Annotated in this window: 49 protein-coding genes and 1 pseudogene (1 of these 50 only partly in view); 35 read left to right on the top strand and 15 right to left on the bottom strand. The window is 44.7% G+C overall.

Annotated features, from left to right (window positions below; genetic code table 11):
• The 15 genes from DW922_RS09530 to DW922_RS09460 form a co-directional block, all read right to left on the bottom strand.
• A protein-coding gene (locus tag DW922_RS09530; RefSeq protein ID WP_333491448.1) for a DUF4320 family protein crosses the window boundary here: on the bottom strand, positions 1-64 show its 5' end (the start). The gene continues 428 nt to the left of window position 1, outside the view; 64 of the gene's 492 nt are visible here — the first part of the coding sequence; its start codon is at positions 62-64; its stop codon lies off the left edge, out of view.
• 123 nt (positions 65-187) lie between these two features.
• On the bottom strand, positions 188-835 hold the full coding sequence (locus DW922_RS09525; protein ID WP_118560360.1) for an RloB family protein: 648 nt from the start codon (positions 833-835) through the stop codon (positions 188-190).
• A gap of 1 nt (position 836) precedes the next feature.
• A complete protein-coding gene (locus DW922_RS09520; protein WP_118523200.1) occupies positions 837-2033 on the bottom strand; it encodes an ATP-binding protein in 1197 nt (398 codons plus the stop codon).
• A 269-nt stretch (positions 2034-2302) separates the two neighbouring features.
• Positions 2303-3796: a S1 RNA-binding domain-containing protein gene (locus tag DW922_RS09515; protein WP_118523199.1), complete on the bottom strand. Its 1494-nt coding sequence runs from the start codon at positions 3794-3796 to the stop codon at positions 2303-2305.
• Between the two features lie 34 nt (positions 3797-3830).
• Positions 3831-5765 carry a VirD4-like conjugal transfer protein, CD1115 family gene (locus DW922_RS09510; protein WP_118523198.1) on the bottom strand — a complete coding sequence of 645 codons (1935 nt, stop codon included), beginning with the start codon at positions 5763-5765 and terminating at the stop codon, positions 3831-3833.
• Between the two features lie 17 nt (positions 5766-5782).
• Positions 5783-6868, bottom strand: coding sequence for a hypothetical protein (locus DW922_RS09505; RefSeq protein WP_118523197.1), 1086 nt, complete (start codon positions 6866-6868; stop codon positions 5783-5785).
• A 172-nt stretch (positions 6869-7040) separates the two neighbouring features.
• Positions 7041-7703: a DUF6100 family protein gene (locus DW922_RS09500; RefSeq protein WP_118523196.1), complete on the bottom strand. Its 663-nt coding sequence runs from the start codon at positions 7701-7703 to the stop codon at positions 7041-7043.
• On the bottom strand, positions 7704-8231 hold the full coding sequence (locus DW922_RS09495; protein WP_182434831.1) for a DUF5697 family protein: 528 nt from the start codon (positions 8229-8231) through the stop codon (positions 7704-7706).
• Positions 8232-8424: 193 nt separating this feature from the next.
• Positions 8425-11481 carry an ATP-binding protein gene (locus DW922_RS09490; RefSeq protein ID WP_118523195.1) on the bottom strand — a complete coding sequence of 1019 codons (3057 nt, stop codon included), beginning with the start codon at positions 11479-11481 and terminating at the stop codon, positions 8425-8427.
• Between the two features lie 33 nt (positions 11482-11514).
• Complete coding sequence (locus DW922_RS09485; RefSeq protein ID WP_118726449.1) at positions 11515-12891, bottom strand: C39 family peptidase; 1377 nt, start codon at positions 12889-12891, stop codon at positions 11515-11517.
• Positions 12892-13887, bottom strand: coding sequence for a hypothetical protein (locus tag DW922_RS09480; RefSeq protein ID WP_006873391.1), 996 nt, complete (start codon positions 13885-13887; stop codon positions 12892-12894).
• Between the two features lie 13 nt (positions 13888-13900).
• Positions 13901-14611, bottom strand: a complete 711-nt coding sequence (locus DW922_RS09475) for a hypothetical protein (protein ID WP_003499607.1) — start codon at positions 14609-14611, stop codon at positions 13901-13903.
• 40 nt (positions 14612-14651) lie between these two features.
• Positions 14652-15053, bottom strand: coding sequence for a hypothetical protein (locus tag DW922_RS09470; protein WP_003499603.1), 402 nt, complete (start codon positions 15051-15053; stop codon positions 14652-14654).
• A gap of 250 nt (positions 15054-15303) precedes the next feature.
• Positions 15304-15855, bottom strand: a complete 552-nt coding sequence (locus tag DW922_RS09465; protein WP_118480337.1) for a hypothetical protein — start codon at positions 15853-15855, stop codon at positions 15304-15306.
• On the bottom strand, positions 15852-17012 hold the full coding sequence (locus DW922_RS09460) for a hypothetical protein (protein WP_025529819.1): 1161 nt from the start codon (positions 17010-17012) through the stop codon (positions 15852-15854). Before DW922_RS09460 ends, DW922_RS09465 begins: the two co-directional genes overlap by 4 nt.
• A 656-nt stretch (positions 17013-17668) precedes the next feature.
• Between DW922_RS09460 and DW922_RS09455 the strand changes: the two genes are divergently transcribed.
• From DW922_RS09455 to DW922_RS09275, 35 genes and pseudogenes are all read left to right on the top strand, one after another.
• Positions 17669-17896: a DUF6462 family protein gene (locus DW922_RS09455; RefSeq protein ID WP_117813372.1), complete on the top strand. Its 228-nt coding sequence runs from the start codon at positions 17669-17671 to the stop codon at positions 17894-17896.
• 9 nt (positions 17897-17905) lie between these two features.
• A complete protein-coding gene (locus DW922_RS09450) occupies positions 17906-18379 on the top strand; it encodes a DUF6462 family protein (protein ID WP_117813370.1) in 474 nt (157 codons plus the stop codon).
• On the top strand, positions 18372-18641 hold the full coding sequence (locus tag DW922_RS09445; RefSeq protein WP_173863481.1) for a DUF6462 family protein: 270 nt from the start codon (positions 18372-18374) through the stop codon (positions 18639-18641). Before DW922_RS09450 ends, DW922_RS09445 begins: the two co-directional genes overlap by 8 nt.
• 562 nt (positions 18642-19203) lie before the next feature.
• Positions 19204-19353, top strand: coding sequence for a hypothetical protein (locus tag DW922_RS09440; RefSeq protein WP_015567903.1), 150 nt, complete (start codon positions 19204-19206; stop codon positions 19351-19353).
• Positions 19354-19645: 292 nt separating this feature from the next.
• Positions 19646-20566 (top strand): ParM/StbA family protein, encoded by a 921-nt coding sequence (locus DW922_RS09430; protein WP_050755693.1) that lies wholly within the window; start codon positions 19646-19648, stop codon positions 20564-20566.
• A gap of 8 nt (positions 20567-20574) precedes the next feature.
• Positions 20575-21024, top strand: coding sequence for a hypothetical protein (locus DW922_RS09425; protein ID WP_004611520.1), 450 nt, complete (start codon positions 20575-20577; stop codon positions 21022-21024).
• Positions 21025-21029: 5 nt separating this feature from the next.
• On the top strand, positions 21030-21203 hold the full coding sequence (locus DW922_RS09420) for a hypothetical protein (protein WP_182433597.1): 174 nt from the start codon (positions 21030-21032) through the stop codon (positions 21201-21203).
• Between the two features lie 237 nt (positions 21204-21440).
• The gene (locus tag DW922_RS09415; protein ID WP_226801079.1) at positions 21441-22229 is read left to right on the top strand and encodes a hypothetical protein; all 789 of its coding nucleotides are present in this window, start codon (positions 21441-21443) and stop codon (positions 22227-22229) included.
• Between the two features lie 91 nt (positions 22230-22320).
• The gene (locus tag DW922_RS09410) at positions 22321-27699 is read left to right on the top strand and encodes a SpaA isopeptide-forming pilin-related protein (protein WP_195715040.1); all 5379 of its coding nucleotides are present in this window, start codon (positions 22321-22323) and stop codon (positions 27697-27699) included.
• Positions 27700-27772: 73 nt separating this feature from the next.
• Positions 27773-28768: a DUF5688 family protein gene (locus DW922_RS09405; RefSeq protein WP_118300744.1), complete on the top strand. Its 996-nt coding sequence runs from the start codon at positions 27773-27775 to the stop codon at positions 28766-28768.
• A gap of 109 nt (positions 28769-28877) precedes the next feature.
• A complete protein-coding gene (locus DW922_RS09400; RefSeq protein WP_004611525.1) occupies positions 28878-29417 on the top strand; it encodes a JAB domain-containing protein in 540 nt (179 codons plus the stop codon).
• A 4-nt stretch (positions 29418-29421) separates the two neighbouring features.
• Positions 29422-30399: a DUF3991 and TOPRIM domain-containing protein gene (locus DW922_RS09395; protein WP_118300743.1), complete on the top strand. Its 978-nt coding sequence runs from the start codon at positions 29422-29424 to the stop codon at positions 30397-30399.
• 393 nt (positions 30400-30792) lie between these two features.
• Positions 30793-31314 carry a multidrug transporter gene (locus DW922_RS09385; RefSeq protein WP_118300739.1) on the top strand — a complete coding sequence of 174 codons (522 nt, stop codon included), beginning with the start codon at positions 30793-30795 and terminating at the stop codon, positions 31312-31314.
• 4 nt (positions 31315-31318) lie between these two features.
• On the top strand, positions 31319-31651 hold the full coding sequence (mobC, locus tag DW922_RS09380) for a plasmid mobilization relaxosome protein MobC (protein ID WP_118726446.1): 333 nt from the start codon (positions 31319-31321) through the stop codon (positions 31649-31651).
• Positions 31638-33080: a relaxase/mobilization nuclease domain-containing protein gene (locus DW922_RS09375; protein WP_347560295.1), complete on the top strand. Its 1443-nt coding sequence runs from the start codon at positions 31638-31640 to the stop codon at positions 33078-33080. Before mobC ends, DW922_RS09375 begins: the two co-directional genes overlap by 14 nt.
• Positions 33081-33109: 29 nt before the next feature.
• Positions 33110-34294 (top strand): hypothetical protein, encoded by a 1185-nt coding sequence (locus tag DW922_RS09370; protein WP_118726444.1) that lies wholly within the window; start codon positions 33110-33112, stop codon positions 34292-34294.
• A 9-nt stretch (positions 34295-34303) separates the two neighbouring features.
• Positions 34304-34708 carry a hypothetical protein gene (locus tag DW922_RS09365; RefSeq protein WP_006858865.1) on the top strand — a complete coding sequence of 135 codons (405 nt, stop codon included), beginning with the start codon at positions 34304-34306 and terminating at the stop codon, positions 34706-34708.
• Positions 34708-35826, top strand: a complete 1119-nt coding sequence (locus tag DW922_RS09360) for a PcfB family protein (RefSeq protein WP_118726443.1) — start codon at positions 34708-34710, stop codon at positions 35824-35826. Before DW922_RS09365 ends, DW922_RS09360 begins: the two co-directional genes overlap by 1 nt.
• 6 nt (positions 35827-35832) lie before the next feature.
• Positions 35833-38028: a VirD4-like conjugal transfer protein, CD1115 family gene (locus DW922_RS09355; protein WP_118726442.1), complete on the top strand. Its 2196-nt coding sequence runs from the start codon at positions 35833-35835 to the stop codon at positions 38026-38028.
• Between the two features lie 252 nt (positions 38029-38280).
• On the top strand, positions 38281-38697 hold the full coding sequence (locus DW922_RS09350; protein WP_004611536.1) for a YjdF family protein: 417 nt from the start codon (positions 38281-38283) through the stop codon (positions 38695-38697).
• A gap of 97 nt (positions 38698-38794) precedes the next feature.
• Positions 38795-39268, top strand: coding sequence for a GNAT family N-acetyltransferase (locus DW922_RS09345; RefSeq protein WP_118726441.1), 474 nt, complete (start codon positions 38795-38797; stop codon positions 39266-39268).
• 303 nt (positions 39269-39571) lie between these two features.
• Positions 39572-39973, top strand: a complete 402-nt coding sequence (locus tag DW922_RS09340) for an electron transporter RnfA (protein WP_118726440.1) — start codon at positions 39572-39574, stop codon at positions 39971-39973.
• A gap of 54 nt (positions 39974-40027) precedes the next feature.
• A complete protein-coding gene (locus DW922_RS09335) occupies positions 40028-40870 on the top strand; it encodes a hypothetical protein (RefSeq protein ID WP_008120647.1) in 843 nt (280 codons plus the stop codon).
• A 12-nt stretch (positions 40871-40882) separates the two neighbouring features.
• Complete coding sequence (locus DW922_RS09330) at positions 40883-41293, top strand: DUF4313 domain-containing protein (RefSeq protein WP_004611541.1); 411 nt, start codon at positions 40883-40885, stop codon at positions 41291-41293.
• A gap of 12 nt (positions 41294-41305) precedes the next feature.
• The gene (locus DW922_RS09325; protein WP_006858872.1) at positions 41306-41818 is read left to right on the top strand and encodes a PrgI family protein; all 513 of its coding nucleotides are present in this window, start codon (positions 41306-41308) and stop codon (positions 41816-41818) included.
• Between the two features lie 92 nt (positions 41819-41910).
• Positions 41911-44292 carry a VirB4-like conjugal transfer ATPase, CD1110 family gene (locus tag DW922_RS09320; RefSeq protein ID WP_118726439.1) on the top strand — a complete coding sequence of 794 codons (2382 nt, stop codon included), beginning with the start codon at positions 41911-41913 and terminating at the stop codon, positions 44290-44292.
• 84 nt (positions 44293-44376) lie between these two features.
• Positions 44377-46353, top strand: coding sequence for an NlpC/P60 family protein (locus tag DW922_RS09315; protein WP_347560294.1), 1977 nt, complete (start codon positions 44377-44379; stop codon positions 46351-46353).
• Positions 46354-46403: 50 nt separating this feature from the next.
• A complete protein-coding gene (locus DW922_RS09310) occupies positions 46404-47300 on the top strand; it encodes a hypothetical protein (protein WP_117568848.1) in 897 nt (298 codons plus the stop codon).
• Between the two features lie 27 nt (positions 47301-47327).
• Positions 47328-47546 carry a DpnD/PcfM family protein gene (locus DW922_RS09305; RefSeq protein WP_118726438.1) on the top strand — a complete coding sequence of 73 codons (219 nt, stop codon included), beginning with the start codon at positions 47328-47330 and terminating at the stop codon, positions 47544-47546.
• Positions 47543-47911, top strand: a complete 369-nt coding sequence (locus tag DW922_RS09300; protein ID WP_118726437.1) for a hypothetical protein — start codon at positions 47543-47545, stop codon at positions 47909-47911. The genes DW922_RS09305 and DW922_RS09300 overlap by 4 nt, the downstream gene beginning before the upstream one ends.
• Positions 47912-47925: 14 nt before the next feature.
• Positions 47926-55578, top strand: coding sequence for a helicase-related protein (locus DW922_RS18410; RefSeq protein ID WP_118726436.1), 7653 nt, complete (start codon positions 47926-47928; stop codon positions 55576-55578).
• A gap of 13 nt (positions 55579-55591) precedes the next feature.
• Positions 55592-56209: a class D sortase gene (locus DW922_RS09290; RefSeq protein WP_117477952.1), complete on the top strand. Its 618-nt coding sequence runs from the start codon at positions 55592-55594 to the stop codon at positions 56207-56209.
• Positions 56202-56600 carry a hypothetical protein gene (locus tag DW922_RS09285; RefSeq protein WP_117477953.1) on the top strand — a complete coding sequence of 133 codons (399 nt, stop codon included), beginning with the start codon at positions 56202-56204 and terminating at the stop codon, positions 56598-56600. Before DW922_RS09290 ends, DW922_RS09285 begins: the two co-directional genes overlap by 8 nt.
• A gap of 3 nt (positions 56601-56603) precedes the next feature.
• Positions 56604-57293: a SpoVG family protein gene (locus DW922_RS09280; protein WP_117477954.1), complete on the top strand. Its 690-nt coding sequence runs from the start codon at positions 56604-56606 to the stop codon at positions 57291-57293.
• Between the two features lie 60 nt (positions 57294-57353).
• Positions 57354-57590 (top strand): annotated as a pseudogene (locus tag DW922_RS09275) (DUF6674 family protein); the annotation flags it as partial.
• Positions 57591-57671: the final 81 nt, after the last annotated feature.

Below are 57671 nucleotides of genomic sequence, written 5' to 3'. Positions count from 1 at the left end.
TCCGGGCTTTTTGAAAGAGAATAGAAACCACCACCTTTACTGAAATTGAAAACAGCCGCTCCAAACCGGAGCGGCTGCTATGCAAAGTTTTGACTGTATCAAGTATAACAGATATGGATTTACGGCGAAAGGGCAGGACTGTGCCAATGTAGAGACAATTTTGTGCCAACCATGTTTCTTTGAAACATTACAGCAGTGATTCCACCAGCTGATAGATGTCGGTAAATGGATTGACAGCAATTCCAAACGGTTTGCTGCTGTCATTTTGAAGATGGTATTGCTCTACACGTTTGGCGTTCTGAATCGCAATGGCTGTATGCTCTGCTAACTGGTTATATACATCGCCAGCTTTCTCATAATCAGGGAGATAAGTGGTCAATGCGTTTTTCACTGCGGGATAGTCTTTGAAAAATTTGGTGGTGTACTGGAAATGCAACAGATACCAAAATTCAAAGCAGGGATTGGAGAGTGCAATCTGAATCCCCTTCGCATCTGCCATTTTCCTTGCCTTGGAGAGCAGACTGTCCTTTGCAGTGATGGGGTCAGGGTTGTTGTAGTTCACATCTCCATCTGCAACTACCCATACAGAGTCTCCCTCTGATACGGAAATCTGATTTTTGTTCTGATATTCCACGGCTTTCCTGATCAGGCTGAGGTAATCAGTTTCACCTCCGCTGGTGCGGCTGCCGACCACACGAATATCAATGTTTGTCTGACGGTTGCGGTAGTGTTCAAAATACTTAGGCTCAGTTTGAGAACCCTCCGTTACAATCAGAATGACAGGCTTTATTTTTCTGCGTCGCTGTCCACGCTTTTCAATTTTTCCACGTGCCATTTTACAGCCCTCCCTTGATAAAGGGGATCGCACCATAACGGCCAATCAGATAGCCCTTCTCCACCTTGGCATCCTTGCGGATGGAAAAATCGTAAAGGGAGAACAGATCGGTAGCCGCTGTTTGCTCGTCTTTTTCGGTAAACCAAATCTGATCTCTCCTCAGTACATCCAGGTCAAGAAGATTGGTGTTGTGTGATGTGAAAATCAACTGGGCTCCATTTGGATTGAACTCCACGCTGTTAAAAAGCGAGACCAGATGCTTTGTCAGAAGAGGATGCAGATGAGCGTCCATCTCGTCAGCGACAAGAAGGGTTCCTTCATCTAGCACCTTTTTTACAACACCGATCAGTTTGAAATAACTGTTGGTGCCATCAGATTCCTCTGCCATGTTCAGCGCGTAGGAAGAAGTATTTCCCTCTGTATCCTGTACCGTGTGAATGGCCTCAATATTGGTAAAGATATCATTGTGCTGAGAAGGAGCGGGTTCTGCATCACGCATCTGAAGGGACTGTATGCCAAAATCTGCAACACGCAGCATAGAGGCGATCACATGCCGGTAATCATCATCTTTGAGTTGTTCTGCTTCAAGGCCGTAGGCATCTGCAACAGAATTTTTCGTGATGATCTGGCAGGAAGCAAACCATTCCAGAACCGGAATCACTTTGGAATAGCTCCAGTTTGATGCGACAGACAGATAGAGCTTGTTGGCCGAAGTGCGATCCTTGAGAGTGTTTTGTTCATCGACATCAACGGTAAAGCGAAAATCTTTTGTGTCTTTTCGCTCAAAAATGAGTGCCTGCCTGCCATTGGGATAGTAATACAGATATTCTTCGATAACAGCTTTGTCTGTTACAGAAAAGCCATACGCATATCGGATGCCATTTGTGGTGAAGATGACCTCAAAGCTGCTGGGGCGAGAGGGTGTTTCCCGGTCAAACTTGAACGGCGAACGCTCAATGGTTTTGTGGAGCTGCTGGTTATGCGAAGTCAGCACATAATTTACCATGAACCAAAACGCATTCAAGACATTGGACTTTCCGGAAGCATTGGCGCCGTAAATCACGGCAGACTTCAAATGCTTTTTGTTTCCGTCCACAATCAGGTGCTCCGGATGTTCGTTATCCTTACTGGCAAGCAGGGATAACACGACATTATCTTTGATAGAGAGAAAGTTCTCTACACTAAATTGAATCAGCATAAAACCAACCTCCTAAATCCTTGCTATAATATATTATATCCGCGTTTTTGTGAAAAATCAACGCAAATGAAAAATAAAAATCTATATAGAGGGGTTAAGAGGATAGTCGTGTGGAGAGGATATGTGGTTGTCAATCAAAAATGACAACCACACATTAAATTACACATAAGTAATGTGCGGCTGTCAAAAATCTAATATAAAGAAAGTGGCGAGCCAATGATAGAAGGCAGCCTGGGAAGCAGTTTATTTTGCTCCCCAGGCTCTTTTGCTTACAGGTTTTGGCGGATGATCCGAGTGATAATACCTACGGCCACACCCCGCTCCATATCCAGACGGGTGACGGCAAAAGATACATCGTCCTTTTTGCCGGGCATCCGGTAGTCATAGCAGGAGTGGGCTACCGCATTGACGCCATTGGAGAGGCGCACATAGACAACGCCCTTGTGGACATCTGTGACACGGCCGGCATACTTGCCCTGGATACGGCACTTCTGCAGGTTGTCCCTGTCGGTGTTCTCGGAAATACTCTTGATGTCAGCCTTGATGCCCAAGTCCTCCAGACTGTTGCGCCGCACACTGAGAATACGGACCAGAACCTCATCGCCTACGGAAAAACGCTCATGGGCGTCACCGATCCAGTCCCAGGCAAGGTCACGGGCAAGGATGGAGGTTTCAACGCCGAAGACTTCCACGCGCACAACCTTTTCGGCCACTGCAATCACACGCGCCTGGACGATGCGCCCCTCATAGACACGGTACATACCGGCAGCATCCGTATCCAAATAGAAAATCTGGCGTTTGCGCAGCATGGCCTCCTTGCGGCTGGCAACTACGCTGCGGGTCTTGGAGTCGATACCACGCACGATGAAGTCAATGTCAGCACCGAGCATGTTGCCAAGGATCTTATTTTGGCGCAGCATAAGGTCAGCGTATTCCTGACCGGAAGGGCTGCGACCCAGATTGATCATCATTTCCTTGATAGGGATAATGACACGGAACCCCTTGTAATCCACAACTGCCACCGTCTTGCGGTTGTCCAGCTGTTCAATGCCGCCCAGCTTGCCGGTGATGATCTTGCGGGTGCGGTAGGCATTATGGATTTCATGCCAGATTACATCATCACGGTCTTCGGCAGTCTCAACATCATCCCGGCTGCGGATGGTAAGGACGGGGGCCTCGCCGCGCTGGGGGCGGGGCTGACGCCGGGGAGGAGGAGTGGGTGCAGGAGCGGCAGCTTCCTCCACGGCAGGAACGTCAGGCTCCACAGCAGGTTCCTCCGCAACAGAAATGGTTTCGGCTGTATCCGGCGACTCTGTTGTTTCGGCAGGAACTTCCTCTGTAAAAGTTTCTTCAGGAGCAGCAGCTTCTTTCTTCTTTCGGCTGGTACGCTTGGGCTTGGGAGGTGCAGGGGGTTCCTGCACAGCGTCGGCGTTATCTTCGTAAACATCAGGCGGCTGCACATCAGAGTCTTCCGGCATATCAGTGGGAGCAGCGCTTTGATCGTCTGTTTCAGCAGGTGTATCCCCGAACATTTCCTCCTCGGTAAGTTCAGGAAGGGGATCCTCAGCCATATCTTCGGCAGATGTGTCCTCCTGGGGCTGATCCATCTGCCCCAGCAGTTCGTTCAAATCCAGACCATCGCCAGCGTCTGCAGGAAGGGATTCAGGTTGAGCGGTATCGGCCGGCAGAGTTTCGTCTTCCGACATAACGGTTTCGGTAACAGGAGCGTCCTGTTCCAGAAGTTCTTTTTTCTTGGTTGCCATAGATTAAAACCTCCTATGAATTTGATAGTTTTGTTCAAGACAGGATGGAATCCTTGTCTGTGGTAATAATGCCTTCCGGCGTACCAGCAGATTTGGGAGCCGGAGCCTCTTTGGGTGATTTATCTGTGGGGGATGCCGGCTTTGTGGCTTTGCGCTTTGCCTGTTTCTTTGCTGCCGGAGCCGGTTTCGGAGCGGGCTGCGGTGTTTTGGCGGCTTCTTCTTCCAAGCGGCGCCATTCCGGTACATGGGCAGATGCTTTGCAGGAACGCAGGTACTTGGCTTCCGGGTGTTTGGAGTAATCCATTTTGTCTACCTGCAGAACCTTCTTGCCGCGGATGATGATGAGCGCCTGATCCAGAGGGAGCCGCAGGACTTCATCAGGAGTAAGTACAGGGCGTTTTCCAACACCGGAGGTCTCACGAAACTCCGGTGTATAGTTGGAGATACGCCAGGTGCCTAGCTGTTTGGATTTACTGGATACTGCTACAGAGGCAAGCCCTGTCCTGGCAGAAATAAATTCGGCAGTAAGCTGGTCTGTACAGCCTAAAAACAACTGCGCGTCACAGTTTCCAATGATTTCCTGCCACAAATTCTGCGGGTATCTGTTCTGCAATCCTGCGAGATTTTGGAACACACAGGACATGGAGATATTCCGGGAGCGTATTACGCTGAGCCGGCGGGAGAGGTCTGGGATCGTGCCGCACGCTGTCAGTTCTTCCCCAAGGATATGGACAGGCACAGGCAGTTTGCCGCCCTCGCAGTTGTGGTCTGCATATCGCACCAGTTTGATGAAGCAGAAAGATAGAAACAGCGAGGCCAGAAAATCAAAGGTGCTGTCCTGGTCGCTGGTAACGAGGAAGTAGGCACAGGGCTGCTGCCCCGGAAGCTCCAGATCGATCTCATTCTTAGCGGTAATTTTTTTGATCAGTTCAGACTGGAATACCTGCAGGCGGCTGCCCAGACCGATAATCACGCCGCTTCGCACTGTGTCGCTGGCCTGCTTGAACAGGCTGTAGGGTGCTTTGGCAGGGTGCGTGGAAGGAAGCGCCTCGAACAATGTGTCAAGTTGGGATTCTCCATTGAGGGTCAGCAGCTGGTAGACTTCGCCAATGTTGCGGTTTTCTTCCGCATAGCCTTGATCCACATACAGTACCAAGGCCTTGAGCAGATTCATCTCGCAGGCATCCCAGAAATGGTCGCTCTTGCCGTTGTTTGTGGTGTTCTTGATGATGACATCTACAAAAAGCTGGGCCATTAGTTCCTGTCCCTCAACTTCGGCAAGGCAACACCAGGAATCTGAGTTTTCAGGCGAAACGAGGTTGAATACCTTGACACAATAGCCCCGGCTGCGGAGAAATTCGCTTGACTTCTCGTACAATTCCGATTTGGGATCGCAGATGATCAATGATTCTCTGGCGCCATTTTCGCCTCGGACAGTGGCCTGAAGGATACGGTTCATACAAAACGAACGGGTTTTCATGGAACCACTGGCGCCGTAGACTGCCAGATTGCCGTTGATTCTGGTATCTTCCGGTATGCAGACTGCTTTGCCATCCAGCATACCCAGTACAACACCCTTGTGTTTTCGCAGATCGGGCACCAGATCCAGTACGCCGGACATCTCTTTGCGGGACATCCAGCCGGAGGTGCCATAAGTGCCTTTGGCGGAGTAGGAGAAATTACGGTCTTCATCATACTCGCCGGCATCACCATATCCCATGCGCATGACCATGATGAGCAGCACTGCTAACAAGCCAATGCAGATCAAGATGCCATACACGCCATAAGGCGGTCGGAGCACAGAGGAAAGGCAGAGAAGGAAGTCGGGCGAAGCGGCCAGCGGTGAAGTACCATCGCCGGGAATACCGCCGCCCTGTTTCCAGGTTGCATAGTTACCCAAAAGCTGCGCCAGAAAGCCGCCTGCGTATAGGATTGTAAGAGTGGCAAAGGGCGCTGCAATCAGGCTCACAATCAGTTTTTTCTTGTTTATGGGAACAACCTCCCCTCGAATTTTGTGAAGTCGATGGTCTGGAAGCGCACTTGGGAACCACAGTAGCTGCGAAGTACCTCTGCCTGGAAGTCAAAGCAGATCAGTGTGCCCGGGCGCTCGGATAGTTCGAGAGAGGTGTTAAAGCGTGCGATACGGGGCAGATCGCAGAAATAGCCAAACAGGACTGGTGAGCCATCCGGTGAAATGCCGTCATGCTCAATAGCCAGTCCGGGCTGCCTCGCAGTAAGACCTTGGAGCAGAATGCGATCCAGCTCCGCAGTTTTCCCAGGGTCGCACAACAGTGCAAGTATCACCTCCCCCTGATGGTCGTTGGTAAGATAAAGAAAATGCTCATAGCTGCCATCCAGCATGAAGAAATCATGTTTGCGTCCTCCGGTGCTGGTCAAAATCTGGTAAGCCAGATCCATGCTGTTGCCCAGAATCAGTCCATGAACATCCTCATGGCGAAACTGTGGGGACAGGCGCTGTTGGCAGATTACGCTCCAAATCAATGCCTTGACCCGCATTTCCGATTTGTAGCGCCACTTCATCAGGGCGCTGCTGCTGTTGTAGGTCACGAAGATGCCGGAGGGCGCAAGGAGTATTCCAGTGGAGCGGGAACTGCGGATCTTCGTGGTGTCGATCCCCATTTCTTTCACTTCTCTGGAACTGAAAAAAGCAGGATAGACAATCCTGCCGCCAGCGTAACCCTCCGGCGCAAAAATTGCCGGTTTTTCATCCCGATACACACATACACCCGCATTATCCATGGTCACATAGGTTTCTGCCAGGCGGTGTAGCCGGAGTCTTCGGTCAATTTCGCATTTCAAACGGTTGGTGTCGGTATCTCCCGTCAGGTAGCTGGCAAACCTGTCCGGTCGGCTTTCCAGCAGAGTGGCTTTGGCTCGCGGCCCCAGACGGTAGCCGCGCAGTTTATCCCGGTAATAGGTACGCAGCAGCCCGTCTTTTTTCAGTGCAGTGACAACAGACTCCAGATAATATGGACTGCCGGGAAGTCTGTTAAGCTGGTCTGTGGGGAACTCGCCGGAGATGGCAGTCAGAGAGAGAAGCTTGTACGCCATCGTGTCTGGCTGTGGGAATTTCCCAAGTGATCACCTCCTTGTGGTGTGTGGCTTTTACCGAGACTGCAAGGAACTTCGGTAAAAATCCGTGGTGTAACGACAGAAAAAAGCCCCGAAATCCGGGGCGAAATACGATGTTGCGGCAGGTCGGACAAGCAATGGCTGAAAATGCTCAAAAATCCGAGATGGATTTTAGGGTGTTTTCATGCTCAGCAAGCCAGGCGGGAAACCGCTTTTTTTCCATGACACTGATTCTGGTACAGTCCTTTTCGCCCAGCGCAGCGGTGTTGTAGGCATCGCAGAGCAGGCCGGTATCGTCAGCCATGACGAAGGTGGAGAGGACATCCAGAAGCTGCTTTTCTTCCAGATTGTCGTAGTCACGGATACGCCGGGTGGGAAGGCACTGGTCATAAACCTGCGTAAAGCACACCACACAATCGCTGAAGTGGGGCATGGGATGCTCTTTGGCGTATTGCTCCAATGAGAAGTAGAACGGGTCGAGCAGAAACTCAGTGTTTTGCCTCTGCTTGCGTTTTGGGAGCAGGCCAGGCAGGGTGACATCCAGTACACCGTCCTCATAGACAACCTCAATTCCGTGTACAATACCGGCGGATGTCAGGTAATCGCCTTTGCGGATGGTGGTGCTGGAATATATCAAATGCCGCAGCCTGCAGGCAATTTTCTCTGCTCGCAGGGCGGCATCAGTGGATAAGACTTCATAGTTGTCCGGATAGCGCTGAATATCCGTGGTATCCATCGCGTAAAGAGCATTGCTCAAACGGGATATATCATCAAGAATGCTTCCAATCCGGTGTGAGATGATTTTTCGTTCCAATCAAGTTCCTCCTGTTTTTTTAAAGTAATGCACCTGGCCCGCTGCATCCACGGTGCAGAAACCGGAAATGCCAGGGCAGTCAATGCGGCGAATGTCTTCCGGATTATCGATCAAAATGATGCGGCGTCCACCGCTGCGGTCATCCCGAAGCGCATGGTTGATTAGGGCCTCCTGGCCGGAAGCTGCGTAGACGATTTCGTATAGTTCACCGTTTGCAAAGAAGATAAGCTTGACCGGAAAATCACCGGGAGCATGGTATTCCACCTGCCCGATAAAATCCAAGAGTACCCAGGCAGCCCGTATCAGGGAGCTGTCCGATTTTGCTGCCCAACCAGACGGAAAGTAACCGCCTGTATCAGTTTGAAAAATACGGCCCTGCTTTTGCAGATGGGAGAGCAGGGTCTTGATGATTTCTTCTTTGCCAGGGTGAAAGCAAAGAAGCTGCTGCATATTGAGACCGGGATACATCGTGACGATCCGCAGCAGAGCCGCAGCTTCATTTCCATAGATTTCAGCCCTGGTCTTCATGGGTATCACCTCCAATGGCGTAATATAGGCGTATTCAAGACGCATTAAATAGGAAGGAAAGCCAGTCAGTGTAAGCCCAAAGGATGATCTGGCTGGCAAAACTGGCTTTTAGGCGTAATACAGACGCAAAGCAGACGCATAGCGGCGTCTGGCAGGAAAGTTGCACATGGGAATCACCTCGCCTTTCAAATTGTTATATCTGCTGTTCGGCAGATGTGGATTGTTCACGGCGTTTTCGCTCTACGATTTCACGCAGCTCGCGGCGGTCGGTAGTGATCAGATCCTTTTCCAGGGGGCTGGCTTTGAACTCCACCATAATATTGTTGTTATTGGTAGAAATCAGACCGTGACCTCTTTCAAAGTGAGTGATCTCCATTGTTTCAGCATCGGACAGGTGCAGGGCTTCCTGTACCCGCTGGGCTTCGTCGTCCTCCAGATTCAGAATAATCTTGGTCTTGGAGTTGTTGATGATGCCCTTACCAAATCTGCCGCCGTCAAGGTCAAAGAAATCGGCAAGATCCTGGCTTGCAAAAATCGAGGCGCCGCCGTAACCGCGTATGGTTTTGGCAATTTCCAAAAGAAAATCGCCGGCCAATCTTACACCAGCAGCACCGGCACCGGATAGAAGCTGCCAACACTCATCAATGAAGATGGCTTTTTCTTCTGTACGGTCGGCTTTGGCTCTGTCCCAAACAAAGTCCAGCGCCACAAACATACCTACGGTGAGCAGGTCTCCGGTGAGGGAGGAAATATCCAAAACAGTGTACTTGTTGTCGAGCCGAACATTGGTCTGCTTATTGAAGGTGCTGGCGCTTCCGTTTACCAGACGGTTTAGGATGTGGGCCATGCGCATCGTTTCCTTGGAGGTTTTCAAAATTTCGTACAGGTCACCAAGCACCGGCATCTCACGGTACTGGCCGGGCTGTGCAGGGTCTTCCAAAGAGGCGTTATCATGAGTGATGCCTTTTGTGTTATAGGTACGAACAAGGGCTTCGTCCAAAAGCTGTCGTTCCTCGTGAGACATATCGGGGATCAGCAGACTGAAAAATATGTGGAGCTGCTGGATCTTTGCTGCAAGTTCAGATAACTGGATGCCTGGACCGTCCAGAAGTTCATTCACCGAGCGGTCTACCCGCCGAATCTCCATGACATTGATGCAGTGGGGACTGGCCGGTGAAATCTGGATAAAGGAGCCGCCCACATTGGAGCAGGCGCGATGGAATTCATGGCCTTTTAGGGGCGCAACAATGAAAATGGGGATATTTTTCCGCCTCATTCGCAGCGCCATCAACTGCATGGTAAAGGTTTTGCCGGCTCCGCTCGTGCCAAGGATCGACATATTGGCGTTCTTATAGACCGCAGAATTGAAGATGTCCACGATGATAAGGGAACTGTTGTACTTGTTGACACCCAGCAGGATACCGTTATCATCACACATCTCATAGGATGTAAAGGGATAACAGCTTGCGGCACCGCCTGTCAGCAGGTTGCGCTTACCCCGCTCATACAGTTTCTTTTCCATTGCCACCAATGGCAGGGCAGATAAAAACGCCTGTTCCTCCCGAAAATGGCAGGTGCAGGCGTTCATGTCTTGTGAGAGCAGGAGCTTCTTCATTTCGCTGACCTTCCATTCCAAGTCTTCCTCGTTGGAGGCAGTAATGGTAATCAGCAGATTCAAGTAGTAGAAGTCCTCGTTGTTGGCAAGGCCCTCTTTGAGAAAGTACCCGCTTCGGATAGCGCCATCAATGTCATCAAAGTCGGTGTTGGTGTCGCTGGCGTCCTTGATTTTGGAACGGTTGATACGCAGCTGCTGTCCGACTTTCTGGATGATGGTTTCTTTGGGCTGACGGGAGAGGAACATATCCATATCGATCCCGTCACCGGCATTGACGATAAGACTGAGCCAGCCGGCTGGAACCTGCGTTTTGTAGCCATCAGAGGGCACCAGCAAATAAGCATAATACAGACCGTCAATGCAGATATGGTGACCATGCGTGAAGTCAATGCTTTTTGGCGCACAGAATTCGGTGGCAGGGATATGGTCGATCTCACTGTCGCGCCCTTTGGCAAGGTACTCAGCCACAACCTCCTGTGCCCGGACGGAGAGCGGCTTTACAGCACTTTCATTTCTGCAGAGCAGGTTATAGAGGACATCTACCGTAAACTCATCCCAGTTTTCCGGAACGATGACCTCGTTACCGCACTGACGGAGGTAGTTGGTAGCAGTATGGACTGCACTTTGCAGGGCATTGATTGCCTCGCCTTCTTCATCAGAGCGCTTGGTGTTGCTCCACGGCTCATATTCAAAAATCAGGAAGAAACGTCGGGTAATTGCCTCACGGGAACCGATCTGCTGAACGAACTGGAGGTAGTCTTCCTGCATGAGCAGACACTGTTCATTGGTCTCCTGTTCCATCTCCTTCCGAACGGTATCCAGATGGCGGTTGATCTCTGCCCGGCGTGTCAGTACCTTGATTTGCAGCTTGATGGGGCTGATTTTCAAGTAGGATACAAAGGAATAGATGATGTTCCGCTGTTCCTGGGCGCTGCGCAGCATAAAATTGATGGGTACTACCTCGACGACCTTGACATAGCGGTGGTCTTTCGTGTAGATGATGCCGTTTTCAATTTTGGAAATCGGCAGATAATCTGCTACCGGGTTAAGGCAGGCGGGCTTCGGCTCCTGAGTGCGGATAGGGCGTTTTACTTTGCGCTCCTTGGAGACCTTCTTTTTTTGCTTGGCGGTTTTCTTCTCTTTGGCAGGCTTCTGCTTTTTCACAGGACGGAGTTTTTGGCGGATCTCGTAGCCACGAACTTCATCAAACTCCGCTGGGAAATCCTCTCTGCCGGAGCGCCGTGACCGCCTGGGAGCCTTATCGGGCTTGTGTACCTTCTTTTTGATATGCTTGCCGCCATGCTCTGCCGCAGGAACCGCATCTTCTGCGCTGTTACCGCCTACAATGCGGCGATTTCGCAGGTACTTTATGAAAATCAGCAGAAAAGAGGAAAGGCTCTCACCGGAAACTCCGATAAGCGCCACCAATGCTGCTGGCAGTGCGGTCAGGCACAAAGCGATGATACGGGCAGTCAGGCCAAGAGGGAGCAATGAAAAAACCGGCACACCAATGGCAAATGCCAGGATGCCGGCTTCAATCACATTGCGGGCTTTGAACATACCACCGAAGAAGGTGCCTGACTCGATGAAATTCGGTGGTATTATGTAGGTATCTCGGTCGATTTTATGATTCATGATTAACCTCGTTTCCGAAGCCGGGCGGGCACATCAGCCGATAATCCAGAACGGACCGCCAGCTCCAGCGCGCCGGCTGGCCTCATTTAAGATAATGGACAGATCCCAGAGCTGTTCGCTCCGTGTGTAACTGGCAGGGTCAGCCACCATGATCTTGCCGTCTTTTACGCCACGCAGGACAATGAAGTGACCGGAAGAGGTAAAGTGGCCTTCAGACATGATTGCTACTACCAGTTTACCATTAGCCAGTGCGTCTGTGATGCGCTGTGGTTCCGCAGTGGTACAGCCGGAAACCGGAAGCCCCCATTCCCCAGCGGCGGCAGGTATCAGCGCATGGTAAGAACCACTGCTTTTACACCAGTAGCCGTTGTTGTAAGACCACTCGGCCATCTCCACAGGGTTAACCATATCGTCCGTCAGAGAGGACACCACGATTGCCATAGCGGTAGGGCCGCAGCCATAACCGCCAATATTGTCCGTACCATATGCTTTACCGGCATAGCGTTCATCCAGTTGATTGTAGTAAACAACAGGTGTGATCCCGTCGGTGAAAGTAACATCGCCCAGAGCGGTGATGCTGTTTCCGGTCCACGCTTCCAGATTTTGCAGCAGACCATCGCCCAAGAACAGGCTTAGGTTGGAAGCGTAATCAGATGCAAGCTCCTTTTGGTCATCGGTAAGCTGGAATACAACATCAGAAAAATAGGACTCACCGTTGTAACGGACAGTATAGACCATCCATGTTTCGGACACCGTTGTTTCTTCCCCAGTCTCCGGATCAGTCACGGTGCTCTCACGAATCTCTTGCTTGCTGGTGTAGGAATATAGATGCTGCTTGTTTTCCCGCAGGGTGGCGGCAAGGTCATTCAGAGAAATGCTTTCAAAATCCTTGTCTTTGGCCGCACAATACTGAGAGATAAACAGGTTGGCGTTATAAATGGGACCGCCGGAATAGGCATTTTTGACCTCCATATGGTCGGCTCCCGATGCCGCAAAGTCAGCTTCGATCCGGGCAAGTACATCATCCAGTGCCTCGCCCAAGATGCCGTTGAGGGTAAAGGTGATCTCGTTGGCGTTCTCAATAATCGCTGTTTCGCTATTCAAAATCGGAATTTCGGGGTCAGATGGCGAAAAAGCATTGGTCAGTCCGCCGAAAATAAGCCCGGGGAGCATGAGAACAAATAATACCGGCAGCATAAGCAGGGCAATGACTGCCACAATGATTTTTCCGATATGCTTCCGACCTGCCCACACTGCGCCTGCAACTGCACCGTAAGGACCGCCTGCGGCAGCGCCTTTGGCAGCGGAGGAAATAGCTTTTCCGGTTTTGATTGCGCCGCGGATGGTATGCGCTGCGGAGGCGCCGGTCTCCACAGCTTCGGAAAAACTGCTTTTTTGATCTTCTGGCATTTATATCTTGTCCTTTCTCCTCGGGGCTGGAGGCAGCTTTTTGACAATGGATTCGTTGAAGGCGATAGAACCGTCAGGAGCCATATAGGGCGATTTGTCAACAGCATCCACAGCGTACTGCTTATACCATGCTGTGCCATCCACGGCATGAACGGTGGTGTACTGGCCTTCCGGGGCAACATATTGGTCTGCGTGGTACATACCAAAGGAGATGCCTTCGGGATGTTCCGCAGTCACTTCTGTGCCGGTGATGCGGCCGCCGCCAATTTCGACATTTTGGAAGGTCGGAACATTTTCAGCTCCGGATTCCAGTGCCGCATATCCCATGTAAGAGTGCAGGGCTTCGGCGGCTTTTTCACCGGAAATGGAACCCATCTGGCTGATACTACCCGTGGCTACGCTGCCGATTACATTGTTGGCAAAATTGCCGCCCTTACTGACGGAAGAAGCGTACATATGGCCGCCGATCCCTCCGGCTGCAGCATCGCCTAAAAGACTGCCAAGACCAGAAGGCTTGGAGCCGGGAGTTGTGGTGGCTGTCTTGATGGCGCTGTTTGTGACTTTTCGGCTCACCACTCCAGCAAGACCGCCGCTGGCAAACCCTGCCCCAAAGCCGCCGCTGCCTTTACCACCGTTTGCGTTGACATTGGTGGAACTGCTGTTTCTCCCGCCGCCAAAGTGGTGACTGGAAAAGTTCTTGATGCCGCCGATGCCTCTGGCAGCAATCATAGCCTCAGCCAGCATGCTGCCGCCGGTATGTCCTACATTGACACCAAGACTGGAGAGGAAGGAATCGATTTTCTGGCCGACTTTGAGAAAGCCGATAGCACAGAGAAACCAGATAAACACATTGCCGGAAACGGCTTCTTTTCCCACAGCGTCTACCTGAGCCTGCACATCGCTTTCGGAGATAGCGGCAAAAGCCGGCTGGCAGAGCAGGCAGGAGAGAATTGCGACTGTAAAGGCCGCAAACAAAAATTTTTTGAGTTTCTTCAAGGATAAGACCTCCTTACAACGAAAGCGGGTTCGCAAGGAAGGACCCCACCATGCTTGTGAACAGGCGCAGGCACCAGGCGTTCATGACCAATAGGAAAATTTGACCGCCAAGCATCCGGCACCAGGATTTCCAGATGTTTGCTGTGGTCTGGCTGGCGCCCATAGAAAAAGCCACAGGAGCCGTGTAGACCAGTACACCGAGCAGCACATACCGTTCGGCTGCCTCGAACAGAAGTTTTAGGTAGTTCCAGGCCAGGATGAGAACCAAAATCAAGGTAATCAGCGCCACAGCCCCATTGGCACACACACCGATGATGACCAGCATCACGGAATTGAAATCTGCAAAGCTTAATGCAGGAAGGTCGGACTCCATGATCCAGTGGTAGGGGGTGCCGCCGATGGTAAGAACAATATTGACGATCTCATCTGAAAAGAGCGTCAGCAGGATAAAAATAACGGAACGGATACTCAGCTTTACCGGGTCTTCTGCTTCCACACCTGCGCCAAGACCGAAGTTTTTGAATAACTGCCAGACCCAGTTGAGCAGGATGATCCCGATTGCCAGAGCCACGAAAACAGAGTACATAGTCTCTGCTGCGGGAAAATAACGCAGAAATACAGCCATATCACAGCCCAGCGCACCCAAAACCGATGTGGTCACCAGATCAAGACCGGCCATTACCTGTTCTGCGATCCATTCCACTATGCCGTCTAAAATGCCCATAAATGCAAGCCTCCTTTCCGGCGAGCAGTCAGACGGTCAATCAGCCTGTCCATTGTCCGCCACTAAAGAGCGGCGTCACATACGCCATGATAAAGCCCAAGCCATTGAGGATAGCCCAGGTGATACAGATTCGTTTGAGCCAGGCGCGGCTTTCATCCACCGTCCGTCCGGAACGGGAGAAGTTCATGAGCAGCAAGGCTACCGAAGCAGTGACGATGGCGGCGATAGTGGAGATGGCAAGGATTTGGGTGTATACATCCTGCATGATCTCTTTGGCCTTGGTCCATACATCTGTTGCCGCATAAGCCGGCTGGCAGAACATCATGGACATCATCACACACAGGAAGGCGCTGTAAGCTACTTTGGGCAGCGAAAGCCTGCGCTTGGACTGGGTATCCGGCTCCTGAAGCTGCGGAGTTTGAGGGGTTTTCGTTTTCTTCAATTTGCGATCCTCCAATTCTGAATGATTTTTTGATGCTCAATAGGGAACAGAAAAACCCACACCTGTCAAAACAAATGTGGGCTTTCAAATGGCCGGGCGGCCATCTGGGCAGCAAAAAAGCACCCTGATGAAAGGTGCCGTTACTGTCCTGTTCGGTTTTGGGTGCAAGTTTGAGCATATTCAGTTTAACACATCGGTATTTACACTGAAAGAGCAGAACCATGCCAATTTTGTTCCCGAATTGTGCCAATTATTTGCCCGATTGTCCGGAAGGTGATTTTGTCTCTGGAAAGAACTGTTCCAGCATGTCTAAACTGTCCTTGGAGGTATAGCCCCAAAGGACGGAACTGAGGGCTTCAATAGCTTCCCGGCGTTTGCGGTAGTAGGTTCTGAAACTGATGTCACGAATATGCGGTCGTAGGGTCTCGATGATTTCCTCAACATTTTTGAGCTGCTGCGGCGAGAGGAAGGAGTAGTACAGCAGCCAGTAATATGCCTCACCGTTTTTGTGCTTGGTACGCAGCAATTCGATTGCGGAATCCAGCAGCTTGAGCATTTTGTGGCTGCGTTCAATGCATTTGGCATGATGCTCGATGTCGCTTCCGGCCAAATCAGCGCCAGCCAGATAGACTGAATCCAGAAAATCCTCAATGGAGGTACCATACTCAATCTCAAACTTGGTGCGGACATGCTGGACAGAAAGCTCCAGGCTCCACACAACATCTCGGTATTTTTTCAGCAGTTTCCAGGTATCATGGTACAGGGGATTATCAGCAACATCAGGTTCAACAAATTTTCTCATTTCAGGTTCCTCCTATTTTCGTGCTCCTCAGAGGGAGTGAGTGTAAGTTCAAAAGTGGCGATTGAAGTGTTTGTGCCGCAGAGGATGGTCAGACCAAAGTGGGCCGTGGATTTCCCTCGCGCACGCGGAATCAACTCTTCCCAGCAGTCGTCCGATAAGGGATATAACTTATAGCGGGAGAGCGGGCAAGAAAAGCAGGAAATCCCTTGCGTAGATAGGATGTCAGCCATCTTGCGGAGTATCGTTTCAATGTGCGATTTTGAAACGCTGGAAAGTGCATCCGAAACAATGACCTCATGCTCAGAGATGGAATGGCTCTCTTCGGTTTCAGCAGTTTCCGGAAGCTCCAGATGAATGTTTAAGGTCATGGCAACTTCCTCCTTGTCGATTAAAACATCGGAAATCTCAAACATGGTGGACAGGTAGTTCTGCAGGTAGATCACGCTTCCATGCCGGCCGGGAAACGACATGATAGAGATATACCCAAGACCGTCCAGCTTTTTCAGTATCCGGCATACGGTAGCGCGTGACAGCCCCCAGCGGCAGGAGAGTTCGGTATAACTGACCAACGGGTTTCCTGTACCATTGCGAAAATAGGCTACCGGACCGACCTCTGACCCCTGCACCTGCGTATCGTTGTAGACAGCGGATACCCACAGATCCAGAACGATGTCCATTTCAGAGCAGCGGGCAGAGCTGACCAGTTCCAGGGCAACAGAGACTGGCAGGAAGAAAAAACCGGTATCCTTTTGGCATGGGGCATTGTACTCCAGTGCGGAATTGTGGCGGGCCCAGTGGAGGATTTTATATTTGACTACATTGCCACGGCCCAGCAGTGTATAGGAAATCAAGTGCTGCTTCTGAAGGGTATCCAGCATGGACAGCGCCTGCCGATGAAAGCGGGTGCGGAACCAGCAAGACAGTTCCTTGACGGTGCAAACCCATTCGCCGGGCGAGACTGTATAACTGATCCCGTCAATACGGCGATATGAGGTGCGGAAGTTTGCATAGCTGCAAAGTACAGTAAAATGAAAAAGGCCGGAGCCTCCGTTTATGCGGATGCTCCGGTCGTTGATCAGTTTGTGGATGAACTCACGATAAATCCGGCATCGTGGGTAATCTACCACTTGTTTAATTTGAAGTTGGTATTCAGGCATGGCAGTCTCCTCTTTACTAATTATTAAAGGTAGGGAAATAAAAGTCATAAAATGTTTCAATAAAAACCGTTGACTTGGATGGGCTTGGAGGTTATCATATAATATGTATGCGTCTGCGATTAAACAAACAAGCCGTTCTTCATGTAGAGATTATGGTGGATACGGCATACTGGGATAGCATAGCAGAATGCTGCCATTCCTGTGCCAGTAATATGCCATAACAGACGCACTACAACTTTCTACAATTTTTCTACAACTTTTGAGGCGAAAAGGACGGCACAAGAGGACACAAGACGAATGAAAAAAGTTTCACGAATCGAGTATTGTGCGAGTTTTGAACCCTTACAGAGCGGCATGGGGCAGGATGGAGAGAGCAAAATTTTATTCCCGACAATGAAGTCGTTAGAAAAGTAAGAACCCAGTAAAACCAAGGGTTTCAGCACTTGGATGTACTAAAATATATAGTTGGTCAAGGGGTTTTGACCAAGATTTGACCAATTTTTGGCATAGTCAAAAAAAGATTAGTACAGGTTAGTACAGATTGCTTAGTCTGAAAAATTAAAGATTGTATTACTTAGAGGACATTTTCTAAAGAAATTTAGAAGATGTCCTTTTTTGCGTTATAGGAACAATTGAAATACCGAAAGGAGAATAGCATGGAACACACAAAGGCATATCAGGAATTTAAGAAGAATGGTAATACAAAGTTTGTAAGATATAGCGAAGGAGCAGAAATGTATCATATGGGCGTATCAAAGTTTATGCAAATGGCTAAGGATGCCAAAGCAATCTATAAGTTAGGTCAGTTAGTGCTTGTGAATTTAAAAATATTTGATGAGTACATTGAGACATTCCATATAGTTGATGATGAATTTTATAAGTAGGTGAAAAGGATGGTAACACAATTACAGCCGGATGTTAGGGCTTATCTTCATGGTGGGGAGGTAATAAAAAGATACATAAGGGTCGAAGAGGTGGCTCATGAATATGGATTAAGTGTTGAAGAAACTGAATATATTGCTAAGGCGGCAGGTTCTTTATACAAGCTTACCCATATTCATTTAGTAAAAAAGGAAAGGTTTGATGAGTTTATGAAACACATATACAAAGTGCCTGGAACAAATAAACAGATAATTAAAAAGTTTGCGAGAATTGGAGAAGCTTCAATTATATACAGTATTGGCAGACATAGATTTATCGAGTTGGCTAGAGCAGCAGGTGCAACATATAAAATAAATGAGGGAACAGGGGGGACTGTGTTAATCAATTTGGAAATATTTGATAATTATATGGAGCAATTCAGACAACCTGCAAGACCTTTGAAAGAGCCGTTATATGGGCAGGAAGAAGGTGAATTGAATGAGTAACTCATATAAGTTCTATTCAGATACAAAAGACATTATGAAAAAATATGTAAATGCTACTGAGGGTGCCATTATTTATGGCATAAGTAAATCAAGGATTATGGTTTTGGCTTCTGAAGCAGGGGCAGTGTATAAGGTTGGAAATTCAGCGTTGATTAACACTGATATCTTTGAGATGTATTTGGAAAAATTTAAGGAACCAACAAGACCATTGCCCAAGCATATTTGGAATAAATTGTTAGGTGAAGAAAAAAGACCGCAATAGTACCTGTTTTGATAAAAAAGACCCGTGATTGTCACTTTCGGCATTATAGAAACTAATGTAATATATGGACATTCCAAGAAAAACTTGGGATGAACAATTTAATAATCAGTTACAGATTTGCAAAGTAGTTTGCACTGCAGAGTATCTGTAGGTAGTAAATTTACGGGGCATGTACCTGGAAGATGAAAGTCACAGCTATCATATTAGTAGCCTGATGGATCGAAAGATGAAGGGTGAGAAGTTGGATGGAAATCTGGAAAAAGAATTCGGCATGTTGCGTAAGGATAATCAACCACAGAGGGCGAGAAGTTTGTCCTTATCCTCAAAAGGCTAAAAGAGGAGATAGTGCTTCTGATAATTCAGAAGGGCGTCGTGAAACACATTTTGTGGCTCGTCTGTAACTCCCGGAGGTGAGAACACCTCTTTGTACACGGGGCGATATAGGAGTCTAGAAGACTGGCGTGTACCTACATGCTTAGCATTAAGCATAGCCATGTAGACTATATCACTTCCAAATTCAAATTTTGTCTATATGGCAACTAATTTGAAGGAGGATAAAGTGATGATGGGATTTAGCATAGCATTTATAATTATTGTTCTTATCGTATTGTATTCATTAGCAAGGACAGCAGGTGAGTCGGACAGGATATTGGAAAATATAAGAGAGCAATCACTCCTTGGAAGGGAGGAGAGCTCTGGTGGGAACAGTTGAAAAAAGAGATAAGCATAAGAAACGCAGGTTTGTATCTCCAGAAGAAAAGCTTGAAAGAGAATTAAAAGATTGTATGCATTGTAGATTCTTCTGGGGACATAACAACAGATGTGCCAATGGAACATGTTGTAAACCATCTAAGAAAAAAGAACAGAAACTTCCGACGGAATGTGTCGGATGTCCATATTATCAAGGGAATGGTTATTGTTTTCCTTGTATGCGAAAGCTGATAGGAAAGTAGGTGGTTAAGATGTTCAAGTGGCTGTTTAAGGAGAAAGGATGTGCAAAACATATGAATAACAAGTTAGAAGTAATCGGCATTGATCATGGTTGGTCAATGATGAAAACAATTTCTCAGGTATTTGTCACAGGAGTTAAGGAGATTACAACAACTCCGGCACTTTTCGGCGATGTACTTGAGTATGAAGGAAAGTTCTATAAGGTTGGAACTGTGAGGCAGGAAGTAAAGGATACAAAGGTCGAAGATGACAGCTTTTATCTTCTCACTCTTGCAGCAGTTGCTAAGGAACTTAAAAGAAGAGGTCTTGCAGAGGCAAAGGTATTCCTTGCAGTAGGACTTCCACTTACAAGGTTTGGTGCAGAGAAGAATGATTTTATCAAGTACCTGACAAAGAATAAGCGTGTAAGCTTCAAATATGAGAATGAGCCGTATTATATTGAAATGGATGATGTGGCAGTATTCCCTCAGTGTTATGCAGCAGTAGTGGACAAGATTCCTACAATGGCAAAGAAAACGCTGATAGTAGATATCGGTAGCTGGACAATCGACATTATGCCGGTAATCAACAAGTCACCGGATGAATCAAAGTGTGTGACGATACCAAAAGGTCTTATTACCTGTATGCGTTCTATCAATGAACAGTGTGTAAGACAACTTAACGGAGAGGTAGACGAGTCAGAGATACAGAACATCATGCGATATGGCAGGTCAGATATTGATGATGAATACTTTGCCATTATCAAGGCAGAGATAGAGGATTTTGTTGATAAGGTATATAACTCAATTCGTGAGTTTGGGTATAACTTAAAGACTACACCGATTGTATTTGTCGGTGGCGGGGCAGTTGTGATGAAGAATTTTGGTAGCCATGATGCCAAGAACATTTCCTATAACCTTGATGTAAAGGCAAATGCAAGAGGATATGAGCAGCTTGCCACGATGGGGCTTAAAAGCACTAAGCGATTATCATAAGGAGGCAGATGATGGGAAGAAGACTTGAATATGAAGTAAAAACTTCTGTCCGCCTCAACATGAGCAATCCTCAGCATGTGAAAATCAATGATGTGATTCAGAACCTTGATCCGAAGATTTTCAAATCTAAGAACCAGTTCATTATAGATGCGATTCAGTTCTACATTGATAATTATGGAAAAGAAACTTTTGTTATCAAGAAGAAGGAAAAAGAGAGGGCTGAATATATCCGGTCAGAAGATATTGATGACATTAAGGAAGAAGTCATTGAAGCAGCAACCAATGAGGCTAGGAAAGAGGTCATAAGGCTGTTAGGCGGAGTGATATCCGGGATGAATGTTGGTCAGCCGGTAATAATGCAGGCAGCCAATAGTGAAGCACAAGAACCTACAGAAGATGTTATGGACGATGCAGATGTTGCAGGACTTGCAATGGGATGGATGTCGAAAGGAGACTGATTATTATGAGAAGAGTTATGGGAGCCGTAGGAACAGTAATTTTAGAGATATTCAAGTGGATATTAAGGATAATTCTTGGAGCTTTGAAGCTGGTCTTAGGACTTGCCAAAATAATTCTTCTTCTATTCGCTATGGTGGTAAGGGTATTTCTTTCATTCGTAAGAATGGGCACATTTTGAGAGGAGGTGAGCATATATGCAGGCAAAGGGTTTATTCTTGAATTATAAGAAAGACAGACGACTTATGCAGTATTTCTTTAAAATAAGAGAGCTGGTATAATGAAAGGAGTTTAAGATGCACAGAATACGGGACAGTCCGATGTGTCCCGTGCATTACAGATAAATAGTTCACCGCAAGGGTGGATGGCACGGAACACAAAGCCCGTCCCTCTTGCGGAGAAGGGATGGGTGATTACTATGAAGAAGATAAGTATTATCTTATTATCCGCAGTACTGGTCTTTTCAATGGCTGCCTGTAATGGTGGTAAGGAAAAGGCTGATAATCAGACAGAGAAACAGACGGAAAGCGTAAAGCCAACTGAAGAAGTAGCAATGGCAACGGAAGCTGTCACAGAGGTCACAACCGAAGCTGGAAGTGATGAGACAGAGAAAGATATTGCCGAGGCTAAAGATTCAGAAGAGAAGACTGATAAAGAAGATAACCGATCCGCAGATAATGAAACTGCTTCAAAGCAGGAAGAAAAGCCAAAGCAGAATGACGAGCCGGAACAGAAAGCTCCTGTAAATGATAATGAGGAAGCTGGCGGAAATCAGAGTAATGCAGGTAATGGTGGTCAGACTACAGACAGTCCGAAAGACAATGTGAGCAACCCACAGCCTGCATCCGTGGCATACAGTCCACAGAATGTTGTGTCACTTGCAACAGCAAAGTGTCAGGCAGGAGGAATGATTACCACACAGCAGAATTTACAGAACCATTTGAATGATGGCAGTATCACGCAGGAAGAGTACAATGAGTATTATCCTTACGATGGTATGGAAGGCTCTTATTATAGTGTGTTTGTAGAGACAGACCTTAACAAAGCAAGTACCATTGATGGACAGCGGTTATCATCTGAGGATGCAATCGCAGAATATATTGCAAGTATGTTACTTTTGGAAACAGATCCGGTATTCTACATCAGTTATGATGGAGTTTACACGACAGGCGGCACAGACTATTACGAGTTTCGATGTCACAGATAAATAAAAACGAATAGAAGCAGAAGGAAGAAAGATGTAAGCCATAAACTTATGTCTTTCTTTTTTTATGCGTAAATTAAGGAGGAAAGAGCACATGAAACAGAAACTAAAGCGTTTTATGGCAGGATTTATGGCTATGCTCACACTGGTTGGAACACTCTTTACGAATGGTACAACAGCATTTGCAGCCAGTCCGCAGGCAAATATTGCGTTCTGGAATGCATCAGTCAAAAATTCCGGAGAAGTAAGTGAGCTAAAGCCCGGATTTAATCATGGCAAGATTCTGTATTCAATTCTTGACGGAAATTCGGCATATTGTATGAATTTCGGATTAAGAGCAGATGGCGGTCAGCTTATGAACAGCTACGATGATGCAAGCACATCAATGTCAGCACAGCAGAGAAAGCTTTTAAGTTACTGCCTTTATTATGGGTTTAACAGTACACAAAAGGCGGCACCAAGCAACAGCCAGTGTGATGAGTATATCGCAACTCAGGCAATGGTATGGGTAATTGTAGCAGATATTTTTGGAACTGGAAGTGGTGATTCGGCAGCGAGAAAGCTCTGCAACACAGCACCAAGTCCTGATTCTTCATACAGTTATTATGAGAGACTCAGGGACAATATCAGCAGCTCCTACAATGCAACACTTCCAAGTTTTGCATCACGCAGAACCAGTGAGGCACCAACTTATGAGCTGAAGTGGAATGAGGGAAGTCAGAGATTTGAAACAACATTATATGACAGCAATGGTGTTTTATCGGATTTTGATTTTGGCATCAGCGGATATTCTGTTGATAAGAATGGCAACAGTATTACCATATCTTCAACGAGTGTGAATACTACAGCTACAACAGGAACATTCACATCCAATGCAGGCAAGGTTGAGACAACATCAAGCTGTGTATTCTGGCTTACAGGAAAGAGCGGATATCAGGAGTTTATTTCTGAAAGACCGACAGCAGATCCTATCAAAGCCTATATCAAGGTCAAGACAGAGAACATCGGATATGGTGAGCTTACAAAGACAGACGAGTCAAGCGGAGTGAAGCTTTCCGGTGCAGTCTATGGAATCTATTCTGACAGCGGATGCACAAACAGAGTACAGACCATGACAACAGATGGAAACGGATATGCAAAGTCAGCTGCACTTGTTGCAGGCACTTATTATGTAAAAGAAATTACCGCACCAAAGGGATATGTCATTTCCGGTAAGGTTCATACACTTACTGTAAAAGCAGGACAGACAACGGGAATCTCTGCAACAGATAAAGAGCAGCTTGGAGCAATCACAATCTACAAAGAGGGTGAGGTGCTTAGCTCATGGAATGGAAGCAATTTCACCTATGAGAAAAAGAAGCTTTCCGGAGCAGCATTCAAGGTAACTGCCGGGGCAGATATCTACAAGGCAGATGGTACAAAGGTGTATAGTGCTGGCGATGTTGTAGCAGAAAGCCTAACAACAGGAACTGACGGACAGGTGGTATTATCTGACCTTCATCTTGGAACTTATGTGATTACTGAGATTAAGAGCATTGACGGATATACAATCAATACCACACCTCAGACAGTAGCAGTTGAGTATAAGGACCAGACTGTGACAGTCCAGTATGAATCAACTACGATTGAGAATACAAGACAGAAAGCGGATGTATCTGTCGTAAAGAAGGACTCTGACACAGAGAACCCTCTTGATGGCGGCAAGTACACACTTTATGCCGGAAATGACATCAAAAACTATGCCGGACAGGTTATTGTGACAAAGGGTACAGCTCTTGAGACAGTAACTACAGGTGAGGACGGAAAGGCAAGCTACAGCGCGGATTTGCCAATCTCTAACGGATATTATGTATCAGAGACACAGGCACCATATGCGTATATCAGAAACAGTAAAGATGTTTACAGCTTCAATTTCAATGTATTACCTGAAACACAGGCAAAGGCATCATTCAGTCATACATTTGTGAATGACAGAACGACAGCAAAGATTCATATCTACAAGGTAGACAAGGAATCAGGCAAGGCAGTTGCCCAGGGAGATGCAAGCCTTGAAGGTGCAGTTTATGGTCTTTATGTAAGAAACGATATCGTGCATCCGGACGGAGCAACAGGAGTCGTATTCAAAGCAGGTGACCTTGTAGCAACACTTACAACAGATAAGAATGGAGAGGCAGAGGTCAATAACCTTTACCTTGGAAATTATTATGTAAAGGAAATCACTCCATCAGAGGGGTATCTCTTAGACGAAGAGGAACATGATGTGGTATGTGATTATGAGGGAGACCTTGTAGCAGAGGTATCAAGAAGTACAACTTCAGCAGAGCAGGTAATCAAGCAGCCATTCCAGCTTATCAAGGTATCTGACAATGGCGATGATACTGAAGCAGGACTGCTTGCAGGTGCAGAGTTTACAGCTTATTTGAAATCATCTTTACCTGTAAAGGCAGATGGAAGTTATGACTTTGACAAGGCATCTCCGGTTGTAATCGGGGAAAACGGAGCAACAACAATCACATCCGATGACAAGGGGCATGCAGTTTCCATTGCAATTCCTTATGGAACTTATGTGGTAGTTGAGTCAAAGACTCCGCATAACATGAAGACGATCAAGCCATTTGAGGTAAAAATCAGCGAGAACCATCCTGACAAACCTCAGACATGGAGAGTATTCCTTGACAGGGAGTTTACTGCAAAGCTTCGTGTAATCAAGAAGGATTCCGATACAAAGCAGACAGTACTTGTGCCAAATGCAGAGTTTAAAATCTTCAATATTGATAAGAACGAATATGTAAAGCAGTACACAACTTATCCGTCAAAGGTAGAGCATACTTCATTCTTTACTGATGAGGACGGAGATTTAATCTTACCGGAGGCACTTAAAATCGGTAACTACCGCATTGAGGAAGTGTCTGCACCATTTGGATATGTTGTAAATGATAAGTATGTCAACATCTCGGTTGATACTGATACAGCATTTGAGACAGATGGTGATACAAATGATGCAATCATCACCGTGGAATATTCCGATGCCCCTGCAGTCGGAGAGCTGACTGTAGAAAAGAAGGGAGAGGTACTTGACGGATTCAAGAGTGGACTTCTTGCAAGCTCATATGAGAAAGAGTTTGTTTATAAGGAAGGCTCACTTGCCGGAGCAAAATTCAAAGTTTATGCTGCGGAAGATATTTACACAGCAGACAACCAGAAGGATGCAGACGGAAACCGCATTAAGTATTACAGCAAGGGAGACCTTGTGACAACTCTTACAACTGGCAAGGATGGAAAGGCAACAGCAAAGAATCTTCCTCTTGGACAGTACAGAGTTGTGGAAGTGGAAGCTCCATACGGATATGTATTAAATCCGAATGAGCAGAAAGTGACATTCACATATGTGGATGATAAGACACCTGTTATCAAGGAAAGCCTTACTTTCTCAGATGACAGACAGAAGCTTGATATGTCAGTGACTAAGCTTGATGCAGAAGATAACACACCGATTGCAGGTGCAGTATTTGGTCTTTATGCAGATGAGGATATCAAGAATGCTGATGGCAGAGTTATTATCGAGAAAGGCACACTTCTTGAGAAGGCAACATCTGATGAGAATGGAAAGATTGCTTTTGTTAAGAATTATCCATTTGCAAAATATGTTGCAAGGGAGCTTGTAAAGCCTGCTGGATATGTGACAAATGAGGAAGCAGTAAACTTTGATACAAAATATCAGGGACAGGATGTTAAGACTGCTGTATATAACAGCGAGTATAAGAACACTCCTACAACCTTTGAGTTTACAAAGACAGATATCACAAGCGGTGCAGAGCTTACAGGTGCAACACTTACTGTACTTGATAAGGATGGAAATGTGGTAGACACATGGACATCTGATGCTAAGGAAGCACATGTAATCAAGAGACTTGTAGTTGGAGAGATTTACACTCTTCGTGAGGAATTTGCTCCTTACGGATATCTCAAGGCAGCAGATATCCAGTTTACAGTTGAGGACACAGGCAAAGTGCAGCATGTAGAGATGAAGGATGAAGTTCCTACAGGTTCCATCGTTATCAATAAGGACGGCGAATTTGTAACAGATACCACTCTTATGAAGGGGTACTGGTACGACTTTATCTTCAATTTCTTCAAGGACAGCCTTGCAGGAGTAACTTTTGATGTATATGCAAAAGAGGATATCGTAAGTGCTGACGGACTTGACACTGTATATCATAAGACAGGAGACAAGGTGGCAACCATCGTGACAAATGATAAGGGTATCGCAAGAATTGATGACCTTCCACTTGGCAGATATTATCTTGTTGAGACAAAGACCATTGATGGATTTGTATTAGATGATACACCGATTGAAGCAGACCTTTCCTATATCGACCAGAATACAAAGGTTGTGTTTGCAGGAATGGATGTGACAAATGAGCGTCAGAAAGTGCAGATTACTGTAACCAAGACTGATTCAGAGACTAAGGAAGCACTTGAGGGAGCAGTATTCGGTTTATTTGCGAAAGAAGACATTGTGAACAAAGATGGCAAGGTAATCGTAAAAGCTGATACACAGATTGAGAGAACAGTAACAGGCAAGGATGGAAAGGCTGCATTTACCTCTGACCTTCCGCTTGGACAGTATTATGTCAAAGAGATTGAGGCCCCAAAGGGCTATGTGAAGTCTGATAAGATTTTTGATGTGGATGCTTCATATCAGGGAGATAAGGTAAAGGTTATCGAGTTTGAGGCAGCATTTGAAAATGCACCTATTAAGGTAGAAATTTCAAAGACTGATATCACAGGAGAGAAAGAGTTGCCTGGAGCAAAGCTTTCAGTAATTGATGCTGATGGAAAGCTTGTAGAAAGCTGGACATCTGAGGCTGGAAAGACTCATATGATCGAAAGACTTCCTGTTGGAAAGTACACACTTAGAGAGGAATCTGCACCATATGGATATAAGGTGGCAAGTGATGTAACCTTTGAAGTAAAGGAGACAGCAGAAATCCAGAAGGTATCCATGAAGGATGAGCAGGCAGTCGGTAAGATTGTCATTGAGAAAACTGACAAAGTAACCGGAAAGCCGATTGAGGGTGTTGTATTTGAAGTAAGGGATAAGGACGGAAAGGTGCTTGATACACTCACTACTGACAAGAATGGTCATGCAGAGAGCAAGGAGCTTCCTATCTGTACTTACAATGAGGATGGATCATTCAAAGAAGATATCCATTATACAGTTCTTGAGACTAAAGCAGCTGACGGATATATCCTTGATGGAACAGCTCACGATGTAACACTTCGATATGATGATAATGCACCGGATGTTGTTGTAGCAACTCTTAAGCTTGTCAATGTACCGACAGAGCCTAAGCTTCCACAGACAGGCGACAATGCAAATCCGCTTCTTTATCTTGGAATTGGTGCACTTGCACTTATTACAGGTGTTGGAGTCGGACTTCGTGGAAGAAAGAAAAAGAATAAACAGTAACAATTAACCTTGCGGGGAATGTAAGCCAGTGACTTATGTTCCCTGCTTTTTTAGATTAAGGAGGAACCGTAATATGATGAATTACGAGATTTTTAAGGAAGTAGTAAAAGAAAAGTTTATGGATTATATGCCTGAGAGGTTCAAAGGAATGGAGCTTGTGGCAGAACCCGTGGAAAAGGTGAATGTGACTCTTGATGGCATCATCTTAAGAGAGGAAGGCAGGAATATTTCGCCTACGATTTATATCAATGACATGTATAAGAAGTATCAGGACTGTGGTGATCTTGAGGAAACACTTATGGCTGCATGTGACTTTATGGAAAGGGCATATGAGCAGGTTCCGGTTGTTGATGTGGACAGTATTATGAAGGATGCTAACGAGAAGATTGTATTCCAGCTCATCAATACAGAGCAGAATAAGACATTTTTGGAACAGGTGCCGCACAGAGAGTTCCAGGATCTTTCTATTGTGTATAAGGTAATAATCAGTGCAGATAAGGATGCGGTACAGAGTTCAAAAATTACAAATGAATTTGCGAAAAGACTTGGAATGAGCGAGGAACAGCTCTTTAAGTATGCAGCGGAAAACACAAGAAGACTCTTCCCACCTGTCGTTCGTAGCATGAATGACATTATGAGAGAAATGTTCGCAAGGGATGGGATGCCTCAGGAGATTGCAGATATGATGATAGCCGAGATTCCACCGGAGCAGACGATGTGGGTGATTTCCAATGAAAAGGGTATCAATGGTGCAGCATCCATGCTTTATGAGAATGAGCTTCATGAGCTGGCAGAGAGTTTAGAGAGTGACCTTTATATTCTCCCTTCGAGCGTGCATGAGGTTATTGCAGTATCTTCAGATATGGGAAGCCCTGAGATGCTTGCACAGATGGTAGTCGAGGTAAATATGCAGGAGGTATCTTTGGACGAGAGACTTTCCAATCAGGTATATCACTATGATAAGGATTTAAGAAAACTCACCCTTGCAACTGATACACCGAACAAGAGACTTGATGGTATCGTTGCAGAATCTCCCCTTGTATATGATGCGAAGGAAAAGTCCAGATAGGAGGCAGTTATGGAGCAGGAACTTACAATGGAAGAACTCATTGCTCTCATAAACAGCCAGAAAGGTGACTTTGTTATCCGTGTCGAGTTTGGAGAGGAGGCGGTGTCTGATGCCAAAGAAGAATGACTTCAAGCTTGATGTGGTTTCGGTAAGACTTGTAAAGGATGCTCCGATTTATTCGGAGCATACCTTTAACAATCCGGCGGATATAGCTGCTGTCATGGGAGACTGTATGTGCCAGTTTGACAGGGAAGTAGTGTGTGTGGTCAATCTAAGGTCAGATTTAAAACCTATCAATGTGCATTTTGCAAGTGTTGGCTCTTTAAATGAGGCAATGGCACATCCGAGAGAACTGTTTAAATCAAGTATCTTAAGCAATGCCGCAAGCATGATGTTAATCCATTGTCATCCATCCGGGAACGTATTCCCAAGCAAGGCAGACACGATGATGACGGATCGCATGAACAAGCTGTGTGAGCTGATGGGAATACCTCTCATTGACCATATCATAGTCGGTGGTGACAATCGTGAATTTTTCAGTTTCAGGGAAAAAGGCATGATTGATAATCCTAAGATTACCCTGAGCACGGATTACCGGACACTTGATATCAAGTCACCGCTTGTAGCAGAGCAGGGAAAGGCAAGGTGAAAGCATGGATGGAAGATTTACGGATGAAGAGCTTGCCATAGCAAAGAGTGTTGACCTGTGTGCAGTTGCAGAAAGCCTTGGGTATACAGTAAAGAGGATTGGCAAATACCACACTTTAAAGGAGATGGATTCCATTCGTATCTATAACAGAAGCCATTGGTACAGATGGTCAAGGCAGTTTGACAAAGGCAACAATGGCGGCTCACAGATAGATTTCTTACGGGTATTTTGTGGAATGAGTGTAAAAGAGGCTGTGTTCTGGCTTTTAGATTTTGCAGGATACAGAAGAATCGAGAATCCTGTAAAGCAGCCACTTGTTCATCAGGTATCGCAGAAGCAGGCAGAGGAGAGAAAGCCGTTTGTCCTACCGGAACCTGCAGGAGATAATTCCTATCTTATTTCATATCTGAATCAGGAGAGAGGAATCAGCAGAGCAGTCATAGATCTGTTTTTAAAAGATGGACTGATTTATGAGAGCAGGCATTACCACAATGTCGTTTTCAAAGGAAATGATAAAAATGGAGTGACAAGATTTGCAAGTATGCGGGGAGTGTTTGATAAGCAGGGTAAGCCATTCAAGTGTGATGTCACAGGAAATGATAAGAACTATGGATTTAATGTGGTAAATGAGAACAGTACAGAGCTTGTAGTATTTGAGGCAGCAATCGACCTTATGAGTTATGTTGATATCTTCACGGATTATGAATCAAATAAGCTGGCACTTGGAATGCTTGCAGATGCACCACTTGAGACATTTCTTCGGGAACATCCGCAGATTACTTCCATCCGGTTCTGCCTTGATGGAGATGAGCCGGGGAGAAAAGCAGCTACTGAACTTATGAGAAAGTATTATGAGCTTGGATATGAGGTAGAAGACTGTCCGCCTCCAGCCGGATATAAGGATTACAACGAGTGGCTTGTGGCTGCAAAGCTTAATCTGAACCAGATGAATCAGAGAGCAGATGAACCAGTCAGGGCATGAGAAATCGGATTTTGATGTGTGGGGGCAGAAAGCGCCCCCAAAACAGCAAAGTGGGGGCAGAAAGCGCCCCCAAAATGTCAAAGTGGGGGCAGAAAGTGCCCCCACAATTTGGACACGACAAAATCCAGACTGAAGTAAAAATAAAAGTGGGGGCGGAAAACGCCCCCAAAATAACAAAATGGGGGCAGAAAGTGCCCCCAAAGTAGCAAAGTGGGGGCAAAAAGCGCCCCCACTTTCATAAACAGAGGGTTTTAGGGAGATTTTCTCCCTAACTAGATGGCATTAGGACAGAGATGTCTCTAATGCGTATCTAGCCGTAAACCTAAGAGATTCAGACAGGCGTGTGGGTGGAAGAGATATACAAAACACGGATAAGGGAGGTGCAGGAAAGCAATGGATAAAGAACTTACAATAATCGCAGAACCAGAGGAACTTATTGCCTGGGCAGACACATTTGATATCTTACTAAACCCTTCGATAGAAGATGCTGCAATTCTGCTTAACTATATGGAAGGACATGATTATGCCATTGGCATAGATTCAGATGGGAAGATGTACAGGCAGGATATTGCTGAAGAGAATGGCGAGATAGAACCATATTCGATTGATGATGTTATAGATATTGTCTGTGAATGGAACTATGAACTGATACTTGATGCGGAAGCACACAGGAGTGATCCAAAGGATTTTAACGACTATAACGAGTATCAGAACAAGTATGAAAGTCTGAAAGCAGATGAAAAGAGACTGGACAGATTGTTCGACAAGACCAGTCATGGTAAGGAGCTTATAGCAGTTGCCACAGAGCTTGCAGACAGGGTTATTGCCCAGCTGGGTAATAAAGAACTTGAAAAGGCTGCTGTAACAGTAGCAGAAGGAATAAGAGAATACAGTACGGGTAAGAGAGGAAGGTGATCCTATGGCAGATAAAGTTCATTGTATAAGGAAAACACTAAGACTTATGCCACAGGAAGCGAAAGTGCTTTCTGATAAGGCAAAGGCTAATGGAATGAATGAAGCCGAATATATCAGGCTTCTAATCAGTCAGAAACCAAATGATTATCCGGAAGTAAGGAAACTTCTTAAAGAGCTTATCAATGAGGTAAACCGTATCGGCATTAACATCAATCAGATTGTATTTAACAGTAATGCTCAGATATATTCCAAGAAAGATAAGGAACAGCTTGTGGCATATATGAAAAAGCTGAATCAATCTGTCAGCGAGGCGGTGGTAAAGATTGGCAATCAGTAAGATACTTCACATGAAGGACAGCGGGAATTCTTTTCATGCAAGGCATTTAAAGCGGGCACTGGATTATGTAATGAATCCTGAGAAAACGCAGGGAGGAAGACTTGTGGGAGCCATAAACTGCCAGGCAGATATGGCTTTTGAACAGATGATGGATACAAAGAAGAAGTTTGGAAAAACAGACAAGCGACAGGGGTATCATATCATTCTTTCTTTCAAAGAGGATGAGGTGGAACCAGACAGGGCTTTTGAGATAACACAGAAGTTTGTAGCAGAATATCTTGGTGATGCCTATGAAGCGGTATTTGTGGTTCATGATAATACAGACCATGTTCATTCACACATTGTATTTAACAGTGTAAGCTTTGTGGATGGGAAAAAGTATCGCTACGAGAAAGGTGACTGGGCAAAGTATATCCAGCCGATTACCAATAAGCTGTGTCAGGAGTATGGTCTTTCCATTATAGATGTGGAGGATGGCAGCAAAGAGAAACAGCACGAGAATTATAAGGATTGGAGCGAATATCGTGAAGGCAGCTTTGTGTGGGCAGATATGATAAAAAGAGATCTTGATGCCTGCATTTTACAGGCAAATGATTTCAGTGGATTTCTGGAGCTGCTGTCGGAAAAAGGATATGAGGTCAAGCAGGGAAAGTATCTGGCAGTCAGACTACAGGGGATGACAAGATTCAGAAGATGTAAGACTCTTGGCGAGAATTATTCACAGGAAGCTATTGTGGAGCGTATTGCTAAGGAAGATTTATCCTTTTACCAGTCACAGAATGAGGAAAGGCAGGCAGCGATAGTAAAGTGCTATGTCAAAAGATACCGCAGGGCGAAGATGTCAGGCTTGCAGAAAAGATATTATGCAAAGCTTTACCGGATTGGAAAGCTGAAAAAGAAGCCATATAGTCAGGTATGGAAGTATAAGGATGATATCCGAAAGATGCATAAGCTACAGGAGCAGTATCTATTTTTGGTAAGGCATAAGATTGAGAGTGCGGAAGAACTTGTATCGGTACTTGATAATCTGACGGATAAGAAAAAAGAAGCATCAAAGGAAAAGAGTAAGACCTATAAGGCTAAGGAAAGATTCAAAGATATTTTTGACAAGGCAGAACAGATCCGGGGGCTTGATGATGCGGAATCGTGTTATCAGAGTGGGGATACCTTCTTTGAAGACGAGCACAATGCATGGGAAAGGCTTAACACTGAGCTTCTGGCACAGGGATATAGTGTGGAAGAGGTCGAGAGTCTTAGAAAAAAATATGAGAGCAAGTATGCACAGGACTGTAAGACAGAACGGGCGGTATCAAAGGAACTTAGCCTTGGAAGATCAATATGGAAGGAACTTACTGTATCAGCTTCGGCAGAAGAGAAGCAGTATGACAAAGAAACAATAAGAGACAGAAAAGAACAGCCGGTACATTAGGCTGTTTTTTTAGTGGTTAGGAGGCATATATGGAAGAAAAAAGAGAGCCATTAAGTGAAATGGCGATTGAGAGAAAGATACAGATTCTTCGTAATAAGCATATGGACAGTGAGGTTATTGCTCTTGTCAAAAGCGATTATGAATATGGACTGACTGATGATGAAATCGGTCTGTATCTTAAAAAAAGTTATGACATTGAGCAGATGAGGGTGTTATCAAAATGTCTGCATAAGGGTGTATCAGAAGAGTTGTTAACGCTGCTGAAAGATAGCAGGATGGCAGCACCTAAGATGCAGACAGCATTGGATTACTATGAAAAAGGTGTGCCGATTGATGCAATCAGAGAGGTAGTCCAAAAAGATGATACAGCAGTAAACATGCGCAGGATGTTTGATGTGGTATTAGATAAGCTTAATAAAGCCAAAGAGCAGATACCACAGGATTTAGAGTATGTGAAAAGTCTTGTAGCTCAGATGGATGAAGTGGTGGAAAAAATCAATCACCAGAATGAAAGGTATGATGCCCTGAATAAGAAGCTTTCTGAAATAGAAACTTCCAAAGATGACGAGGAAGTCAGGGAGCGTCTGGTCAAGGAGAATCAGGATAAGGATGCTCTTATCAACAGTCAGCAGAATGAACTGAATAAGGCAAGCAGTACGATTGCAAGGCTCAGGGATGATATTGAGAAAAAGGATAAGGAGATGAAGCGTATGGGAGACAGAATAGAGTCATTGGAAGATAAGATCATAAGTGTTGCCATAGAGAATAAGAAAGGGGCAGAAAGTAAGGCAGAGCCGCAGGAAAGCCAGTCCGTATCACAGGCAGAAAAAATGATGGTAGATACGGTGGCAGTTCCGCAGAATATGCAGGCTACGGCAAATGGAATACCAGTGTATTATCAGCTTCCGGTTGTGGATGTGTCAGGTCATGTGGTGCAGAGACTTCCAATCGAGAGAAGTGTCAGAAAGAACAGTAACAATGGTATGATGGGACTTTTTTCAAGACTGTGTTTTAAGAAAAAGTCCAGAGCAGACATTGTGAAGCTTGTTGCATCGGGTGATCTTGTTCCGGCGCAGCTTGTGCAGATTAAGAGTGCAATAGAAAAGGGACTTACTGAGTCACAGCTTGTAGAACTTATAAACAACAACATTTCAGCGGAAAAGATGAAGGAGATCATTGAGATTGCTGTGCTTGAAAACAGCATGGCAGATTAGGAGGAACTTATGAATTTAGCAGTAGTAAATGAAGCAGTAACAGAGATGAATGGTGTGGAGCATCAGTTTACAGAGGAAGAGAAAAACTTTGTTGTTCAGTTCGCATTCAGAAGCGGCAGCAAGGAAGATACGATTTCTCTTATTGAAGCTTTGGCACATTCAGCGGATAAGGCTGAGTCGGACGAGATTATGGTCACATACAGGTCTAAATATGATATGAAGCCAGCATGGGTGGAGCAGGTGGAAAACCTGCTTGTGGCACTTGAAATGTACCGTATCGAGGAGGAAAAAGCAATCAATCATCTGGCAGATATTTTGACTGCTTATGGTATTGATGTATCAGCCGAGGAAATCCGTACTACAGAGACAGAAACACTTAAAACAACAGTCAGAGAGAAAGTGGAGGTGCGATAATGGCAGAAGAGATTCAGGAAGCGGTGCAGATCATCCGTGTTGCTTATGATGGCATTGAGATTGCCATGAAGGTAGGAAGTGGCGGAATAGCTGCCATGCAGAAGGCAATAGATTTCTTAAAAGGGATGCTTGATTATGAAAAGTCACTTGGCAAGACATCCATGAGAAAGCTGATCTTAAAAGGTGGCGATTTACAGGTGTTACAGTTTAATACCGAAGATATGAAAAAGGTTGAAAAGATGGCAAAGAAGTATGGAATCCTGTATTCGGTACTTCCAGACTGTAACAGGAAAGACGGACTGAGTGAGGTAATCTTTCATACAGAGGCAGTTCCCCGTGTGAATATGATGATACAGAAGCTCAAGTTTGGTAAGATTGCCACATTTGACGATTATCTGAAGAATGGAGATGAAAAATCCCTTGGCAAGCTGATGGATTTTTTGAAGAAACAGCAGGGAAACGAGAAAAGCCACACGATAGAAGGGGATAGGGTTAATACCGCTATTGACGGACTGATCGAAAAGGTCGGAATGTTTGCAATGGAAAAGAAAGCTATCAGTGTGGATCAGGTCAAGGAAAATTTCAGTATCAATGGTGAGCAGGCTGAAAGTGTTATCAGACAGCTTGAGACAATCGGTGTGCTTGGCAGCAAGAATGAGGATGGCACCCATACAGTCATGATGGACAAGGATGCATTTATCAACCGTGTCAGAGGCTATCAGGACCTTGCTGAGAGAATGAGGGCAGTTGCAGCATCAAAAAATGCGAACCTGTCAGATGTGACAATCAGCAAGAAGCTGATTATCGAAGAAAATGACCATGCTGTTAAGACCAGAGTTCCCGGCACATGGGGAGAAGAGGCAAGATATGTATGGCTCCGTAAGGAAAACATCATGGAGATTCATGGTGGAAAGACAATGCTTACCTTCCTTGATTCAACCAAGGATTATAAGCTCTACGATGAGCAGAATCGTGTGGTGACAACCCAGAAAGGAACCGAGCTTTATACTCACTACGACAAGGTGGAGTCATCTGTCAGGGAGCGTTACGAGAAAGTGCAGAAGCAGCAGAAAAAGACCACACAGAAGAAAACTGTTACCACAAAGAAAGCGAGGTAGCAGCCTATGCAGACAACAAAGAAAAAGCCGTCACTGATATTCATCCTTGTGGGTGCAGTGTTAGCAGGGTATCTTGGTTATCTGATAAATGGTGCGTGGACGGAAGGGATTGCCTTTAATGAATTTATGGACAGATTCAATGAAGTATGTGCTGTTCCTTTTGCCAATTATTACAATTCCAATACAGTAAAAGCAGTAGCCATTGCATTAGGTATCTATGCGATGGCTATTGTCATGTATTACACCAGTCAGAGAAACTATATGCCTGGCAAAGAATTTGGTACGGCAAGATTTGAAAATCCGAAGCAGGTCAACAAGATACTTGCAGATAAGGATGAAAATTTCAACCGGATACTCAGCCAGAATGTGAAGATGTCGCTGGATTTCAGGAGACTCAAGCTCAATGGAAATATCCTTATCTGTGGTGGTTCCGGAGCAGGAAAAACATTTTATGAAGTAAAGCCGAATCTGATGCAGATGCCGCATAACTGTTCCTTTATCTGTACCGATCCAAAGGGAGAAATCCTTAGAAGCTGCGGGCAGATGTTAAAAAATAACGGATATAACCTGAAAGTCATTAATCTGTTAGAGATGGATAAATCAGACTGTTACAATCCATTTTCCTATATCAGAGAGGAAACAGATGTGGTCAAGCTGATTACAAACCTTATCAGCAATACGACACCAAAGGGAGCGACACCAAGTGATCCGTTCTGGGAAAAAGCGGAAGGATTGTTCTTACAGGCTATCTTTTATTATGTGTGGCTGGAGGTACAGCCGGCAAAGAGAAACTTTGAGACAGTACTTAAACTTCTTGGAGAGGCAGAGGTTACAGAGCAGGGGAAGGCATCAAAGCTGGATGTGCGTATGAAGTTTTTAGAGGAAAGTTCCCCACTCGGAGCCAATCATCCGGCAGTCAAGCAGTACAACAAATGTATGAGAGGTGCAGGAGATACCGTCCGTTCCATTATCATCAGTGCCAACTCAAGACTTGCATTTCTTGAAAATAAGCAGGTTTTACGATTACTCTCCAAAGATGAGCTTAATCTGTCCGATATCGGTATTGGTGTAAACGGAGATGGGGAGACAAAGACAGCACTCTTTTGTGTAATCCCGGATAGTGACAAATCCTATAACTTTATTATCGGTATGTTATACACGCAGATATTTCAGGAATTGTACTATCAGGCAGACTTTAATTGTGGTGGAAGGTTGCCAATCCATGTGACATTTATGTTAGATGAATTTGCGAATGTCGCATTGCCAGATGACTTCTGTTCACTGTTATCGACAATGCGAAGCCGTGAGATTTCAAGTATTATCATTATTCAGAACTTTGCCCAGTTAAAAGCACTTTTTAAAGATACCTGGGAGACAATTCCCGGCAACTGCGATACGTTCATCTATCTCGGTGGAAACGAGCAGAGTACGCATAAGTATGTGTCAGAGCTGCTTGGAAAAGGTACGATTGATAAGAAGTCAAGTGGAGAAACAAAGGGCAGACAGGGAAGCTCTTCAAGAAACTATGATGTATTAGGCAGAGAATTGTTTACACCCGATGAAGTCAGAAAGCTGGATAACAAAAAGTGTATTATCTTTATCCGTGGTTTTGATCCTATCATGGATAATAAGTTCATACCATTCAATCATCCGATGTTTAATCAGACAGCAGATGGCAAGGGAGAGCCTTATGTTCATCAGATAAGGGGAGCAGATAATCTTATCGGTCCGCCATTTGAGATTCTTTCAGACAAAGCAGTTAAGTATTATGAAAAACTGAAGGATAAGGGCGAGAATGTGTATATAGACTCTCTTACCTATGAGCAGTTTATGATGCTTGGTGATGCGGAATTAAGCAGAAGATTCTCCATGCAGGATGAAGCAGAGCAGAAAGCAAAGATAGACAGAGAACAGGCAAATGAGCTTGAGTATGTTGATGAATCACAGAAGTCAGATGCTGCAGAAAGTGCTAACGCTTCTAATGGAAGTGCTGGAGCTAAGCCTGTAAGGAATCCTGAGAGGGAAAAGCCTAAGTGGGAGGATACCATCACAAACAGAATGCTGCATTGGTCATATACACCGGAGCAGAAAGAAGAGGTGAAGAAAGCACTTGCTGCAGGTGTTCCCAAAGCAACGATTCTTACTTACTTTTATCCGGAGGTTACTGTGGAGAAGATGAGTTCTTATCGGAAGAAGCATTAAATGATATCGCATAGGAACAGAAAATGTGGTATACTGTGTCTATGTGAAATGAATGTGTTTTACAAATCGGAATTGACCGAATAAGTTAATCGTGCCACATGGCTTGATTATAAATACAAAGATAAAAACGCAATGTACATTAAAAATGTACTAGAGCTGGTAGGTAGCCCAGCCGTCCTATGCAAATAGGGTAAGTAACCTGCCCCTCCGGGTTGTCCATTCTTTGTTCAATTCATTTTAGGAGGGATTCTTATGGACAAAGCAAGTGGAAAACTGACGGTATATTTTGAAGAACCATTTTGGGTAGGTGTATTTGAACGTATTGAAGATGGTAAACTATCTGTGGCGAAGGTAACATTTGGTGCAGAACCAAAGGATTACGAAGTGCAGGAATATATTCAAAAATACTATTTTAGTTTGAAATTCAGTCCGGCTGTTGAAACTGTTGTAAAGGATATAAAAAGAAATCCAAAGCGTATGCAACGAGAAGCAAAAAAGCAGACGATGGAAACAGGCATTGGCACAAAATCGCAGCAGGCATTAAAATTACAACAGGAACAGAACAATCAGGAGCGTAAAGAGAGAAGCCGCAAGAAAAAAGAGGCGGAAGAACAGCGAATGTTTGAGTTGAAACAGCAAAAGAAAAGAGAAAAGCATAAGGGGCATTAAAGTCCCTTGGGCTTTTGCACAATTCGATATTTAGCGGAGGAATCATTATGTGTGGAATGAAAACTGATTTATAAATAAAAATAAATCGGAGGTTTATATGAATTATTCAATAAGAGAATTAAAACGAGACGAAAATAAGATATTAGATACTTTTTTGTACGAGGCGATTTTTATTCCTGAAGGTGTTCCTATACCGTCCAAAGATATCATTAACAAACCAGATTTGCAGGTATATGTAAAAGACTTTGGTGAGAACAAGGGAGACTTATGTTTGGTTGCTCAAGTTGCGGATGAGATTGTTGGTGCTGTATGGGTTCGGATTATGAATGATTACGGGCATATAGATAATGAAACACCGTCTTTTGCAATTTCACTTCTTAAAGAGTATAGAAACTATGGTATCGGAACAGAATTAATGAAACAGATGCTAATGAAATTAAAACTAGAAGGATATAAACAAGCATCATTGGCTGTTCAAAAGATGAATTATGCTGTCCGTATGTATAGGAAGGTAGGATTTGAAATCGTTGATGAAAATGGTGAAGAATATATTATGATTTGTAAATTATAGGAACTTTCAATTTCAAGTTTGTCTGACTCATAAATAATTTAATAACAGGATTATGAGCACTTTAGCCAATAACAGGTTAAGGTGCTTTTTTCATGCCATATAAGGAGGTGGTTGAAGCACAACGCATCGGGGAAAGCCCGATTAATCATTACAACAGGCATTGCCTGATAATCATATAGTAAAAAAACAAAGACAGAGAGGAATGTATATATTCCATTCGGAAATCAGCCGGATTGGAATGTGTACATTCCTTTCTGGCTTTTTCCATATCTGTCACACATCAAGAAAAAGGAGATTTTTATCATGAGAAAAGAACAGATTACAGTAACTAACAATTCAGTCTGCAATAGTGCAGAAAACAAGGGTTTGGAGGGAAAAGGCATGAAGAGAGGATTACCTCATTTTAAGAAAAGAATGGTTCCGGCAGTATCCGGAGCACTTATGGGAGCAATGCTTATGAGCACTACTTGTTTTGCAGCAGGTACAGGTACTTCCGCAGTAACACAGCCACTTGAGAACTTAAAGACACTTATCATTGCAGTAATCGGTGCGGTAGGTGTCATCATTCTTGCAAAGAATGTCATGGAGTTCGCACAAGCCTACCAGCAGCAGGATTCATCTACCATGAACTCCGCTCTGAAAGGAATTGTGGCAGGTGTCATGATGGCTGGTATTTCAACAGTTCTGACATTCTTAGGCTTCTAAGATTGGGGAAATGCATTTCCCCTTTTAGTAAAAGGAAAGAGGTGAATAACAAGTATGGATATTTTTAAGCTTGGAGACAAGATCCTTGCACTTCTTGAGGCGGTGTTTGGGTTTTGGAACAATCAGATATCCCTGGTCTTTGCAATGCTTGGACAGTCACCGGTCAGTTTCAAGGGCGGAGGTCCCTGGGCAGTCATTGAGGGTATAGAGCCGGTCTTTGTAGCGGTCGGCTCATCCCTCGTTGTGCTGTTCTTTGTTATCGGTTTCTGCTCGGAAAGCATAGATGTAAAAGATGAGATGAGGTTTGAATCAATCCTGCGTATGCTTATCCGACTGGGACTTGCAGAATGGTTTGTTGCAAATAATGTCACGATTATGAAAGCATTTTTTACTTCCATAGGAAATCTGGTGGGACTTATATCTGCCGGGACAACGACGCAGCTTGCCATTGACAGTACACAGGCAGACATCATTAAGGGACTCGGATTTGGTGAAAGTCTGGTAATGCTGATACTTACAGCTTTGCTTGCAATCATCATTATTATCTGTGGATTTTTTATCATCTACACAGTGTATTTCAGGTTCTTAAAGATTCTGATTATTGTGCCGCTTGGTGCGATTGCCTGCTCCACGATGGCAGGAAACAGAATGGTCAGTCATACAATGGCTACCTACTGTAAATATTTCTTGTCATGTGTGTTTGAGGCAGTAACGATGGCACTTGCGATTGTGGTATGTAATGCATTTATCAATGCAGGACTTCCGGCATTTACAGGAAGTTATGCTGACTGGGCACAGACACTTATATATCTGTGTGAAATGACATTTACGATAGCAATGACTGTTGGAAGCGTGAAGGGTGCACAGACACTTACGAGCAAGGCATTTGGATTATAGAAGGAGGCAGAAATGGATAATGAAAAGAAACAGGTTACTTATAATTCAAGTATAACCGGAGAAACGCAGGTGACATTTGATATCCAGCAGTATATGAATAACAGGGCAATGTTTATTGGTCTTATGTGTAATGAAGATGGATATGAGGAACCTTTTGGGGATGTGACTGTGAATTTGTCGGTTGCAGCACCAAATTACTGCGGATATCTGAATGTGAATGACATGCCGGATATTGAAAAGTTTATTACAGACAATGACATTGGAGAGTTTACGGGATTTACGCAAAGGAGCGGTTTCTGCGAATATCCACTTTATCTGTTCAATGTAGATAAGCTTAGGGAATTGTGTCCGGATGGAATGGATAAGTATGAGGCAAATATTGGAATGACAAGAAAGCCGGAGACAAAGGATTTATCAAGATAGGAGGCAGGGACAATGGTAATCGAAGTAAACAAGGATATTGACCGCTATCAGGAATCGGTTGCGATGGGACTTACTGCAAGGCAGCTTATATTTTCCATTGCAAGCGTAGTGGTCGGTGGCGGTATTGTCCTTCTTCTTTACAAGTATATCGGTCTTACGGGTTCTGCTTATGTGGCAATTCCCTGTGTGGCACCGATTGCTCTCGGTGGTTTCTATTCCTTTAATGGGATGAATTTCTACGAGTATATGGGAAAGAAACTGCATTTTATGTTTGGCAACAGGGCACTTACTTATGTGTCAACAGAGGGAGAGCCTGCAATAAAGCAGTTAGAAGCAGAGCAGAATGAACAGGTAAAGAAGAAAGGCAGAAAGGCTGAACCGGAGACTGTAACAGCTGATTCGGCTGTAAAGAAGCAGGAGGAGTTTGAAGCGATGAAGAAAAAGACGAGAAACATGCTGCTTGGACTTGTCGCAGTCATTGTGGCGGCAGCAGCTGGTATTGCAGCATATAAGGCAATGCATTAGAAACGAATAGTATCTGACCGCAAGGTCGGGAACACAGCCCGCAGGGTGAAGTTCCCGGCGGGCTTTCATTATAAGAAAGCGAGGTTAGAGACATGGGTTTATTTACAGACGGATTTAAGTTATTAAAGAAGGCGAGTGAGCCTTTGTATAAGACACCTAAATCCATTCAGGAAACCATAGAGATTATGGCGGTGGCTGAAAACGGCATTTTTGAAGTAAGCAAAAATAAGTATTCCAAATGCTACCGCTTTTGCGACATCAATTACACGACAGCAACCGAGGATGAGCAGATCGGTATTTTCGAGAGATACTGTAAGTTCTTAAATTCGCTGGACTGTAATTATAAGATTACGATCAACAATAAGAACAAAAACATGGATGAACTCCGTGACAAGGTTCTGATTGCTGAGAAAAACGATGGCTTCAATAATTATAGAAGAATCTACAATGACATCATTGAGGAGAAGATTATTGAGGGCAGACAGGGGATTGAGCAGGAGAGATACCTGACAATCACGATTGAGAGAAAGAATTTCGAGGAGGCAAAGGCACAGTTTGCAACCCTTGAGGCAACGATACACAAGGCTTTCATTGAGCTTGGTGCGGAGATTGTACCACTTAATGGCAATGAGAGACTGAAAGTGCTCTATGACTATTATCATCTTGGAGATGAGGGCAGCTTTGATTTTGATATCAAAAAGGCAAAGAAGGTCGGGGCAGATTTTAGAAATGATCTGTGCAATGGGATGGTGAAATATTTCCCAGACCATTTTGAGGATGAGAGTAAATTCTGCAAGGCGCTTTTCATCAAAAAGTATCCGAGCAGTTTGTCAGACAGATTCATCAATGAGATTACTTCCCTTCCGGTTCATTCCATCACGAGTATTGATGTGGTGCCCGTACCAAAGGATCTGACTACAAAGGTGCTTCAGAAGAAATACCTTGGTATTGAGTCGGATATCATTAAGCAGCAGAGAGTCCGTAATAAGAATAACGACTTTTCTACGGAAATCTCATATGCCAAGAGAACGGAGAAAAAGGAGATTGAGGAAATCATGGATGATGTCCGTGAGAATGACCAGTGCCTTTTCTTCGTGGGAGTAACCATTATTCTTATGGCAGAAAGCAAGAAGGAGCTTGAGAGTGTATGTGAGACAGTAGAGACTATCGGAAAACGTAACAGTTGCACAATTGATACACACTACTTAAAGCAGAGGGAAGCACTCAACACAGCACTTCCGATTGGAGTAAGACAGGTGGAGACTATGCGTACCCTTCTTACCCAGTCACTTGCGGTGCTTATGCCATTCAATGTGCAGGAATTAAATGACAGCACCGGCAACTATTATGGTATCAACCAGATCAGCAAGAATGTGAATATCGGCAATAGAAAGAAGCTCATCAATGGAAATGGCTTTGTATTTGGTGTGCCGGGTTCCGGTAAATCCTTCTTCTGTAAGATGGAGATGGGCAGCGTATTCTTGTCGGGAGATGATGAAATAATCGTCATAGATCCAATGAACGAGTACTTTGATATTGCCGAGACTTATGGCGGAACTGTAGTAAATATGTCTACCTACACGGATAACTATGTGAATCCGCTGGATATGGATGTATGGAGCCTTGATCCGAATGATTCAAAGGGAATGGTAAGAGAAAAGGGCGAGTTTATGCTTGGACTTTGTGAGCAGTGTATCGGGGACAGCTTAAATTCAAGACAGAAGTCAATCATTGATCGTTGTGTGAGAAAGCTGTATATCGACATTGCAAGGAGCAAAGAGAAGTATATCCCGGTGATGAGTGATTTTTACGATATCCTTATGGCACAGCCGGAGGATGAGGCAAAGGACATTGCATTGTCTTTGGAGCTTTTCGTAAATGGTTCACTTAATATTTTCAATCATCAGACAAATGTGGATGTGGATAACAGATTCACAGTATATGGCATCAGGGACTTAGGTACGGAGCTTAGTCCTATCACAATGCTTGTCATGATGGAGTCTATTCAGAACAGGATTGTTGAGAATGGCAAGAGAGGCAAGGCAACATGGCTCTATATTGATGAGTTTCACGTCCTGCTTAATTCCGAGTATTCCGCAAAATATCTGCAGCAGCTCTGGAAGAAAGTAAGAAAGCAGGGAGGACTTTGTACCGGTATCACGCAGAATGTTGTCGATCTGTTGCAGAATTACACAGCAACAACAATGCTTGCAAACTCAGAGTTCGTGGCACTTTTAAAGCAGGCAAACACGGACAGTTCCAAGATGGCGGAGGTTATCGGAGTATCAGAGGCACAGCTTCGATTCGTAACCAATACTGCATCGGGAATGGGGCTTATTAAGTGTGGCTCAGTGGTAATTCCATTTGATAATCAGATTAGTAAGGATACAGATTTGTACAGGCTGTATAATACCAACATTCATGAGAAGATTGCAGAACAGAAGAAACGTGAAATGCAGAATAATGTCGAATAATGTTGATAGAGGTCGCAATTTGCGACCTCAAAGCATAGCCATCCGGGAAGCTGGGTGGCTGTTTTGCATTTTGAGTGAAAGAAGGTGAGAACATTGAAGATAAAGAAAGTGGATGACAAGCCAATGGTCATTCACACCAAGGAGAAAGCCAAGATTCATGCCCACGAACCAAAGGGAGCCAAGATTAAAGGCAGCAACATCTATACAGTAGAGAGAGGTCCGAAAGTGCATGATGCTAAAGCCAATGAAATGGATAAAAAAGCATCTGAAAAATTAATGTTTCAGAAAAGTGCTGGTGGAAAGAGTACTTATAGAAAGAGTACCATTCATCAGTCGAAGGCTAAGGATAAAGGTCTTTCTAAGTTTAAGCGTAACATCAGAGAGTCAGGAACTTCCATCAAGACCAAGAATACCAATCTTCACATAGCAGGAAGAACAGGAGCACTTGCAGCCGGGGCAGTAACAGAGCAGGTAGAAGGTGGGCATGAGGTATCGCAGGCAGCATATCTTGCATATGAAGCAAGCCGCCCTGTTACCGGAACTGCTTCTAAGGGTGCTGCACTTTTCAGGAAAAAGGCGGCAGCCGAGGCAAAGAAGCGTATCAAGAAGGTAGAGGCAGGAAAGAAGCTGGCAAAAAAGACAGCAAAGAAAGCTGCCAAAGATACAGCCAAGACTGTAGCTAAAGAGACGGCAAAAGAAACAGCCAAGACTACTGCCAAGGTTGCAGCGAAAACTGCTACAAAGGCAGCTGCTACAGCGGCAGGAACAGCGGTTGCACCGGGAGTTGGTACTGCAGTCGGTATGGCAGCCGGATATGCGGCAGGTGTGTCCATAGAGGTCAAGGATGAAAAGATGACCAACCGGAGCAGGAAGATAAAATTCTTTCTGGATAAGATGAAAGCACAGGAGAATCAGACGGATAGCGTGGCAAAGCTGGTAAAGGATCTGATTGTGCGAAAAGCGATTACCTGGGTAAAGGCAGCTGCACCGATTATCGGACTGGTGCTGTTGTTACTTGTTCTTGTAGTTGCCATGATTGCGGTTCCGGTTATAGCGGTGATAGCAATCCTTTACAATTCACCATTTGCTTTATTTCTGCCACCACTTGAATCAGGAGATACCGTGCAGACAGTAACGAGTGCTTATGTGCAGGAGTTTAACCGGGATGTGAACACGAAGGTTAATGAGCATACCGGATATGATCTTGGAGAGCTTGTATATGTGGACTATGAAGGTATGGAAGAAAACCCAAGCAATTACTATGACATCATGGCTGTCTATATGGTCAAGCATGGTGTCGGAGATACTGCAACAGTCATGAATGATACTTCAAAAGGCTGGCTGCAGGCAGTTGTAAATGATATGTGTTCATACACCACAAGCACAGGAACAAAGGATGTGGAAGAAACAGATGCAGACGGTAATGTAACTACTGTCACGAAGTCGGTTCTGTATGTGAATGTCACACTGAAATCGTACAGAGATATGATTTCGGTCTATGGATTTAATTCTGATCAGGTGGAAATGCTTGAGCAGATCATGAGTCCGGAGTTTATGGGACAGCTTGGATATGCCGGAAGCGGAAGTGGCGGCGGAGGCGGAAGTCCGGGAGTAAGCTCCATGACTGAGGATGAAATCAATGCCATCCTAAACGAAATTACAGACAGCAGGCAGAAAACAGTCTGCTCCTATGCACTACACAGAGTTGGTTTTCCTTATAGTCAGGATTTAAGAGACAGCGGTAACTATTATGACTGCAGTTCCTTAGCCTATTATTCATGGAAGGATGCAGGCGTGGATATTAGTTATGGCGGTGCAACCACAGCGGCAGCGGAGGCACAGGGACTTGATGAAGCCGGAAAGACTGTCTCCTTTGATGAGTTACAGCCGGGAGACCTTATCTTTTACAGTTTTACAAGCAATGGAAGATATAAGAACATCAGCCATGTGGCAGTATATGTCGGAAATGGCAAGGTGGTAGAGGCACTTAATGAAAGTCTTGGTGTGGTCTACAGGGATGTGGCAAGCATAGGAAAGATTGTTGTGATAGGAAGACCATAACAGGAAATTTGCAGAGAGGGCATAGTCCCTCTCTGAGACTGGAGGTAAGAATGGATTTAAAAGATATGATACTGGTAACAGAAAACGACAGGGGAACAGAGACAAATATGCTGATGACTCTGGATGATTATAAGAGTTTTATAGCAATTGATGACATGTCAGAGCTTGCAGAAAATTTGTTGCAGCTTGGAAGGACACTTGGTGAAGCAGATAACTTCACAGAGTATTACAGGGCAGCAAATGTAACTGTATCTGCGAGATTCTGTCTGGATGATATTCAGCTGGGACATTTTCTTCAGGGATTTTATAACGATTCCAAAGAATTTCGGTTTGATAAAGAAGCCAGTTCTTCTGAATGTGTTGCAAAGCTTAAGGAGATTGGAATGACCGATAAGGGCTGGGTGGATGATTTTAACCTGCATTATGAAATGGAGAACCGCTCATTTGAAAGGGGACAGACATTTCATAACTTCAATGACCATGATTACATGGTGCTTGAAGCATTATCACCAAGGAATCTTGTGGTGATGGATATGAAGTCAGGTTCCCTTACAATCGCCCTTGGTGCGACAGAGTATAAGCGTTATCCGAAGGATGAGAAGCCTACAAAGGACAATACCACAATCGGGGTATCGTGGGAGCATGGCATTTATCTAGGTTCCACACTTTCAACTACAAATTTCAAGGCATACAAGAGGGAGTATGGCACACCGGAAAAGATAGAGGATATCTATGATTACAGGGCAAAGCTAAAGCAGAAGTTCTATTTTTATCAGGATATGTCAAAGGATGATGATGTACCAAAGAAGCTGCAGAATGACTTCCTTCACCAGATGTATGAGGATTTTGGAACGATTGAAGAGGACTGTTTTTACGACAGGCTGGAAGATGGAAAGTACGATGAAGGCTTTAAGGAAAGACAGGTAAAGGAAGAAAAGAGCCGGTGATGAGATTTTTACAGGAGGCGATATCATATGGAACAGGAATTTAATGTTGAGATAAAAGAAGTGCTTTCACGAGTACAGAAAGTAAAGGCAGAGTCGCTTGACGATGCCATCAATAAGGCAATGGATATGTATTATGCAGAGCAGATAGTCCTTGGAGCAGAGGACATGAAGGGAGTTGATTTTGCGCCTATCAGCGAAGGTCAGCTCCCTTCTTCATTAAAAGAAAACGGAGGAAAAGCAAGATGAAAAGTGATTCAACAACAGTAATTAAGAACATGGAGTTTTTAGTAAAGGAACTTCATAAGGAGTGGGACAGATCGGGTGCTTCTAAGGCATCCGTTATTATTTCCCTTGAGGAAGTAGATGGTATCAATGATAAGTTAAAAGAGATTATCTATCAGACACAGAAGTCAGTCGATGAGGATGGGCTGACTTTTAAACAGAGCATTGCAAAGTCAAAGGAGTGCTATGTGCTTCTTCGTGTGGTGCGTAAGATTGCAAAGAAAAAGGAAAAATGCGAAAAACAGGCAATCGACAATGAATTTGCAATCGAGCTGGATAAGGATGAGTTAAAGCTATTTAAGGGATCGTTTGCAGAGATGTTTAAGTAGAGGAGGACAAAGGTATGGGCGTTGATATGAAGGTCAAAGCGATATACGATTCTGAGATTGGTAACATCACAAGATCAGAAAAGAACTGGAAGGATGTGTTAAAGGTCGCAGGTCAGTTATACCGCTATGAATTTGACAATATCGTTATGGTAACAGCTCAGAGACCTCCGGAAAAAAGCACACTCATGGCAGATTATGATACCTGGAAAAAGGTGGGAAGATATGTAAAGCGTGGTGCGAAAGGCTGCGCTATCTTCCCGTCGAGGGCACTGAATCCACGCATGAGGTATATCTTTGATATCAGTGATACCGGAGGGAAAAATGTCAAACTGACATGGGACCTTGAGGGAGAAAATCTTAAGGATTATCTGGATTTTCTTGTGTCAGAAGGTCAGATTGAGCAGTACGATAACAGCGACAGGGAGTCTCTAAAAAATATATTAAAACAGTTTACAGGAACAGATGTTTGGCTTATAATAAAAGAAGAGTTCGGAGACCGAATGACCGAGCTTATGCAGCTATCAGGTAGTGTGATAAAGGAAGAAAGTAAGAAACGCAATGGCTTACAGCAGGAAATGGACATGGAGCAGCTTGTATATACAAGTGTCATGTATGCTGTAGGGACGAGATGCGGATTTGACTTATCTGTGCAAGAACAGGATTTTAGTCAGATCGTAAATATCAAAGACGAAGAGATCATTTACCGTCTTGGTTCCATTGTATGCGATGTCTCCTGTAGTGTTCTTAGAGAATTTAGTCGTAACTTAAAGGCAATCGAGAGCGAAAGGAGAATTGGATATGTTAGAAGAAATGACTTACAAGGAAGTGGACGGACTGCTTTATCCGCAGATAGAGATGCCGGACGAGACGGAGGATCTCACGAAGCTGGGCAAATACGGAAGGATGGCGATGAACTATCTAAAGGAGAACGAGCCGGCAAGATACAAGACGCTGATGAGATTCGGGAAGATGTACGAGAAGATGTCAGCGGTAGAGGAGGAAGCGAACCAGCTGTACGACCAGCTGGAGATGCAGTATCTGGCGAAGCACAAGCCACAGAATCCGTCATCGACAATGGAGATGTGGAAGATAAGAGAGCAGGCGAAGATGCAGGCAGAGGAAGTGGTACTGAATCAGATAGTGATGCGATTCCACTAGAATCAGATGATACAGAACTGAATAGGGAACTTGATGAAATCAATTCATTGGGTGTTAGTAAGGAAGCCGAATATACACAGGCTTCCTTTTTTTTCGACCAGAACGGGCAGGCAAGCATTGGCACCATTCATACTGAGGACGAAAACAATAATCAGTTTATGCGTCAGTTCGAGCAGGACAGAAAAGCTGCATTAGCAGGTAAATACAATTATCTGAATCCCAAAAAGTCTGCAACAGTACCAGGTGAGTATATCAAACAGGTGCTTATGAGAGGTACAGGCTTTGTCGGTGGCAAGGGCAGGGTATGCAAGATTTTTGAAACAGAGATTGATGCAGGAACCAGGGCAAAGCGTATCAAAGCAGAGTATGGTCAGGGAGGTGCAGGCTGGCCGGTTGACGGACTAGGACTGCACGGATATGACACATTTCATGGGAACGGACTGCGTTTTCAGTGGCGAGATGAGGATGGAGAGGTTGAAGGATATGTTTCGTGGAAAGATATCGAAAAAGAGCTTGGTGTCCTTATTCTTACAGGGGAATATCAGCCTGAGACACCTCGTATTGATGAGCTTGCGATGGACGGACTCCGTGAGGATGATGAGGTTATTGATGCCGAATATCAGGAAGTGGAAGCGGAAGAGGCAGAATCAGAGATTGATGATTATGCAATACCGGATGAGCCGGAGAGCTATGCTTCTAACAGAGATTATGTAAGTGCTAAAGGCATGCCACCACAGGAAGCCGCCGATGAAGACCGCATGGTAACACAGGCAGAATATGGTGCCGAGATAGAGGCTGAAACAACTGAAAAAGATCCTTCAGAGCTTCAGTATATTACACCAATTGATTATGCAAAGCGTATTGCAGAGCTTGATGAAGACCTGCGAGATGCTGCAGAGATTCTTGTGACAGATTGCAGCTGCTACACACCATTTAGGGCATTCCTTATGGATGTGGTGGAGTCTGATTTTGCATTTATGCCAAATAAACTTGACCTTATTAGGGATATTGCATTAGGGACAGATAATGCAGAAAGAAAAGCATATTCCAACAATAAGTATGGTCTTGTGGAGTACTCAATCAGAAGCGGATATGTGAAGATCAGCTATAAGAACAGGAATGGTGTGCGTAAGGAAGGTGCACTCGACTGGCGTGAGTTATATGAAATCTTATCTTATATGGTAAAACAGCCATTTTACTGCGGAGAAGACCAGAAAAGGTATTATCAGGAGACAAAGCAGAAGGCTGACAGGGATAAGATGAATCCGGTCTATAAGAGATTCTTTGATATCGAGGATAGTGTAAAAGCCAATCGTCTTGAAACCAGGGAAAGAGCAATAGCGAATGGCTGGGAAACCAAGATTGATGAGAATGGACATGTAGTTTCAGATGATGTGGTATCAGTATCTGTGGATGATATTCAGGCTGATACAGAATCACAGGAAACTGTAGATTTTACACCAAAGCAGGAACCAGTACAGCAAGTAGAAAGTCTTGAAAATGAGAAGAATGTTGCCGGGCAGACGAAGCACAACTTCCATTACAATCTCTGGGAAATGGAAAAAGGCGGTGCCAAGACCAGATATCAGTGGAATATGGATGCAATTCGTACTTTAAAGCAGATTGAATCAGAAAACAGGCTTGCAACACCGGAGGAACAGAAAACCTTGTCGAAGTTTGTCGGATGGGGCGGACTGTCACAGGCATTTGACGAGGAAAACGCAGGCTGGAGCAAAGAGTACAAAGAACTCAAAGAGATGTTATCGGATGAAGAGTATGCTGCAGCTAGGGCAACAGTAAACAATGCCTTTTATACTTCACCGGAGATTGCCATGTGCATGAACTCGGCACTTGTCCAGTTTGGTTTCAGAGGCGGCAATGTATTAGAACCATCTATGGGTATCGGTAACTTCTTTGGGAGTATGCCGGCACCTATGCAGAGAAGTAAGCTGTATGGGGTGGAGCTTGACAGCATTTCGGGAAGAATTGCAAAGCAGCTTTATCAGAATGCCAATATCAGTATCACAGGATTTGAGAATACCACATATCCGGATAACTTCTTTGATGTAGTTGTCGGAAATGTGCCATTTGGTGATTATAAGGTTTTTGATCCGAAGTACAACAAGTATAACTTCCGTATCCACGATTATTTTCTGGCAAAAGCACTTGATCAGGTAAGACCGGGAGGCATGGTTGCGGTGATTACCACAAAGGGAACACTTGATAAGGCAAATCCTACTATCCGAAAGTATCTGGCTGAAAGAGCAGAGCTTGTGGGAGCGATAAGACTTCCGAATACTGCATTTAAAGATAATGCAGGAACCGAAGTGACAGCAGATATCCTGTTTTTGCAGAAAAGGGAGAGAAAGATTGATATTGAGCCGGACTGGGTACACCTTGGTGTAACTGAGAATGGCATTGCAGTCAACTCTTATTTTGCAGAGCATCCGGAAATGATGCTTGGATCTATGGAATATGACACAAGGATTTACGGACAGGACAGCAGATACACAGTCTGCGTGAATGATGATGAGAACTTCAATATTTATGAAGCATTAAACAAAGCTATCGGTAATATCAAAGCCCAGATGACAGATTTTGAGAGAGTGGCAGATGAGGCGGAGCAGACGGAGGAAGTTATCCCGGCTGATCCGGATGTGAGAAACTACACTTACACATTTTTTGAAGGAAAACTCTATTACAGGGAAAATTCCGAGATGGTAAGAAAAGAAGTATCACAGACTGCCGAGGAGCGAATCAGAAGCCTTGATGAAATCAGACAGATAACAAGAGATCTGATTGATATCCAGATGGATGGCTGCAGCGAGGAGGAGCTTTCTGATAAGCAGAGACTTCTTAATGTAAAATATGATGCCTTCGTAAAGCAGTATGGAGCCATTACTTCAAAAGCAAACAGAATAGCTTTCAGAGATGACAGCGATTACCCACTTCTTTGCAGTCTTGAAGAAGTAAATGAAGACGGGGAGGTGAAAAAAGCGGATATGTTTTATAAGCAGACGATTAAGGCAAAGACTGTCATAGACAGGGTTGAGACTGCTGTGGAAGCATTGAATGTATCCGTCAATGAATTTGGATATGTAAATCTTGCCTATATGCTCTCTATCTATGAGCCGGATATTACTAATGTAAAGGAAGAACTTGCAGAAAAGTCCGGGCAGACAGCTGATGAGATAACATTTAGTGATGATGCTTTGGCAGAGCTTAGAAGGGCAGTTCTTGTGGAAGAGCTGGATGGATTGATTTTCCTAAATCCCGACCGCTACAACGAGAACAATCCCGACATCGGCTGGGAGACGGCAGACGAGTATCTTTCCGGCAATGTGAGAGACAAGCTTCGTGTAGCAAAGGCTATGGCAGCGGATACAGGCAATCCGCAGGCAGAAAAATTTGCAGGCAATGTGGCAGCACTTGAAAAGGTACAGCCGGAGTGGATTGAAGCCTCGGATATTGATGTAAAGATTGGCACGACATGGATTGAGCCGCTTGATTATGAGCAGTTTATCTATGAGCTTCTCAATACACCAAGACGGGCAAGGGCAGTCAGAAGCCAGTTTTACAATACAGGCATTCAGGTACACTTAAATAAGATGAGCATGGAATGGTTCATCGAGAATAAAAGCATGGATAAGCATTCAGTGGCGGCTACTAAGACCTATGGTACAAGCCGCATGGATGCTTATTCTATTTTTGAGGATACGCTGAATCTAAAGACAGTAACAGTCAGGGACAGGATTGATGACGGTGATGGCAGGTATCATTACGAAGTCAATAAGAATGAGACAATGCTTGCAAGGGAAAAGCAGAACATGATCAAGGAGAAGTTCAAGGAGTGGCTGTTTGCAGAGCCGGAGCGAAGACAGAAATATGTGGAGTATTACAACGAGACATTTAATAACATCCGCCTGCGTGAGTATGACGGAAGTCACTTACAGTTTCCGGGAATGAATCCGGCGATTGAGTTAAAGCCACACCAGAAAAATGCGGTGGCAAGAATTCTTCTTGGGGGAAATACTCTGCTGGCACACTGTGTCGGTGCCGGAAAGTCATTTGAGATGATGGCTGCCTGCATGGAGCAGAAGAGACTTGGACTTGCCAATAAGACAATCATGGTTGTACCAAAGCCGCTTATCGGTCAGACGGCATCAGAGTTTTTAAGGCTTTATCCGTCAGCAAATATCTTAGTTGCCACGGAGCGTGATTTTGAAAAAAGCCGCAGAAAGCAGTTCGTATCAAGGATTGCAACTGGTGACTATGACTGTATCATCATGTCACACTCACAGTTTGAGAAAATCCCAATCTCCGCAGAGAGAAAGGAGCGAATGCTTAACGAGCAGATTGATGAAATCAGCTATGCGATTGATGAGATGAAGGAGCGTAACGGAGAGCGATGGACTGTAAAGCAGATGGAAAGCCAGAAGAAAAAACTGGAGGAACAGCTGAAATCCTTGTCAGATGAGAGCAGGAAGGATGACCTTATTACCTTTGAGGAACTGGGTGTAGATTCTATTATGGTAGACGAAGCACATAATTTTAAGAACCTTGCGATTTTTTCCAAGATGAATAATGTGTCAGGTATCAGCAGTAGCGGAGCTAAGAAGTCAACGGATATGCAGCTTAAATGCCAGTATTTGTCTGAGATAAATGATGGCAGGGGTATTGTGTTTGCAACAGGTACACCAATATCCAATACCATGTGTGAGATGTATGTCATGCAGCTTTACTTACAGAAAGCGGCACTTGAAGAGATGGGGATTTATCACTTTGATTCTTGGGCAGCAAACTTTGGTGAAGTGACAACAGCACTTGAGCTTACTGTAGAGGGAAGCGGATTTCGTTTTAAGAGCAGATTTAATAAGTTTACGAATCTGCCGGAGCTTATGAATATCTTCCGTGAGGTAGCAGATGTGCAGACCGCAGACATGCTTGACCTTGATGTGCCAGCTCTCCGTGGCGGCAAGCCTATTATAGTGGAGTCGGAGCCTGACTGGTATGTGAAGCAGGTCATGGAAGACTTTGTTGTGAGGGCAGAGCGTATCAGAGGCGGTGGAGTTGATCCAAGCGTGGATAACTTTCTAAAGATTACCCATGAGGCAAGACTTCTTGGAACGGATGCCAGACTGATTGATAAGGATGCGCCGAACAATCCGGATGGAAAACTCAATAAGGTAGCGGAGAATGTATGGAAAGAATATGAGAAAGGAAATGCTGATGGTCATATAGGCTGCCAGCTTATTTTTTCGGACATCGGCACACCGGGACCAGATAAGGACTTTACCATCTACGATTATCTGAAAGAAACACTGATCCAGTATGGTATTCCGGCAGATGAGATAGCTTTTATTCATGATGCCAAGACGGATGCACAAAGGGACGCACTTTTTAAGGAGATGAGGACAGGTAAAAAGAAGGTTCTTATCGGTTCAACGGACAAGTGTGGAACAGGTGTCAATGTGCAGACACACCTTGTTGCAATGCATCATGTGGATTGCCCTTGGAAGCCTTCTTCTATTGAACAGAGGGAAGGACGAGGCATACGACAGGGTAATGAAAATGAAGAGGTGGCAATCTACAGATATGTCACCAAAGGGACATTTGATGCATACAACTGGTCGCTTGTTGAAAATAAGCAGCGATTCATCAGTCAGGTCATGACAAGCAAGGCTGTAAGCCGAAGCTGTGAGGATATCGACGAGGCAACACTTTCCTATGCAGAGATTAAAGCGGTTGCCACAGGCAATCCTTTAATCAAGGAAAAGATGGAGATTGACAATGATGTCCAGAGATTAAAGCTCTTAAAGGCATCCTATGACAATCAGAGATATGGCTTGCAGGATAACTTTATGATTAAGTATCCGAAGCTGATTAAGACAGCAACAGAAAAGCTTGCCAATGTAAGAGAGGATGTAAAGGCAAGGGATAAAGAGCTGATTGATAATCCGGAATTTGCCATTACCATAGGCAAAGTAACTTACACAGAGCGTGTGGATGGCGGAACGATGATGCTTGAAGCAATCAGTAAATGTAAGACCGGAGAGACAACTGTAATCGGTAAATTCCACGGATTTGAGCTGCTTGTGGAAAAGAACTTCCTTGGCATCAATTATATGGTGCTTCGTGGAAAGACAGAGTATAAAGCAGAGCTTTCCACAAGTCCTGTCGGCAGCATGGTGAAGCTGGAAAACCTGTTCAATGGACTCCATGAGAACATTGATTTCTTTGAAAAGAAGATTGAGCAGTACCAGAATGACCTTGAAGCATCAAAGGCAGAGTATGACAAGCCATTTGCGTACAGCAAGGAACTGGAAGAAAAGCTGGCTAGGCAGTGTAAACTGAATGCCCAGCTTGACCTTGAGAACGCAAAGGCTGTGGATGCAGACCTGAGCGGACCGGAGGAAGAAAGAGAAGCTGATGACAGAATGGAATCTGCAGCAATTGTAGCAGAGGATAAAGGTGCTTATCCAGCCGACAGAGAGGGCAGAACACGATAGGAGAGTGAATAATATGAGCATAAGAAAAGTGGTCGCAGGACTACTGATTGCAGCAGGGATTGCCATTATGGCAGTCCCTTTTTTCTGGCGGACAACCGGAGAAAAACAGACAGAACAGCTCATAAGTGAATTTGAGCAGACATTGGAGGATGATTACGATGAAGAAACAGATGTGGAGGAAGAGCAAACCTCCATTAGTAAAGAGGATGAAGCCATTCTTAAAGAAGGCGGTGTTATCGGCATCATTGAGATACCGGGCTTAGATATCAGGTATCCGGTAATGGAAGGAACCACAAGTAAAGTGCTTAATGCAGGGATTGGTCATATAGAAGAGACTGCAGGAATCGGAGAAAGTGGCAACTGTGTATTGTGCGGTCATAATGGCAGCAGATATGGCACATTTTTTACACCACTAAGTCAGATATCCATAGGTGATGAAGTAATGATAACCGACAAAAATGGGCTGAAGCATATCTATGAGGTAATAGAGACAGAGGTAGTAAATCCGTATGATAACAGCATCAAGACACAGGGTACAGAAAAAGAATTAACTCTTTTTACCTGTTCCCAGAAAGGAACCATGCGTTTTGTGGTCAGGTGCATTTATAAGGAGGCGGTGATGGATGAATAAGAGATACCGATTAGGTGAGATAGAAGAGGCAGTAGCAGAAATGGAAGAGCTAATTGACATCGAGGATGATATTGCTGAGATTGATGATGACTTTCAGATAGTCGTAAGCGGCTGGTCTGTGTATGTCGAAAGCCTGAATCTGACACTCAGACAGGGAATAGCCTGTGTATGGGATGCAGAGGAAGGATTATTTATGCCTGATTTTGATGTGACTATCGTGTATGAGGGGAACATTGAAACACAGGAGTGGCTCTATTACGAGCAGGATGGAATGGTCGTTACACTTGGCAACTGGCTTAATGGCAGATTGTCTTGTGAACAGATAGAACAGCTTTGGTGTGAGCTTATCATACCGGAGCAAAACAAAGAACAAAAAGAAAGCGAGGAATAGCATATGAAGTATTCAATTAAAGTAAACGAAGTAAGAGCAAAAGAGGGCAGCAACATCAAAGGATTTGCAACAGTAGTATTTGGTGATTCATTTAAGATTACCAATATTGCAATCCTTGAGAATAAGGATAAGGGAGAGCTTTTTGTATCAATGCCAAGATACCGCTCCAATGAGCGTGATGAAAGCAACGGTGTGATCTATAAGGATGTGTGCAATCCTATCACAGCAGAGTTTCGAGAGGAACTCTATACCAATATCCTTGATGCCTATGCAAGAATTAAGGAACCGGAGAAAGAGGAGACACAGAAGCAGGAGCGTACACAGGAAATGCCGGAGTTTTCCGTAACTGTAACACCTTATGAGAGGGAAGGTAGTAACATCAAGGGACTTGCACGCATTTATTTTGAAAACAGTTTCATCGTAAATAACATCAATATCGTGCAGGGCAAAGAGAAAATCTTTGTATCAATGCCTTCTTATAAGACAAAGCAGGTGGACGAGCAGGGCAAGCCAATCTACCAGGATGTCTGCTATCCGGTCACAAAGGATTTCAGGGAAAAACTCTATAATGAGATTATCTCTGAATATGAGAAAGCAAAGGATAAGAGCAACGAAAATGCAAGAGAGAGTGCAGAGAAACATCATGGCAATCCCGATAAAGAGAAGGACAAAGAGGCGACGCCCTTTCGATAATCAGTAATCAGAGTACAGGGGCGGCCAAGGCTGCCCCATTTACAGAATGGAGGAAACAGAATGGATATGGAAGCAGGAAAAACACTTACCAATGAGGAGGTCATAAGAGAACTTCTCGACTTATTAAAGAAAAATGCCATGAAAGAGCAGGCAAACGATGTATTTGAGATATGCAGCTATGTGGATGGACTGGAGAAAAAGATTGATTCCATGACGGAAGAACTCACCAATATGCAGAACCAGATCAAAGAAATGCAGGAAGATACTCTTGTCAATAATGCTAAAAAGGGCTTGACAAATAAAGGGTTAAGGAATATAATTAGATTCAGTTTTATACAAGGAGTTAATAAATATGCGGCAAGGTATTCTTAAATAAAC

Source organism: Clostridium sp. AM42-4 (assembly GCF_003480105.1).
Classification (GTDB): domain Bacteria; phylum Bacillota; class Clostridia; order Lachnospirales; family Lachnospiraceae; genus Brotaphodocola.
Note: the sequence above shows the minus strand (reverse complement) of the source record. Positions and strands in the feature narration are given on the sequence as shown.

What these genes read in the sequence shown, in the direction of transcription:
- DW922_RS09525 (WP_118560360.1), bottom strand. Translation starts at nt 835, where the DNA reads ATGGCACGTGGAAAAATTGAAAAGCGTGGACAGCGACGCAGAAAAATA.
- DW922_RS09520 (WP_118523200.1), bottom strand. Translation starts at nt 2,033, where the DNA reads ATGCTGATTCAATTTAGTGTAGAGAACTTTCTCTCTATCAAAGATAAT.
- DW922_RS09515 (WP_118523199.1), bottom strand. Translation starts at nt 3,796, where the DNA reads ATGGCAACCAAGAAAAAAGAACTTCTGGAACAGGACGCTCCTGTTACC.
- DW922_RS09505 (WP_118523197.1), bottom strand. Translation starts at nt 6,868, where the DNA reads ATGGCGTACAAGCTTCTCTCTCTGACTGCCATCTCCGGCGAGTTCCCC.
- DW922_RS09495 (WP_182434831.1), bottom strand. Translation starts at nt 8,231, where the DNA reads ATGAAGACCAGGGCTGAAATCTATGGAAATGAAGCTGCGGCTCTGCTG.
- DW922_RS09490 (WP_118523195.1), bottom strand. Translation starts at nt 11,481, where the DNA reads ATGAATCATAAAATCGACCGAGATACCTACATAATACCACCGAATTTC.
- DW922_RS09485 (WP_118726449.1), bottom strand. Translation starts at nt 12,891, where the DNA reads ATGCCAGAAGATCAAAAAAGCAGTTTTTCCGAAGCTGTGGAGACCGGC.
- DW922_RS09475 (WP_003499607.1), bottom strand. Translation starts at nt 14,611, where the DNA reads ATGGGCATTTTAGACGGCATAGTGGAATGGATCGCAGAACAGGTAATG.
- DW922_RS09465 (WP_118480337.1), bottom strand. Translation starts at nt 15,855, where the DNA reads ATGAGAAAATTTGTTGAACCTGATGTTGCTGATAATCCCCTGTACCAT.
- DW922_RS09460 (WP_025529819.1), bottom strand. Translation starts at nt 17,012, where the DNA reads ATGCCTGAATACCAACTTCAAATTAAACAAGTGGTAGATTACCCACGA.
- DW922_RS09455 (WP_117813372.1), top strand. Translation starts at nt 17,669, where the DNA reads ATGGAACACACAAAGGCATATCAGGAATTTAAGAAGAATGGTAATACA.
- DW922_RS09450 (WP_117813370.1), top strand. Translation starts at nt 17,906, where the DNA reads ATGGTAACACAATTACAGCCGGATGTTAGGGCTTATCTTCATGGTGGG.
- DW922_RS09445 (WP_173863481.1), top strand. Translation starts at nt 18,372, where the DNA reads ATGAGTAACTCATATAAGTTCTATTCAGATACAAAAGACATTATGAAA.
- DW922_RS09440 (WP_015567903.1), top strand. Translation starts at nt 19,204, where the DNA reads ATGATGGGATTTAGCATAGCATTTATAATTATTGTTCTTATCGTATTG.
- DW922_RS09430 (WP_050755693.1), top strand. Translation starts at nt 19,646, where the DNA reads ATGAATAACAAGTTAGAAGTAATCGGCATTGATCATGGTTGGTCAATG.
- DW922_RS09425 (WP_004611520.1), top strand. Translation starts at nt 20,575, where the DNA reads ATGATGGGAAGAAGACTTGAATATGAAGTAAAAACTTCTGTCCGCCTC.
- DW922_RS09420 (WP_182433597.1), top strand. Translation starts at nt 21,030, where the DNA reads ATGAGAAGAGTTATGGGAGCCGTAGGAACAGTAATTTTAGAGATATTC.
- DW922_RS09415 (WP_226801079.1), top strand. Translation starts at nt 21,441, where the DNA reads ATGAAGAAGATAAGTATTATCTTATTATCCGCAGTACTGGTCTTTTCA.
- DW922_RS09410 (WP_195715040.1), top strand. Translation starts at nt 22,321, where the DNA reads ATGAAACAGAAACTAAAGCGTTTTATGGCAGGATTTATGGCTATGCTC.
- DW922_RS09405 (WP_118300744.1), top strand. Translation starts at nt 27,773, where the DNA reads ATGATGAATTACGAGATTTTTAAGGAAGTAGTAAAAGAAAAGTTTATG.
- DW922_RS09400 (WP_004611525.1), top strand. Translation starts at nt 28,878, where the DNA reads ATGCCAAAGAAGAATGACTTCAAGCTTGATGTGGTTTCGGTAAGACTT.
- DW922_RS09395 (WP_118300743.1), top strand. Translation starts at nt 29,422, where the DNA reads ATGGATGGAAGATTTACGGATGAAGAGCTTGCCATAGCAAAGAGTGTT.
- DW922_RS09385 (WP_118300739.1), top strand. Translation starts at nt 30,793, where the DNA reads ATGGATAAAGAACTTACAATAATCGCAGAACCAGAGGAACTTATTGCC.
- mobC (WP_118726446.1), top strand. Translation starts at nt 31,319, where the DNA reads ATGGCAGATAAAGTTCATTGTATAAGGAAAACACTAAGACTTATGCCA.
- DW922_RS09370 (WP_118726444.1), top strand. Translation starts at nt 33,110, where the DNA reads ATGGAAGAAAAAAGAGAGCCATTAAGTGAAATGGCGATTGAGAGAAAG.
- DW922_RS09365 (WP_006858865.1), top strand. Translation starts at nt 34,304, where the DNA reads ATGAATTTAGCAGTAGTAAATGAAGCAGTAACAGAGATGAATGGTGTG.
- DW922_RS09360 (WP_118726443.1), top strand. Translation starts at nt 34,708, where the DNA reads ATGGCAGAAGAGATTCAGGAAGCGGTGCAGATCATCCGTGTTGCTTAT.
- DW922_RS09355 (WP_118726442.1), top strand. Translation starts at nt 35,833, where the DNA reads ATGCAGACAACAAAGAAAAAGCCGTCACTGATATTCATCCTTGTGGGT.
- DW922_RS09350 (WP_004611536.1), top strand. Translation starts at nt 38,281, where the DNA reads ATGGACAAAGCAAGTGGAAAACTGACGGTATATTTTGAAGAACCATTT.
- DW922_RS09345 (WP_118726441.1), top strand. Translation starts at nt 38,795, where the DNA reads ATGAATTATTCAATAAGAGAATTAAAACGAGACGAAAATAAGATATTA.
- DW922_RS09340 (WP_118726440.1), top strand. Translation starts at nt 39,572, where the DNA reads ATGAGAAAAGAACAGATTACAGTAACTAACAATTCAGTCTGCAATAGT.
- DW922_RS09335 (WP_008120647.1), top strand. Translation starts at nt 40,028, where the DNA reads ATGGATATTTTTAAGCTTGGAGACAAGATCCTTGCACTTCTTGAGGCG.
- DW922_RS09330 (WP_004611541.1), top strand. Translation starts at nt 40,883, where the DNA reads ATGGATAATGAAAAGAAACAGGTTACTTATAATTCAAGTATAACCGGA.
- DW922_RS09325 (WP_006858872.1), top strand. Translation starts at nt 41,306, where the DNA reads ATGGTAATCGAAGTAAACAAGGATATTGACCGCTATCAGGAATCGGTT.
- DW922_RS09320 (WP_118726439.1), top strand. Translation starts at nt 41,911, where the DNA reads ATGGGTTTATTTACAGACGGATTTAAGTTATTAAAGAAGGCGAGTGAG.
- DW922_RS09310 (WP_117568848.1), top strand. Translation starts at nt 46,404, where the DNA reads ATGGATTTAAAAGATATGATACTGGTAACAGAAAACGACAGGGGAACA.
- DW922_RS09305 (WP_118726438.1), top strand. Translation starts at nt 47,328, where the DNA reads ATGGAACAGGAATTTAATGTTGAGATAAAAGAAGTGCTTTCACGAGTA.
- DW922_RS09300 (WP_118726437.1), top strand. Translation starts at nt 47,543, where the DNA reads ATGAAAAGTGATTCAACAACAGTAATTAAGAACATGGAGTTTTTAGTA.
- DW922_RS18410 (WP_118726436.1), top strand. Translation starts at nt 47,926, where the DNA reads ATGGGCGTTGATATGAAGGTCAAAGCGATATACGATTCTGAGATTGGT.
- DW922_RS09290 (WP_117477952.1), top strand. Translation starts at nt 55,592, where the DNA reads ATGAGCATAAGAAAAGTGGTCGCAGGACTACTGATTGCAGCAGGGATT.
- DW922_RS09285 (WP_117477953.1), top strand. Translation starts at nt 56,202, where the DNA reads ATGAATAAGAGATACCGATTAGGTGAGATAGAAGAGGCAGTAGCAGAA.
- DW922_RS09280 (WP_117477954.1), top strand. Translation starts at nt 56,604, where the DNA reads ATGAAGTATTCAATTAAAGTAAACGAAGTAAGAGCAAAAGAGGGCAGC.